Here is a 52,054-nt window from a genome sequence, read left to right as displayed (position 1 = left end):
TTTTCGGTTACCTTTTTGGCGTTTGAAAAAGGTGACCCGCCGTAAGGGCGGAACCTTAAGCAGCCGTTACCGCAGCAATGGATATGTACTCACTCAAAAAGCCCCCCACCGCCTGAAAAAAAACTTGCGAGCAGGCTCACTCCTGCAAGGGATTGCGATCAATTCAGAGTATGTGTTGAACCGATCTAGAGCTGTCGGCCCTTGACCTTCAGATGCCGTGCATACCACGGTCGCCGGGGGACTTTGCGGAACAGTTCGGTCAAGTTGTCTTCGTCGCCGAAGGTGATGCGCAGCGCCAGTTTCATGGTTTCCGGGTCCATCTCCACCGAGCGCCCGACTTGCAGGCCGGGCACGGTACTGCAGCCGTGGGTGTCGGGGCCGAGCCAAGGGTCGGCGACTTCCACCCAGCGCCCCGGTGCAAACCACGGCACGCCATTGACTTGCAGACGGGTCACCTCACCCGGATGAAAGCGCTCGTGGGCGCGGAACCAGTCTTCCAGGCGATCATCGATCCAGCCGTGGAAACGCCAGAACACCGGGTTCACATGAGAGGAAAACGGGTCGCCGAGAAAGTCGTTTTCCGGTGCATACCAGCGCGCGGCGAAATCCGCCTGATCGCGTGCCATCGGCACCGGAATGTCGTTGGACGGATCACGCGCCACCGAAGCCCAGCGCATGTGCAGCCAGTCGTGCAGGCCCAGTTCAACTTCGGAACCGAACTGGCCAAGGGTCAACTTCGACAAGTAGCGCGGATCACGGTACTGCGATTCCCAGACCAGAAAATTGCTCTGGAAAGTCTCCGCCGCTTTGATGTCGCTGACCCATTTGGTGTATTCGTCATCGCCCTCGGCCAGCCAGGTCGGCGGCAGTGAGTTGCCGTCGTGATTGTCGAAATAACGGGCGAAGCCCTGTCGGTCACGTTCTAGCTCTGGCTGCGGCTGCGGGAACGCTGGCCACGACGGCAAATCCTGCATCGACCGGGCGATGCCGAGCATGTGCCGATGCATGAAGAAAAAGTCCACGCCGGAGCCGTTGCGATCCTTGCTCGGCCCACGGGCATCGCGCTCCTTGTCACGCGGCCCGGGCTGCCAGCCGATACCGCGCAGCGCTTCGCGCTTTTTCTCCGAGAGCTTGTGCCACTTGTCGCGGGTGGCGTGCCAGAGCTGATGGAACAACCGATGTTCGGGCGCCACCAGCCAGGCCAACATTTGCGGACTGAGCCCGGTGCGTTCGCGGGCTTCGGGAAAGCGTCGCTTGATGGCGATGAACTGATTGTCCAGCTCGGGCAACGCCAACGGCCGATCCAGGCGCAAGACCTGCCCGGTGAACGTGGCGCTGCCGGCATTGCCGAATGCCGCCCAGACTTCATCCAGTTTGACTTTGAATTCATACACCGGTGGCGCTAACGGCGCATCGGTGCGCAGCAGGCGCCAATACATCTCGGCGCCGTTGCCCGGCGCCAGATCACCGATCACTTGATAACGCGCAGGCCCCTCGGCACGCAGATTGGTCCCGGTGTCGAGATAACCGCGCAGCCCACGGCCACGGTGAGCGATGTCGAGAAACAGCTCCAGGCCTTGCGCCGGCAAGCCATCGAGCCCGGCCGCCGCACCGGTAAAGCGAATGTCCCAGACCCCGCGCAAATTGTCCGCCAGTTGTTGCCCGGCGGTATCGGCCAGATCGACCGTGGCCTCGCCCGGGGTGATCGGAAACTCCTCGCGAGTCAGTTCACGATGTGCATAAAAAGCGGCAGGCAGCGCGGCGCCCGTGAGTGCCATGCCCGCCATGAACCAGCGTCGAGAGATCGTCATTGCCCTACCTGTGTCAGCCATGAAGCAGGCTTTATCCAAGCTAGAACGTTTGCTCGACGGGGAAATTTACGCTGCCGGCAAAACATCGCGACGGCGGCGCCGGGCATTTGTAACGCCGCCTAAATTAGCCACCCGGCCACTCGTTCTTCCCAGATAGCAAAGGCCCCTGCGCCTGTACCTCGACGGCGAACCTGAATGAGATGGCAATGACAAAACCGCGTTGGAAAAAGGCTCTATTCATCGGCCTGCCACTGGCCCTGGCGATCAGCGCCGGCGCAGGATTTCTGGCCTGGGATTACTGGAACAACCCCGGCTACCCGGTGAAGGTGATGAAACAGGCGACCGAATTGCAGGATCGCCTGCTGTCGTTCGACAGCCACATCACCGTGCCGCTGAGTTTCGGCAGCCACGACCACGAAGCCGACAAGGATGGCTCGGGCCAGTTCGACCTGGTCAAGGCCAATCGCGGGCGCCTGTCCGGTGCGGCGCTGACGGTGTTCGGCTGGCCGGAAATGTGGAACGGCCCGAACGCCCCGCACCGCCCGACCGAGGGTTTTGTCGAAGAGGCGCGCAACCAGCAGGAAGTGCGCTACAAGATCATCTCCGGGATCGTTCGCGACTTCCCCAATCAGGCGGACATCGCCTACACGCCGGATGATTTCCGCCGGCTGCACGGCGAAGGCAAGTTTGCGATTTTCATCAGCATGCTCAACGCCTACCCGCTGGGCAACGACCTGAGCAAGCTCGACCTGTGGGCCGGGCGCGGCATGCGCATGTTCGGTTTCAGTTACATCGGCAACAACAGCTGGGCCGACTCGTCGCGACCGCTGCCGTTTTTCAATGACTCGCCCGACGCCCTCGACGGGCTCTCTGAGATCGGCAAACAAGCGGTGCAACGTTTGAACGATCTGGGCGTGATCATCGACGTTTCGCAGATGTCGACCAAAGCCCTTGAGCAAGTCGCCGGACTCAGCCGCACTCCGCTGGTGGCCTCGCACTCGGCGCCCCGGGCGGCCGTAGACATTCCGCGCAACCTCAGCGACAAAGAGCTGCAACTGATCAAGAACAGTGGCGGCGTGGTGCAGGTCGTCGCCTTCTCGCAGTACCTGAAACCGCTGACCCAAGGCACCCAGGACAAACTCAATGCGCTGCGTGCGCGCTTCGATCTGCCGCCGCTGCCCAATCTGGCCATGGCGCTGATGCCCGGCGATCCGATCATCACTGCCTGGTCGGAACAGAAGCTCGGCCAGTACGCCAGCGGCCTCTACGCGATCCTCGAAGAAGAACCGAAAGCCACTCTCAAGGATTTCGGCGACGCCATCGATTACACGGTGCGCAAGATCGGTATCGACCACGTCGGCATCGCTTCGGACTTCAACGATGGTGGCGGGATCAAAGGCTGGGAAAACGTCGGTGAAATTCGCAACGTCACCGCCGAACTGCTGCAGCGCGGCTACTCCGAAGCGGACATTGCCAAGCTCTGGGGCGGCAACTTCATGCGCGTCTGGGATCAGGTGCAGAAAGCCGCGAAACCGGCACTGGCGTCGCGCCAGGAGGTGGCCCGGCCATGACTGATCGCCGCACTTTTCTGAAACACGCCGGCCTGCTCGCCGCCGCCCTGCCCCTGGGCGCCAGCCTGACTGCGCCGGCGGCAATCGCTGCGCCGGCCGCTGCGCCGCGGGATAAATGGGCGCAGTTGCGTCAATTGTTCGATCAGGATCCCCAGGCGATTCACTTCGCCAATTTCCTCGTCACCTCGCACCCCAAACCGGTGCGCGAAGCCATCGAACGCCATCGCGCGGCGCTGGATCTGAATCCGGGTCTGGCGATGGATTGGGATCTGGGCGTCACCGAGAAACGCGAAGAAAACGTGCGCCACTGGGCCGGCCAGTACCTGCAAGCCAAACCGGGGCAGATCGCCCTGACCGGCAGCACCACCGAGGGCCTGGCGATGATCTACGGCAGCGTGCAGGTGCGCGCGGATCAGGAAATCCTCACCACGGTTCACGAGCATTACTCGACGCGCAACATCCTCGATTTCCGCAGCCGGCGCGACGGCACCCAGGTGCGCAAACTCAAGCTGTTCGACACCCCGCAGAGCATTTCTCTGGATCAGGTGCTCGACACGATCAACCGCAATATCCGCCCCGAGACCCGCGTGCTGGGCATGACCTGGGTGCATTCAGGCAGCGGTGTGAAGCTGCCGATCAGCGAGATCTCACATCTGGTCGACGAGCACAACCGTCAGCGCGACGACAAGGACAGGCTGATCTATGTGGTCGATGGCGTGCACGGTTTCGGCGTCGACGACCTGAGTTTCCCGCAGATGAACTGCGACTTTTTCATCGCCGGCACCCACAAGTGGATGTTCGGCCCGCGCGGCACCGGCATCGTCTGCAGCCGCACCGAAGAACTGAAATACGTCAGCCCCAGCGTGCCGACCTTCTCCGAGGCCACAGCCTTCTCGACCATCATGACCCCGGGCGGCTATCACGCCTTCGAGCATCGCTGGGCGCTGGACGAAGCCTTCAAGTTGCACCTGCAACTGGGCAAGGCCGAGGTGCAGACGCGCATTCATCAGCTCAACAGCTACCTCAAGCAACGCCTGCAGGAGCACCGCAACATCGAACTGGTGACCCCGCTCGATCCGCAGTTTTCCGCCGGTTTCACCTTCTTCCGGATCAAGGACCAGGACAGTGATGCAGTGGCTGCCTGGCTGATGCAGAACCGGGTGATCTGCGACGCGGTCAGCCGCGACGTCGGGCCGGTGATTCGTACCGCGCCGGGCTTGCTCAACAGCGAAGCCGAAGTGGATCGCTTCATGAACATCCTCGGCAACAAGCTGCGCGCCTGATCCTCGACTGCCGTTTTCCCTTTCAAAGAGACGACCCATGAAAAAGCCTCACGCGTCACTCCTCTCCAAAGCCCTGCCCGCACTGGCGCTGAGCGCCCTCTGCGGCGCACTGATGCCCGGCACTGCGCTGGCGGCGACCGCGCCCGCACCGGGCAAAGTGCTCAAGGACTGCAAGGACTGCCCGGAAATGGTCGTGCTGCCGACCGGCAGCTACACCATGGGCACGCCGGACGATGAAGTTGGCCGTCAGCCCGATGAAGGCCCGTTGCACACGGTGACCTTCAGCAAACCGTTCGCCATCAGCCGCTCGCAGGTGCTGGTGGGCGAATGGGACGCCTATGTCCGCGAGACCGGCAATAAGCCCTACGACTTCGATGACCGCCCTGGCCGCCGCTGCACCGCCGGCAAGCCCGAATTCAAACAGACGCCCCGCGACCCGGCGGTGTGCATGAACGTCGCTGAGGCTCAGGGCTACATCGACTGGCTGTCGAAGAAGACCGGCCACGCCTATCGCCTGCAAAGCGAATCGATCCGCGAATATGCCGCCCGGGGCGGCAGCACCGGGCCCTTCCCGTTCCCGTTCGACGAGGGCAAGGATTACCAGATCGCCAAACACGCCAACACCTACGGCGCGGCCGACGGCTACAACTTCACCTCGCCGGCCGGCACCTTCCCGGCCAACGCGTTTGGTGTGTTCGACGCCCACGGCAACGTCTACGAATGGACCGCCGACTGCTACCACCCGGACTACTCCGGCGTGCCCGCCGACGGTCGCCCGTGGACTCAGGAAAACTGCGAGCGCCAGGTCATGCGCGGCAACGACTGGGGCGAGGCGCCGATCTTCTCCCGCTCCGGCAACCGCAACAGCAGCTGGCCGACCAGCAAGGGCGACTGGCTGGGCTTTCGCGTAGTGCGCGACCTCTGACACTGCCCTCGACGAGCGCAGCCCGTCTGCGCTCGTTTAAAGAAACTCCGCGACCAATCGTTTTCCTTAAGTACCGGCACTCCCTCCGCATCGAAGCAGGAATCCTCCATGACCAAGCCTACGCGTGGGGCGATCAACGAATTGTTCGCCCTGCTCAAGCCCTTCCGCCTGATCGTTTCGGCGTCCATCGTGCTCGGCATGCTCGGCGGCCTGAGCGTCACCGTGCTGCTGGCGACCATCAACAACGCCCTGCACTCCGATGACGGCCTGACCCGCACTGTGGTGATGATCTTCGCCGGACTCTGTGCCCTCGCCCTGCTGACGACGATCCTCTCGGACATCGGCACCAACTATGTCGGCCAGCACATCATCGCCAAACTGCGCAAAGAGCTCGGGGAGAAAGTCCTCTCGGCGCCGATCGACCAGATCGAACGCTACCGCAGCCATCGCCTGATTCCGGTGCTGACCCACGACGTCGACACCATCAGCGACTTCGCCTTCGCCTTCGCGCCGCTGGCGATCTCGATGACCGTGACCCTTGGCTGCCTCGGCTATCTGGCCATGCTGTCGTGGCCGATGTTCCTGATGATGCTGGTCGCTATCGCCATCGGCACCACCATTCAGGCGATTGCGCGGGCCAAGGGCATGCGCGGTTTCTATGCCGCCCGCGACTCCGAAGACGAACTGCAGAAGCACTACAACGCGATCGCCGAAGGCGCCAAGGAACTGCGCATCCACCGCCCGCGCCGCCAGCGCATGTTCGTCGCCGGCATTCAGAAAACCGCGGAAAAGATCTGCGACACCCAGATCAAATCGATCAACACGTTTGTCATCGCCAAGTCGTTTGGCTCGATGCTGTTCTTCGTGGTCATCGGCATGGCTCTGGCCCTGCAATCGCTGTGGCCGAGCACCGACAAAGCGGTGATGAGCGGCTTTGTTCTGGTCCTGCTGTACATGAAGGGGCCGCTGGAACACCTGATCAGCACCCTGCCGATCATCAGCCGCGCGCAGATTGCCTTCCGCCGCATCGCCGAACTCAGCGAACAGTTCTCCTCGCCGGAGCCGCACCTGCTGCTGCAGGATCAGGGCAACAAGCCTGCCGCCGTCGAGAGCCTGGAACTGCGCAATGTGCGCTACGCCTTCCCGGCCGTGGAAGGCAGCGAACCGTTTCGCCTCGGCCCGGTAAACCTGCGCATCGAACAGGGCGACATCGTGTTCATCGTCGGTGAGAACGGCTGCGGCAAAACCACACTGATCAAATTGCTGCTGGGCCTGTATGCGCCGACCGAGGGCGAAATCCGCGTCAACGACAAGCCGATCACTGCGGTCAACCGCGATGATTACCGCCAGAACTTCACGACGATTTTCGCCGACTACTACCTGTTCGATGACCTGATTCAGGGCGATCGTGAAGTGCCGCAGGATGCCACCCGCTACCTCGAACGCCTGGAGATTGCGCACAAGGTCAGCGTGCGCGACGGCGCCTTCAGCACTACCGACCTGTCCACCGGCCAACGCAAACGCCTGGCACTGGTCAATGCCTGGCTCGAAGAGCGCCCGGTGCTGGTGTTCGACGAATGGGCCGCGGATCAGGATCCGACGTTCCGGCGGATCTTCTATACCGAGCTGCTGCCCGACCTCAAGCGCCTGGGCAAAACCATCATCGTGATTTCCCACGACGACCGTTACTTCGACGTCGCTGATCAGCTCGTGCGCATGGAGGCCGGCAAGGTCAAAAGCGAACTGCAACCCGCCTGATCGAGGCAGCCGCGAACGAACCGGAGAAAAAACTTTTCCGGTTTGCCGCGGCTTCCTCGTCTTAATGAGATGAATAAGAACCATTAACAACTATACCTGCCAAGGTCTTAACCTCATGTCCGCATCCCGTTTCATGCTTCGCCCTCTGACTCGAGCCCTGCTGATGCACGGCGCGACCCGCACTCGCCTGGCCGGTAGCGGCCTGGGTCTGGCACTGACCCTCGCGGCGGCGCCCTATGTCCAGGCCCAGGAATGGACCCTGAACATCCCTGCCCAACCGCTGGCCCAGGCCCTGCAGACCCTCGGTCAGCAAACCAGCCTGCAAATCGTCTACAGCCCGGAGAGCCTGCAAGGCCTGCGTTCCAGCGCCCTCAACGGCCGCTATCAGGACGACGAGTCGCTCAAGGCGATGCTCAGCGGCACCGGCATCCGTTATCAGCGTGACGGCAACACCGTCACCGTGCTCGGCCCGGCCACCAGCGGCAGTGCGATGGAACTGGCCCCGACCAACGTCAACGCCAACCGCCTCGGCGCCACCACCGAGGGCAGCAACTCCTACACCACCGGCGGCGTGACCATCGGCAAGGGCGTGCACTCGCTCAAGGAAACACCGCAGTCGGTCACGGTGATGACCCGCAAGATGCTCGACGACCAGAACCTCAACACCATCGAACAGGTGATGGAGAAGACCCCGGGCATCACCGTTTACGACTCGCCCATGGGCGGCAAGTATTTCTACTCGCGCGGTTTCCGCATGACCGGCCAGTACCAGTACGACGGCGTGCCGCTGGACATCGGCAGCAGCTACGTGCAGGCGGACAGCTTCAACAGCGACATGGCCATCTATGACCGCGTGGAAATCCTTCGCGGCGCGGCCGGCATGATGAAGGGCGCGGGCGGCACCGCCGGCGGCGTCAACTTCGTGCGCAAGCGCGGCCAGGACACCCCGCACACGCAGCTGTCGCTGTCGGCGGGCACCTGGGACAACTATCGCGGCCAGGTCGACACCGGCGGCCCGCTGAACGACGCCGGTACCGTGCGTGGTCGCGCCGTCGTCACCCAGCAGACCCGGCAGTATTTCTACGATGTGGCTGAACGCCGCGACCAGATCTACTACGGCGCGCTGGACTTCGATCTCAGCCCCGACACCACCCTCGGTCTGGGCATGGCCTATGAAGACGTCGACGCCACCCCGTGCTGGGGCGGCCTGCCGCGCTACGCCGACGGCTCCGACCTGCACCTGAAACGCTCCACTTGCCTGAACACCTCGTGGAACAACCAGCGCAGCAAACGCGCCACCTACTTCGCCGACGTCAAACACCAGTTCAACGACGACTGGTCGCTGAAAGTCGCCGGTGTCTACTCGCGCAACACCCAGGACATGGAATATTCCTTCCCGAGCGGCACCGTGCCATTGGGCGCCACCGCCACCAATACGCTGATGCTCGGCAGTACCTATGACTACGACCAGCGCGATTACGGTTTCGATGCCTACGTCGACGGCAAATTCGACGCTTTCGGCCAGCAGCACGAACTGATCGTCGGCGCCAACGCCAGCCGTTCGCACAAGGACGACTTCTACGCGGTGGCGGCATTGCCACAGCGTCAGAACGTGTTCAACCCGAACCACAACATCCCGCAGCCGGATGAAAGCTACTACCTGGCCAACGCCTCCCGTGGCGGCCCGGTGGACATGCACATCAAGCAATACGGCGCTTACTCGATCGCCCGCCTGAAACTCGCCGACCCGATGACACTGGTGCTCGGCAGCCGGGTCAGTTGGTACAAATCCGACACTGACTCGGTGCAGTACTTCCGCGGCGAAGGCACCGACGTCAACACCAAGTCCACCGAAACCGGCCAGGTCACGCCGTTCGCCGGCCTGCTCTACGACCTCAACGACAACCTGACCGCCTACGCCAGCTACACCGACATCTTCACCCCGCAAGGCTCGTACAAGACCATCGATGGCAGCACGCTCAAGCCGCTGATTGGCCAGAGCTACGAACTGGGGATCAAGGGTGAGTGGTTCGATGGTCGCTTGAACACCACGTTCAACCTGTTCCGCACCATTCAGAAAGATGCGGCCCAGGATGACCTGCGTTGCGAAGACAGTTCGTGCCAGATCAACTCGGGCAAGGTCCGCGCCCAGGGCTTTGAAGCTGAAGTCAGCGGTGAAGTGATCGAGCGCCTGCAATTGCTGGCCGGTTATACCTACACCCAGACCAAGGTGCTGGAAGATGCCGATGCGACTCAGGATGGCGCGGTCTACAACTCTTACGTGCCGCGTCACCTGTTGCGCGTATGGGGTGATTACGCCCTGAGCGGGCCGCTGGATCGGGTGACGATTGGTGCGGGTGTCAATGCGCAGACGGGCACCTACCGGGTTTCGCCTCTGGGCGGGGACAATGTCGATGGCGCGGGTTATGCGGTCTGGAACGGTCGCATTGGTTATCGGATTGATGACACCTGGTCGGTGGCGTTGAACGGCAACAACCTGTTTGACAAGCGTTATTACGCGACCATCGGGACCGAGGGGTTCGGTAACTTCTACGGCGAACCGCGGAATTTTGTGATGTCGGTGAAGGCTGATTTCTGATTGGTCTTAGTTGTGTGGAAGCCCCGCTTTGGCGGGGCTTTTTGTTTTTGGGGTTGGGGGCATATCCGTTGCTGCGGGTGCTGCCGCTGGCGGTTTCGCTCTTACAGCGACTCACTTTTCCAAACGCCGAAAAGTAAGCAAAAGGCTTTGCCCCGGCGTACGGCCCGCTCGCTGGGGCTCGGGGTACCTTCGTTACGGGACCGATCCGGGCGCAGCGGCTCCGGTTGGCTTCGCTGCACCTACACTCGCTGTGTACGACTGCGTCGTACGGTCGCTGCGCTCCCACGCCCGGATCGATCCCGTAACGAAGCCTGCCGAAGGGGCAAAAGATCAAAAGCCAGAGCAAAAGCAGAAGCAGAAGCAAAAGCCAGATCAAAAGCCCCTCACCCTAGCCCTCTCCCAGAGGGAGAGGGGACTAAAACGGGTTGTACATGCGAAGTACGGCGACCTGAGATACCGAGTCGAATGCAAATATGCAGAAATCAAAAGCCCCTCACCCTAACCCTCTCCCCGAGGGAGAGGGGACTAAACCGGGTTATACATGCGAAGTACGGCGACCTGAGATACCAAGTCGAATGCAAATATGCAGAAAATCAAAAGCCCCTCACCCTAACCCTCTCCCGGAGGGAGAGGGGACTAAACCGGGTTATACATGCGAAGTACGGCGACCTGAGATACCGAGTCGAATGCAAATATGCAGAAATCAAAAGCCCCTCACCCTAGCCCTCTCCCGGAGGGAGAGGGCTAGGGTGAGGTGTTTGGGCAAGGTACGCCGACGTGCGATACCGCGTCGAACACAGCTTTTGAAAAACCCAAAAATCGGCTCCCTCTCCCTCGGGAGAGGGCTGGGGTGAGGGGCGAATCCAACACAGATCCAAAGCACACCACACGCTTTTCACCACTCAACAATGAGCGTTAGCTCGAGTGCTCTTGATCTTGATCCACGGGCGACGTCGGAAGGCTGAGTGGAGGGATTGATCCGGGGGTGGGAGCGCAGCGACCGTTTGGCGCAGCCAAACACAGCGAGTGTAGGTGCAGCGGAGCAAACCGGAGCCGCTGCGCCAGGATCGATCCCGCAGCGAAGGGACCCGAGCCTGCGAGGGCCGAACGCAGGAGCAAGCCTTTTTGGTTACTTTTTCGGCGTTTGGAAAAAGTGACCCGCCGTAAGGGCGGAACCGTAATCAGCAACCCCCGCAGCAACGGATATGCACACTAAACCAGAACCCGCGCAAGCGCCCCACCAACCCGCGCATAAACCTCCAGAACCCCAGGCACCACCGCCCCCAACCGCAACAAATCATGAGTCAACCCGGCACAAACCTCGACCTCGACCTCAACCCCCTGCCCACGCAGCCTATCAACATAAGCCTGCCCCTCATCCAGCAACGGATCAACCCCGGCCAATACCACAATGGCCGGCGCCACCCCACGCAAATCCTCCGCCAGCAACGGCGAAAAACGCCAATCCAGATAATCCTCCGGCCCACGCGCGTAGTGCTGATAAAACCAGTCCAGCGTCTCGTTCTCCAGCAAATACCCCTCGCCAAACAACAGCCGCGAATCATGCACCCGAGAAGCGTCGGTCACCGGATAACACAACAACTGCGCCTTGGGTGCGATGGCCACCGTGTGCGGCTGCCGCACCGCCTGAATCGCCAGCACCGTCGCCAGCGTGGCGCCCGCGCTGTCGCCGCCAAAGGCTACCCGCGAACCATCCAGGCCGAGGCTCGCAGCCTGTTCGGCCAGCCACGCCAACGCGTCCTCGCCATCCTCCAGCGCCGTCGGAAAGCGATGCTCCGGCGCCAGCCGATAACCGACCGAGAGCACCGCACACGGCGTGCGCTGGCAAAACTCACGGCAGACACCGTCGTGGGAATCCAGACTGCCGACCACAAACCCGCCACCGTGGAAATACACCAGCACCGGCAGCGGTGAAGCAACAGCGTTAGGCCGATACAACCGCAACGCCAGCGCCGCGCCGTCCCGGGTCAGTGTTGTAATCTCGGTGACTTCAAGGTCTTGCGGCGCCGGCCAGCGCAGTTGCGCGGTGGTCTGTTCGAATGTGCCGCGGGCTTCGCTCGGGGTCAGTTGGTGCATGGCCGGCAGGCCGGCGTCCTGGCTGTCTTGAGCCAAGTCGAGAAACGCTTCCAGATCAGGGTGCAACGACATCGATAAGATCCTTTATCCGCAAAAAACCGGGCGCGCCTCGGCAGCGCCCGCACAAAAAGAGCGATCAACCCGCCCGTGCCATGCAGTGCTCGATCAACGCTTCAAGCTCACGCTGGTAATCGCTCATCAGCGCATCCATGGTGCCGGCGCGGTAACGCTGGTTGCTGTAGATGCAGCGCAAGGCCAGTTGCCCGTCATAGACCTGGCCGACGATTTCCAGCCAGTTGCCCAGGTTGGCCTTGAGGCTGTAGTTGTCGCCGGTTTCTTCCAGTGCCGGCACCAGCAACGCCTGTTCATCGAAGCTCTGGTCGAACTGCCCGAGGTAGTTGAACGTCACCCGCGCCTGCGGCAAACCGGCGAGTTGCGCGCAGATGTCCGGGCCGGCCAGATGACGCAGCACGCCGTAGCCGATGCCCTTCTGCGGTACACCTGCCAGTTGCGCCTGCACATCGATGATCGACCGGCCGATGTCGTCGCTGTCCGGGCGCAAACGCACCGGGAACATGCTGGTGAACCAGCCGAGGCTGCGGCTCAGGTCGATCGATTCGAAGAGGTCTTCGCGACCGTGCCCTTCAAGCAGAATCAGCGCCGACGGTTGCTGGCTCCAGCGGCACAGGGCGCGGCTGAGCGCTGACAGCAGCAGGTCGTTGATCTGCGTGCCGTACACCGCCGGGGCTTGTTTGAGCAGTTGTTCGGTGTGCTCGCGGGACAGCTTGAGCCGTGCCTGCGCCTGTTGCCGCACAAGGTTCTTGCCGCGCGGGTTGTCGCACGGCAGATCGACGCCCGGTTGATCCAGTTGCTCCAGCCAATAGGCCAATTCCTGCTCGGCAATCACAGGCGCCTGCGCCTGCAACGCTTCGGCGAACGAACGATAACTGCTGGTGCGAATCGGCAACTGCGCTGGCAGCCCCTGCACGCAAGCCTCATAAGCGACTTTCAGATCGTCGAGCAGAATCCGCCACGACACGGTGTCGACCACCAAGTGATGAATCACCACCAGCAAGCGTGCCTGACCGTCCGGCAAGGCCACATGCATGACCCGCCAGACCGGTCCGTCATCAAGTTTGAGGCTGCGCTGCGCAAGGTTGGCCAAGGCTTCGACCTCGTCGCTGTTCTGCGCTTCACGGCGCCACAGCACAGCCTCGTCGGATGCGCTGGTGCTGTAGCGCTGCAACCAGCGCCCGCCGTCCTTGGAAAAGCGCAAACGCAGCGAATCGTGATGTTGTTCGATCAAGCCCAGTGCCTGTTCCAGGGCATCGAGATCCAGTGGCTGACGTGCGCTGAGCAGCAACGACTGGTTGTAATGATGCGCCTCGGCCATGCCTTCGGCGAAGAACCATTCCTGGATCGGCAGGAGACTGAACGCGCCTTCTGCGGCCACCTGGGTCAGGTCCGGCAGCGCTTGCTCAGCGCCCTCCTTCGCCACTTGCTGCTCGACGATGCCGGCGATGGTCTGATAGCGCATCAGATCGCGCAGCTTCAGCTCCATCTGCAGGGTCGGATGGTTTCTCACCCGCGAGATCACTTGCAGGCTGAGGATCGAGTCGCCGCCCAGTTCAAAGAAGTTGTCGCTGATACCCACCTGCTCGACCTGCAGCACCTGCGCCCAGATTTGCGCCAGCAGGCTTTCCTGCTCGGTGCGCGGGGCAAGGTATTCGTCGCTTTTGAATTGCGGTTCAGGCAGTGCCTTGCGATCGAGTTTGCCGTTGGGCGTGACCGGGAATGCGCTGAGGCAGACGATCTGCGCCGGCACCATGTATTCCGGCAGCGAGGCGCGCAGCCCGGCCTTGAGTTCATCGCCGATGTCTTCACCGCTGGCGGTGACCACGTAACCGATCAGTTGCTTGCCGGACGCATTGTCCCGAGCGATGACCAAAGCATCACTGACCGTTGGTAATTGACGCAGGCTGGCCTCGACTTCACCCAGCTCGATACGGAAGCCGCGCACCTTGACCTGATGGTCGATGCGCCCGACGTAATCGACCACACCGTCCGGGCGGCGGCGCACCAGATCGCCGCTGCGGTACAGGCGTTCGCCCGGGGCAAACGGGTTGGGCACGAAGCGCTCGGCGCTCAGATCGGGGCGCCCGTAATAACCGCGAGCAATACCGTAACCGCCGATGTACAACTCACCGGCAAAACCTGGCGGCAGCGGATTCAGATCGTCGTCGAGCACGTACAGCGAACGCGCACCGACGGCGCGGCCGATCGGCGCGTACGCCGCTTCGCAGTGCTGGCTGATGGCGACTTTCCAGAGCATCGGCGTGACCACGGTTTCGGTCGGGCCATAACCGTTGGTGAAGTACTGCGGACGCAACGCCGCTTTCACCTGTTCGAAGGTTTGCTCCGGCACCGCGTCGCCACCGAAGCAGTAGATGCGTACCGCTGGCGGCGCGATGCCGCTGGCTGCCGCGTACTCGGCCAGTTGCTTGAGGTAGGCCGGCGGGAAGCAGGCGATGGTCACGCCGTAATCGTGCAGGGCCTGATAGGTCTGCTCCGGGGTCCATAGGCAACCGTCGCGGATCACCAGACGACCGCCGCTGTACAACGTACTCAGCCAGCGTTCATGGGCGCCGTCGAAAGCGAACGACATGAAGTGCAACTCGCAACTGCTGGCGTCCATTTCATACAACTCGGCGATGGCCTGGCAGTGCATGCTCAGCGGGCCTTGTGTGACGGCCACGCCTTTCGGCCGCCCGGTGGAACCGGAGGTGTAGACCAGATAGGCCAGGCTCTGCTCATGAACATCGCAAACCGGAGCAGCGTCGCTGTAGAGGCTGCGATCGAGCTGATCGATTTCCAGACGCAGCACGCCCTGCGGCGTCGGCATCGTCGCGCGCAGGCTGGTTTGCGTCAGCAGCAAAGCCATGCGCGAATCTTCGATCATGTAGGCCAGGCGCTCCGGCGGATAGTCGATATCCAGCGGCACGTACGCGGCGCCGCTCTTGAGCACGGCAAGGAAGCTCACCAGCATTTCCAGCGAACGCGGCAACGCCACGCCGATCACCACTTCAGGCCCGGCACCGTGGGCGATCAGGCACTGCGCCAGTCGGTTGGCCTGACGCTCGAGTTCGGCGTAGCTCAGGCTTTCGCCGGCGCATTGCACGGCGATCGCGTCAGGTTGCTGTTGCGCATGACGACTGATCAGCTCCGGCAGCAACTGCGGCGCGTGGCGGTGAGAAGGCTCGGCACTCCAGGCCTGCGCCGCGTGCCATTGTTCGGCGGACAGACGCTGCAGATTACCCAATCGCTCATACGGCGCGGCCATCATCGCCGCGAGGGTGTTTTCCAGGGTCAGGCGAATGCCTTGCACCGCCTCGGCGCTGAAGTGGCTGCGCAGGTACAGGTATTCGATCGACAACTCGTCGCCGAGCATCACCGCAAGGTCCATCGGCACGTTGGTCACGCCATGGCCGATGGATTTGCCGAAGGTCAGCTCGGTGTCGGTTTCTTCCTGCAAGCGCTCGTCGATCGGGAAGTTCTCGAACACGACAATGCTGTCGAACAGCGCCTGACCACCGAGGTTCGACCAGCGCTGCACATCCGCCAGCGGTGCCTGCGAATAGTCGCGAATGTCGAGGTTGTAGGCCTGCACTTCGCCCAGCCAGTCGGCCAGACGCTGATCGGCCTGTGGGGTCTGAATGATCGGCAAGGTGTTGATGAACAGGCCGAGCATGTTGCCGACATTCGGCAGACTTTCCGGACGCCCCGACACCGTGGCGCCGAAGGTCACCGTTTGCTGGCCGGTGTAGCGCTGCAACAGCAGCAGCCACGCACCCTGGATCAGCGTGTTGGGGGTGATGCGCAGATCACGGCAGAACTCCAGCAGACGCGCGGTTTGCGCCTTGTCCCAATTCGAATAGAGCGCATCGTGGCCGGTAACGTCGGCGCTGTGGCGCGGGTGCATCGCCTGACTCAGCGCGGTCGGTTCGTTGACCACCGCCAGACGTGCTTTCCAGAACAGCTCCTGGGCGTCCTGATCCTGTGCCTGCAACCAGGCAATGAAGTCGCGATAGCGGCCATTTTCGCCAGTCACCTGGCCCGTGGAGTAATACTGCAAGACCTCGCCGAACAGCCGCGAACTGCTCCACCCGTCCATCAGAATATGGTGGCTGGTCCAGATCATCTGGTACTGCTGCTCGCCCAGATGCAACAGGGTCACGCGCTGCAAACGCGCTTCGGACAAATCAAAACCCAATGCGCGGTCGGCGCTGGCGAAATCGGCAATCGCCGCCTCGCTGCAGTCCTGCCCACGCCAATCGAGCACCTGCATCTGCAGCGGCGCATGGCGATGCACGACCTGCAACGGCTTGGCCAACCCATCCTGCCAATGGAAACTGGTGCGCAGGATCGCCTGCCGGACGATGACGAATTCCCAGGCCCGGCGGAAGCGCTCCACGTCGAGGCCCTTGATCGGCAGGCTGACCTGTTGCACGTAAAGGCTGCTGCCGTTATCCGACAGCGTATGGAACAGCATGCCTTCCTGCATCGGCGACAGCGGGTAGACGTCTTCGATCAGCTCCGCCGGCACCGGCAAGGCATCGAGCTGGGCCTGATCCAGTTGCGCCAACGGGTAGGCGGCAGCGCTGGCGGATTGCGCGTCTTCAAGCGAAACCACTGCGGCGAGTTTCTGCACCGTCTGCTGCTGGAACAGGTCCTTGGGGGTGAAGCAAATGCCCTGCTGCCGCGCGCGGCTGACCAGTTGAATCGAGATGATCGAATCGCCGCCGAGGGCGAAGAAATTGTCGGTCACGCCGACTCGCTCGATCTTCAGAATGTCCTGCCAGACCTCGGCCAGTTGCTGCTCCAGCGGCGTCGACGGTGCCACGTAATCGCGTTGCGCCTGACTGGCGTCCGGTGCCGGCAGAGCCTTGCGATCGAGTTTGCCGTTGGGTGTCAGCGGCAATTGCTCGAGGAACAGCCACTGCGCCGGCACCATGTAGTCCGGCAGATGCGCCTTTAGCGCGGTTTGCAACTCAGCACTCAGCGCGTCCAGTTGCGCGAGGCTTTGATCGGCTTCGGCCGGCACCACATAAGCCACCAGTTGCTGGCCGCCAACGCCGTCCACCGCCAGCACCACGCCTTCGTGCACGCTGGCCTGGGCCAGCAGACGCGCTTCGATTTCCCCCAGTTCGATACGGAAGCCGCGCACCTTGACCTGATGGTCAATGCGGCCGACGTATTCGATTCGGCCGTCATCCAGCCAGCGCGTCAGGTCGCCAGTGCGGTACATGCGCTCGCCGTTGCTCGCCAACGGATTGGGCACGAAGCGCTCGGCGGTCAGGCCCGGGCGCAACAGATAGCCACGGGTGATGCCGTCGCCGGCCAGATACAGCTCCGCGGCGATGCCGATTGGGGCTGCCTGCAATTGCTCGTCGAGCAGGTATGCAGTGGTGTTGCGCAATGGCCGGCCGATGTTGGCCTGACCGCCGGGTTCGCGGCGCGTCCAGGTCGAATACGTGGTGTCTTCGGAAGGCCCGTACAGATCGTAGACGTGGGCGACCGAGGTCTCGCGGTACAGCGTATCGACCAGCGCCTGCTTCAGCGGCTCGCCCGCCAGATTGATGATGCGCACACCCGTCGGGATCTGGCCAATGCGTTGCAGCGCGGCAATCGCCGACGGCACGGTGTTGATCAGGCGCACCTGATCACGCTCGGGCAAGTCCGGCAGCTCCAGGGCATTGCGCGCCATGACCATGGATCCGCCACGCGCCAGGGTGACGAAAATCTCCCAGACCGACAGGTCGAAACACACCGACGTCGAGGCCAGCACGCCTTGCAGGTCGTCTTCGCTGTAGACCTCGGCGGACCAGTGAATCAGTGCCTGCACGTTGCGATGGGCGATGGCCACGCCTTTCGGTTTGCCGGTGGAACCGGAGGTGTAGATCACATAGGCAAGATTGGCCGAGTCAGCGCGCGCCGGCAGGTTGTCCGGTGCCTGCGCGGCAAACGCCTCGCCGCCGGCCTCGACCAGCGCCACCTGCGCTTCTGTCGCCGGCAATTGCGCCAGCAACGCTTGCTGGGTCAGCAGGACTTTCGCCTGGCTGTCGTCGAGCATGTAGGCCACGCGGTCGGCCGGGTAGTCAGGGTCCAGCGGCACATAGGTGCCCCCGGCCTTGAGCACTGCCATCAGGGCGATCACCAGTTCCGCCGAACGCGGCAGTGCCACGCCGACGCGCACCTCGGCCGTCACGCCGAGCGTCAACAAGTGTCGGGCCAACTGGTTTGCACGCCGATTCAGTTCGCCGTAGCTCAAGGCCACGCCGGCATGACTCAACGCCAGTGCCTGCGGATGTGCCGCCACCCGCGCTTCAAAGCTCTGCGAGATCAGGCGCTCGGCCGGATAAGCCGCGCGATTGTCGTTCCACTGCGCCAGCGTCTGACGCTCGGCCAGCGGCAGCAGACCGATCTCGCCGAGTGCCCGCTGCGGGGCCTGGATAAATTGCTCGAGCACTTCGCGCAAATGCCCGGCCAGACCGAGCACGCTGCGTTCGGCAAAATGCTCGGTGAGGTAGTTGAAATCGAGGTTGAGCACTTCGCTGGCGCCGGCGATCAGGGTCAGACCGTAGTTGGTCTGCTCGCGATGTTCCAGGCCGGAGAAACGCAGCCCGCCCGGATTGGCCTCCAGCGCTTCGGAGACCGGGTAGTTCTCGAACACCAGCAAGGTGTCGAACAACGCCTCGCCGCTCAACGCGGCCAGACGCTGAATGTCCTGCAGCGGCGTCTGTTCGTAATCGCGTAGCAGCAGGTTCTTGTCCTGCACGCTGCGCACCCAGTCACCCACACTGAGGGAGGCCTGCGGGCTGGCGATCACCGGCAAGGTGTTGATGAACAGCCCCAGTTGTTCCTCGATGCCCGGCAGCTCCACCGGACGCCCGGACACGGTGGCGCCAAACGCCACGGTGGCCTGACCGGTGTAGCGTTGCAATACCAGCAGCCATGCCGCCTGCACCAGACTGTTGAGCGTCACCTGTTGCTGACGGGAGAAGTTGTTCAGACGCTGGGTGAATGCTTCGTCGAAATGCAGACGATGCATCTGCTTGCCCGGCCCCGGCACGGTGCGCCCGTGGCAGGCCGACGCCAGGCGGGTCGGCTCGTCGAGTTCGGCCAATTGCCCGCGCCAGAAATCCTGCGCGGCCGCCTTGTCCTGGCCCTGCAGCCATACCAGAAAATCCCGATAGCGGCCCTGCGCGCTCGGCACTGGCTGGCCGGCGTAATCCTGCAGCACTTCACCGAACATCCGCGAGTTGCTCCAGCCATCCATGAGGATGTGGTGGCAGGTGAAAATCAGCCGATGACGATCGTCGGCGGTGCGCAGCAGGAACAGGCGCAACAACGGTGGATTCTGCAGATCGAAGCCGCGTTCACGGTCAGCCTGCGCCCGTGCTTCAAGCACCGCCGGCAGATCGGCGACATCGCGCACATCGATTTCCGGCATTTCCAGGGTCAGTTGGCGGTTGATCACCTGCAACGGCGCGTCGAGGCCATCGCGGCCCCAGATGAAACCGGCGCGCAGCACTTCATGGCGATCGACCACGCGCTGCCAGGCTTGCTGGAACCGCGCGACGTCGAGGCCGTCGATGTCCAGCAGCATCTGATAGACATAGGCGCTGGCGTCCGCGTCGTACAGGCTGTGGAACAGAATGCCTTGCTGCATCGGCGCCAGCGGATAGATGTCCTCGATGCGCTGGGCGGCGATCGGCAGGCTGTCCAGATGCGCCTGGGACAAACCGGCCAGCGGCACGTCGGACGGCGTGAGGCCACCCGAGTGGCTGAGACAGTGGTCGATCAACTCGCTCAGCGCCACTTCGTAAGCGCGGGCCAGAGCGGCAATGGTCGCCTCTTCGAAGACATCGCTGCTGTAGGTCCAGGTCAGGCTCAACTGGCCCTGATAAACCCGGCCATCGATGGTCAGCCAATTGGCCATCGGCGCGTTTTCGTCCTGACCGGCGCCCTTGTCTTCGGTGGCCGGCCGCCACAAAGCGTCTTCGTCGAAGTTGTTATCGAACTGGCCGAGGTAGTTGAACGTCACCTGCGGTTGCGCCAGTTCATGCAACGCCGCTTGTGCGTCGGGCGTGCCGAGATAACGCAACAAACCGTAGCCGATACCCTTGTTGGGGATCGCGCGCAGTTGTTCCTTGATGCCTTTGATCGAGGTTTCCAGACTGGCGTTTGGCGTCAGGCGCACCGGGAACATGCTGGTGAACCAGCCCACGGTGCGGCTCAGGTCGATGTCATCGAAGAGGTCTTCGCGGCCGTGTCCTTCGAGCTGCACCAGCGCACTGTCGCTGGCGGTCCACTCACACAACACTCGCGCCAGTGCGGTCAGTAGCAGGTCGTTGACCTGGGTGCGATAGACCGCCGGGGCCTGTTGCAGCAACTGGCGGGTCCGTTCGGCGTCCAGCCGCGTGTCGACGCTGCGCTCGAAGCGGTTGTTCAACTGGCCCTGCGGATTGTCCAGCGGCAAACCGAGCGGCACGTCGCGCAACTGCTCGCGCCAGTAGGCCAGTTCACTGTCCAGCGCCGCGCTGCACGCATGCTCTTGCAGGCGCAGGCCCCAGTCCTTGAACGCGCTGGTCTTCGCCGGCAGGTGCACGCTCTGTCCGCTGCTGATCTGCTGATAGGCGCTTTGCAGGTCTTCCAGCAGGATTCGCCACGACACGCCGTCGACCACCAGGTGATGGATGACCAACAGCAGACGCTGACTGGCGTCCGGCAAGTCGACCAGCACCGCGCGGATCAGCGGGCCGTTTTGCAGGTCGAGGCTGCGCTGCAGGTCCAGGCACAGCGCTGGCAAGGCCGCGCTGTCGTCCAGCATAAAGCTGCGCAACAAGTCGTGTGGCTGATCCGCCGCGCCGTGGCTTTGCTGCCAGCCCTGTTCGGTTTGGCGATAACGCAGACGCAAGGCGTCGTGCTGTTTCTGCACTTGTGCCAAGGCCTGTTGCAGCGCAGCGGCTTGCAGGGTTTTCGCCGGGGTCAGCAGGATCGACTGGTTCCAGTGATGGCGCGCCGGGATGTCGCTGTGGAAGAAGTAATGCTGGATCGGCGTCAGCGGAGCGTCGCCGAGCACCTCGCCCTGCTCCGTTTGCACGGCGTCGCTCTGTTGCGCGACGGTGGCCAGACGCTGCACGGTCTGGTGCTGAAAAATGTCCTTGGGCGTGAAGCGAATGCCGGCCTGCCGCGCGCGACTGACTACCTGAATCGAGATGATCGAATCACCGCCCAGCTCGAAGAAGTTGTCGTGCAGGCCGACCCGTTCGACTTTGAGCACGTCTTGCCAGATCTCGGCCAGACGCTGTTCCAGTTCACTACGCGGTGCGGCGTACGCCTCCTGCACCTGGGCGACGTCCGGCTGCGGCAGCTGCTTGCGATCGAGTTTGCCGTTGGCGGTCAGTGGCAGCAGGTCAAGGAACGCCCAACTGACCGGGACCATGTAATCCGGCAGGGTTTCGCGCAGGTGCGCCTTGATCGAATCGCGCAGCGCGCCCTGCTCGTCCGCGTTCACAGCCTCGACGGGCACGACCCAGGTTGCCAGTTGCTGGCCGCTGAGGCCGTCCACCGCCAGCACCACCGCTTCGCGCACCTGCGGATGCATGAGCAGTTGCGCTTCGATTTCGCCGAGCTCGATGCGGAAGCCACGGATTTTCACTTGGTGGTCGATACGGCCGATGTACTCGATCACCCCGTCACCGCGCAGCCGTGCGAGGTCGCCGGTACGATACAGGCGCTCGCCTGCCTTGCGATTGAACGGGTCGGGCACGAAGCGGGTGGCGCTCATGCCGGACTGATTCAGATAACCACGGGCCAGACCGGCACCGGCGATGTACAACTCGCCGATGCAGCCTTGCGGCACCAGGTTGAGCGAGCCGTCGAGCAAGTACCACGACAGGTCGACTATCGGCGCGCCAATCGGGCTGCTGTGGTTGCTGTGCAGATCCGCCAGCGACAACGGCCGGTAAGTCACGTGCACGGTCGTTTCGGTGATGCCGTACATGTTGATCAGCGTCGGCGCGCGGTCGCCAAAACGTTCGAACCACGGGCGCAGGTTCTGCACTTCCAGCGCCTCGCCACCGAACACCACGTAACGCAGGGCATTACTGCGCGCAGAGTCACAGGCGACCTGCATCAACGGCTTGAACGCCGACGGCGTCTGGTTCAACACCGTGACATTTTCATCGCAGAGCAGCGTGTAGAAATCCTCCGGCGAACGGCTGACATCGTGGGGCACGACCACCAGTTTGCCGCCATACAACAGCGCGCCGAAAATCTCCCACACCGAAAAGTCGAACGCGTAGGAATGGAACAGCGTCCAGCTGTCCTGCGGGCCGAAATCGAACCACTGCTCGGTGGCGCTGAACAGGCGCATGACGTTGCCGTGCGGCAGCAACGCGCCTTTGGGTTTGCCGGTGGAACCGGATGTGTAAATGACGTAGGCCAGATTGTCCGGCGTGATCAGGCACGGCGGGTTGCTTTCGATGCTGTGTTCCGGCGCCTGATCCAGATCGAGGCAGACCAGCCCCGGTGGAATCGGCAACTGCCCGAGCAAATGACCCTGGGTCAACAGCAATTGAATGCCGCTGTCGTCGATCATGTAACTCAAGCGATCATCCGGGTAGCTCGGGTCCAGCGGCACATAGGCACCGCCGGCCTTCAGCACCGCGAGAATGGCGACGATCATGTCCAGCGAACGCTCGACCGCAACGCCGACGCGCACGTCCGGGCCGACACCCCGCTCGATCAGCGTATGCGCCCATTGGTTGGCGCGGCGATTGAGTTCAGCGTAGGTCAGGCATTGCCCGGCAAAGGTCACGGCCACCGCGTCGGCATGCCGCGCGGCCTGGGCTTCGATGGCTTGCTGGATGCACTGGGTCAGCGGTTGTTCGACCCGCGGCGGATTCCATTGCGCCAACAGCTGTTGCTGCTGGCCGGCGTCGAGTATCGGCAATTGGCCGATGCGCTGGGTCGGCTCGGCGACGATCGCCTGCAACAGCGCAGTCCAGTGTTGCGCAAGGCGCTCGATAGTCGCCGCGTCGAACAGGTCGGTGGCGTACTTGAGTACCGCTTCGATGCCGTGGGCCTGTTCGGTGGTGTTGAGGGTCAGGTCGAATTGCGCGGTCTGGCTCTGCCATTCCAGCGGCGCGATGTTCAGACCGTTCAGGCGCGTCGCAACGCTCGCACGGCGCTCGGCCTGGTGGTTGAACATGACCTGGAACAGCGGACTGTGACTGAGGCTGCGGCCCGGTTCCAGCGCTTCGACCAGTTGCTCGAAGGGCAAGTCCTGATGCGCCTGCGCCTCCTGCGCGGTCTGTTTGACCTGACGCAGCAGCTCGACAAATGGCAACTCTGCGTCGACATCCGCCTTGAGCACTTGGGTATTGACGAAGAAGCCGATCAGGCGCTCGATTTCCACCCGGCCACGGTTGGCCACCGGCACGCCGACACGGATATCGCTTTGCCCGCTGTAGCGATGCAACAAGGCGTGAAACGAAGCCAGCAGCAACACGAACAGCGTGACGTTTTCCTGCCGGGCGAAGGCCTTGAGGGCATTGCTCAGCACCGGGTCAAGAATCAGGTTATGGCTGGCGCCGGCGAAGCTCTGCTCGACCGCGCGCGGGCGATCCAGCGGCAGCTCCAGCACCGGCTGTTCGCCGCCGAGTTTTTCCTGCCAGTAGGCCAGTTGGCGCTCCTGCTCCCCGGCTTCCATCCACTGGCGCTGCCACAACGCGTAATCGGCGTACTGGATCGGCAGCGCGGGCAAACCGGCGTCGTGACCGAGGTTGAAACCGGCGTAGAGCTGCACCAGTTCCTCGATCATCACTTGCAGCGACCAGCCATCGGAAACGATGTGGTGCAGGGTCAGCACCAGCACATGCTCAGCGGGGCTGACCTGGAGCAGCGCGGCACGCAGCAACGGGCCGTGCTGCAGGTCGAAAGTCTTCTGGCTCTGGGTCTGGACGAAGGCCTGGATCGAGCTGTCCGGGTCGTTCGCCAGATCAGCGCTCAGGTGATGAATCTCCAACGCAAAAGGTCCTGCGGGCAGGACCACTTGCAAGGGTTGTGCACTGTCTTGAGTGAATACCGTGCGCAAGGTTTCGTGGCGTCCGATCAGCGCCGCGATGCTGCGTTCCAGTGCCGGCACATCCAGCGGGCCCTGCAAGCGCAGGGCCGTCGGAATGTTGTAGGCCGCGCTGTGCGGTGCCCACTGCCAGAGGAACCACTGGCGCTGCTGAGCGTAGGACAGCAGCAACGGCTCTTCAGCCGTGCGCTTGAAAACCGGGGCAATGTCAAAGAGGTTGACGCCTTTCTGCTTGAGCAGAACCGCCAGAGCCTTTCTTTGCTTAGCCGAAAGTTGTCCTACCGACTCGATTAACTCTTGCACGCGTTTTTCCCTCTCAAGAAATCAGTTTTTCCAGATCATCGAGGGATAGACGTTTGAGGGCCTCCAGTGATTTAGCCAATTCATCCTGAACGGGCGACATTTCGACGCGCAGCGCTTCGATCCGCGCGCAGAAATCCTTGAGCGTGTCGGTTTCGAACAGCGCCTTGAGCGGCACCTTGTCGCCGAGGCGCTCCTGCACCCGGGTCACCACCAGCGTCGCCAGCAGCGAATGCCCGCCAAGCTGGAAGAAGTTGTCCGCCAGCCCTACCCGCTCGACCTCCAGCACCTCCTGCCAGATCGTTGCGACCTCCCACTGCAGGTCGCTTTGCGGCGCCTGGTATTGCTCCTGCATCGGGCTCTCGGCCAACGCCATCAGCGCCTTGCGATCGAGCTTGCCGTTGGGCGTCAGCGGGATCGCGTCGATCAGGTGCAAATGCCCCGGGACCATGTGCGCCGGCAAGCGGCTGACCAGCGCACTGCGCACCCGCTCGGTCAGGGTCGACCGCTCGCTGTCCGGCGCGGCGACGAGATAGGCATGCAGATGTTTGCCAGCGGCACCGTCCTGCGCCAGCACCACCGCTTCGCCGATATCGTCAAGCTCCAGCAGGCGCGCTTCGATCTCGCTGAGTTCGATACGGAAACCGCGAATCTTCACCTGATGGTCGGCGCGACCGATGTACTCGATGTTGCCGTCGTCGCCCTGGCGCACCAGATCGCCGGTGCGGTACAGACGCTCGCCATTGCTCGCGTAAGGATTCGGCACAAAGCGTTCGGCGGTCAGCGCGGCGCGGCGCAGATAGCCGCGCGTCACTCCGGCACCGGCCAGGTACAGCTCAGCCGGCACGCCCGCGGGCAGCACTTGCAACTGACTGTCGAGCAGATACGCCACGGTGTTGTCCAGCGGCCGGCCAATGTTCGCCCGCCCCTGCGACGTGCGCAGGGTGTAGGTCGAATAGGTGGTGTCCTCCGACGGCCCGTAGAGGTCGTAGACCCGCTGCACCCGGGTGCTGGCATAGAGGCTGTCGACCAGACTCTGCTTGAGCGGTTCGCCGGCCAGATTGATGGTGCCAACCGAAGCCGGAATCTGCCCGGCGCGCTGCAACGCGGCAATCGCCGACGGCACGCTGTTGATCAGGGTGACCTGCTCGCGCGCCGGCAAATCGGCCAGCGCCAGGGCGTTGTCGGCCAGCACCAGACAGCCACCGCAGGCCAGCGTGACGAAGATTTCCCACACCGACAGATCGAAGCAGATTGAGGTCGAGGCCAGCACGCCGCGCAATTGCTCTTCGCGATAGACCCCCGCCGACCATTGAATCAGTGCCGACAGATTGCCGTGGCTGATCGCTACGCCTTTCGGTTTGCCGGTGGAGCCGGAGGTGTAGATCACGTACGCCAGATTGTCTGCAGCGAGGTTAACCAGCGGCGCAGTGACCGGGCATTCGCTGGCGACGCTCGCGTCCACCAGCAGCACCTGCGCGCTCAAGGTTTCCGGCAGCATCGCCAACGCCGCCGGTTCGGTGAGCAGCACGGCGGCGCGACTGTCGTCCAGCATGTGCAGCAAGCGTTCCTGCGGATAATCCGGGTCCAGCGGCACGTAGGCGCCACCGGCCTTGAGGATCGCCAACAGTGCGACCAGCATGTCCGGCGTGCGGCGCATGCACACGCCGACGCGCACCTCCGGCCCGACGCCCATGCCTTGCAGCTTGTGCGCCAGACGATTGGCCCGGGTATCGAGGCTTTGGTAATCGATGGACTGCTCAGCGAACCGCACCGCGCTCGCTTGTGGCTGTTGCTGCACCTGCGCGGCGATGTGCGCCAGCACCGTGCGTTGATCCGGCGCGGTCACCGGCGCCTTGCCCCACGCGATCGCTTGTTGCCGTTGTGGCTCGGCGAGCAGTTGCAGCGCGCCCAACGGCTGGGTGGCGTCGGCGAGGAACTGCTCGAGCAGACCTTGCAACTGCGCACTCAACGCACTGATCGCTGGAGCGTCGAAACTGGCCTGATCGTAACTCACGCCCAGACTCAGCTCGCGGCCGGTGACCGCGACCAGCGTCAGCGGATAGTTGGTCTGCTCCTGCCGGCGGATTGCCGAGAACTTCAGGCCCGTCTCAGGGCCCTGCGCCAGCGCTTCAGCCATCGGATAGTTTTCGAACACCAGAATACTGTCGAACAACGCCCCGGCACCCGTGCCGGCCCAGCGCTGAATGTCATACAGCGGCGTGTGTTCGTGCTCGCGCAACGCCAGGTTGAGGTCCTGTACCTGTTGCAGCCATTGGCTGACGCCGATCTCCGGCGATGGCGCCGCCACTACCGGCAAGGTGTTGATGAACAGGCCGATCTGCTGCTCGACGCCCGGTAAATCCGTCGGCCGCCCAGCCACGGTTGCACCAAACGCCACGTGATCCTGCCCGGTGTAGCGCTGCAACAGCAGCAGCCACGCCGCTTGCACCAGCGTGTTAAGGGTGACTTTCTGTTCGCGGGCGAAGCGGTTCAGTTCGGCCGTAAGCTGTTCGCTGAACACATGCTCATGATCGGCATAACCGCTTGCGTCGCGCTGCCGGACCGGCATGGCGCTGGCCAGTCGCGTCGGCTCTGCGAGTTCCGCCAGCGCCGCGCTCCAGAATTGCCGACTGGCCTGCTGATCGCGCTGGCCAAGCCATTCGATGTAATCGCGATAGCGCCCCTGCCCTGCGCTCGGCGTGATGCCGGCGTAGCGTTGCAGCACTTCGCCGAACAACTGCGAAGTGCTCCAGCCGTCCATGAGGATGTGATGACAGGTGTAGATCAGGTGATGAGTGTTCTCATCGGTGCGCACCAGCGTCACGCGCAACAGCGGCGCGTCGAGCAGATCGAAACCTTTGTGCAGATCTTCAGTGGCCAGATGATCAAGCGCTGAACCGAGGCCATCGCGACCGCGCCAGTCCTGCACCTGCCAAGGCATCCGCACACGGCTGCGCACCACCTGCACCGGCGCTGCAGCATCCTGCGGCCAGACGAACGCGGTACGCAGGATATCGTGGGCTACGAGGGTCTGCTGCCAGGCCTGGCGGAAGCGCTCGGCGTCGAGTTGTTCCACGTCGACCCGCAGTTGATTGGTATAGGCCGGGCTGTGCGGCTCGTTGCGGCTGTGGAACAGAATGCCTTGCTGCATCGGCGACAGCGGGTACAGATCAACGATGTCACGCGGCGCGATCGGCAGCGCCGACAGCTGCGCTTGCGTGAGGTTGGCGAGGTTGAAGTCCGAGGGTGTCACGCCACCGGCGCCGCTCTCGCAGCAATGTTCGATCAGGCGCTCCAGCTCGACGCGATAGGCCTCGGCCAACGCCTCGATGGTCGCGGTGCGGTACATGCCGGTGCCGAAGGTCCAGGTCAGTTCCAGCTCACCGCCGAAGACCTGACCGTCGACACTCAGCCAATTGCCCAGCGGCGCCTGCTCATCCTGATTGGCACCGGTGCTGTCAGCGCTTGGCACGAACAACGCGCCTTGCTCAGCGCTGAACGCGCCGTCGAACTGGCCGAGATAATTGAAGGTCACCCGGGGTTGCGCCAGCGCCTGCAACTCGGCAGAACGCGTGAGGTAACGCAGCACGCCATAACCGATGCCTTTGCCCGGCACCGCACGCAGTTGCTCCTTGATCGCACACAGCGACGCAACGGGATTTTCCTGCGGGGTCAGGCGCACCGGGAACAGGCTGCTGAACCAGCCGACCGTGCGGCTCAGGTCGATGTCGTCGAACAGGTCTTCACGACCATGACCTTCGAGCTGGATCAACACCGAAGGCTGCTCGCTCCAGTCACACAGCACCCGCGCCAATGCAGTCAGCAACAGATCATTGATCTGCGTGCGATACGCCGCCGGGGCGACTTTCAGCAGCTTGTCGGTCAGTGTCTGGCTCAGGCGCGTACTGGCGCGGGCGGCCTCGGCGCGGGTCTGGCTGTCCTCGGCAAAATCCCTTGGCAGGGCCGCGTTGTCGGCCTCAAGGGTCTGGCGCCAATAAGCGCTTTCAGCCGCCAACGTTTCGCTCTGTGCATAACGATGCAACTGCCCGGCCCAGTCGTGCAGCGAACTGCTTTTGCCCGGCAACGCGAGCGCCGTTCCCGCCGCCAGGGCGTGGTAGGCCTGCTGCAAGTCCTCCAGCAGAATGCGCCACGACACGCCATCGACCACCAGGTGATGGATCACCAGCAGCAGACGTTGCTCGGCATTCGGCAGATTGACCAGCACCGCGCGCAGCAAATGCCCGCGTTGCAGATCCAGGCTGCGCTGCGCCGCGTCGACCAGCGCTGGCAAGGCGTCGAGGTTGTCCAGCTCGCGGACCCAGAGCAGTTCGGCATCACCCTGCGGCTGCGGCAGTGCCTGCCAGCGATCGCCCGACTGCACAAAGCTCAAGGCCAGTGCTTCGTGCTGTTCGAGCAACGTCGCCAGCGCCTTGCGCAGATGCACGGCGTCCAGCGCCAGGGTCGGTTGCAACATCACCGACTGATTCCAGTGCTGGCGCTGGACAATCGGCGTCTCGAAGAAACGCTCTTGAATCGGCAGCAACGGCAATGGCCCGCGTGCCACAGGTGCGGCAGCGGCAGCCGGTTTGGCCTCGATCAGTTTGGCCACGGCGGCCAGTTGGCCGATGGTCTGTTTTTCGAACAACTGCTTGGGGCTGAGCTTGATCCCCTGGCGCTTGGCCCGGGCGATGATCTGCAGACTGAGAATCGAGTCGCCACCCAGTTCGAAGAAGTTATCGCTGCTGCCGACCCGCTCGAGCTTGAGCACCTCGGCCCAGATTGCAGCCAGTTTCTCTTCGATCTCACCGACCGGCGCGACAAACTGCTGGCTGACCACGCCGGGCACGGGCAAGGCGCGTTTGTCGAGTTTGCCGTTGGCAGTCAGCGGCAGCTTTTCCAGCAACAGCAACTGCGCCGGCACCATGTAGTCCGGCAGCCGCGCCTGCAATTGCTCGCGCAGCGCCTGCGCCTGCGCCTGCGCCTGCACCTTCGCACCCGCTAGCGGCACGCACCAGGCCAGCAGTTGCAGGCGCGCCGGATCGTCATCCAGTGGCAACGCGAGCACCGCGGCTTCGCTGACGCCGTCGAGGCTGAGCAACAGCCGCGCGACTTCCGCCGGCTCGACGCGGTAGCCGCGCACTTTCACTTGATCGTCGGCACGACCGATGAATTCCAGCGCCTGCTCGCGGTTGCGCCGGACCCGGTCGCCGCTGCGGTACACCCGCGCGCCGGCTACGCCGAACGGGTCGGGCAGGAAACGTTCGGCGGTCAGTCCCGGCTGATTCAGGTAACCCAGGGCAACGCTGTCGCCGCCGATGTACAGCTCACCGGCAACCTGATCGGCCACCGGGTTGAGCACATCGTCGAGCACATAGACATGGGCACCGGCCAACGCCGTGCCGACCGGAACGCTGCGCGTCTGCGCGGCAAGTGCTTCGGCCTCATGGGTCAGCACGCCTACGGTGGTTTCGCTCGGGCCATAGTGATTGATCAGGCGACAGCCCGGTTTCAGTTGCTGCACGCGCTCGACCAGCGCCGGCGAACAGGCTTCGCCGCCGACGATCAATGCGTGTTCCGGCAGCACATCGACAGGCTGGGCCGCCTGCAACAGCGCGGCGAGATGGCCGGGAACGATTTTCAGCACGCCGACGCGATGGCGGGCCATGTAGTCGGCAAAGCGGTCCGGGTCGAAACCGAGCTCTTCCGGCAGCACATGCAGCAGGCGGCCCGAGCACAACGCGCCGAACAGCACGGTGAAGCCAAGGTCGGCGGCGATGGTCGAAACCAGCGCCATGCTCGCCTCGGGCGCAGGCGCCAGACGCTCGAGGACGCCGCGCACATAACTGCCCAACGCAGCGTGGCTGACCAGCACGCCCTTGGGTTGCCCGGTGGAACCGGAGGTGTGAATCACATAGGCCGGCGATTGTGCATGTAGCGTCAGCTCAGGCGCGGACGCCGGCAGCGACTGCCATTGCTCCGGGGCAAATTCAAGACCCTGACAGCCCTCGACCGCCAGTTCGCTGACCCGCGCATCGCCTTCGGCAGCGATCAACGCCCGTGCCTGCGCAGCCCCGAGCATCTGTTGCAGGCGTGCGCTCGGTGCCTTGACGTCGAGGGGCATGTACACCGCGCCAGCCTTGAGAATCGCCAACACGCAAGTCAGCCAGTCCAGCGAACGCTCCAGCAGCACCGCCACCGGTTCGCCAACATTGATGCCCTGCGCACGCAAATAATGGGCGAAACGATTGGCTTGCTCATCCAGTGCCTGGAACGTCATGGTCTGCTGAAGATCACGGGCGGCCAGCGCCTGCGGCTGGCGGGCCACTTCACGGGTCCAGTGCTGCAACACCGTCAACGCCGGTTCGCGTTGAATGGCAAGCGCCGCAGGCCGTTGCGTGGCGACCGTGTGCAGCGGCGCCTGCGGCGCATTGAGCAATTGGCTGAACAGGTCGAGCAACATCGGCACGAAAGCGGCGACCGTTTCCGCCCGATAAAGATCGCTGGCGTAGGTCATCTGACCGTGGATCAGCGCGCCGTCGTCGGTGATGTCCAGGGCCAGATCGAAATGCGTGCCGTCCTTGGCCAGCGGGTATTCGCTGACGGTCAGACCGGGCAAAGCCATCGAGCGTTGTTTCTGCATGCCGACGTTCTGGTTGAACTTGGCCTGGAACAACGGGTTGTGACCCAGGGTGCGCTCGGCGACCAATTCGTCGACCAGTTGCTCGAACGGCAATTCCTGATGCGCCTGCGCGCCGAACGCCGCTTCCCGCACCTGCGCCAGCAAATCCGCGAAGCTGGCGCACTCATCGATCTGGCAGCGCAGCACCTGAGTGTTAACGAAGAAACCGATCAGCCCTTCGACTTCGGCGCGGCTACGGTTGGCATTCGGCACGCCAACACGTATGTCGCGCTCGCCGGCCAGACGCGAGAGGAACAGCGAGAACCCGGCCAGCACCAGCATGAACAGACTGATGCCCTGGCTGCGGGCAAAAGCATTGAGCTGGCGCGACAGGTCGGCACCGAAATCGAAGCTCAGGGTCTGCCCCGCAAAACTCTGGGTCAGCGGTCGGGCAAAGTCCGGCGCCACTTCCAGCAGCGGATGCTCGTCACCCAGTTGCTGACGCCAGTAGTCGAGCTGGCGCTCGCCCTCGCCTGCTTCCAGCCAGCGTCGCTGCCAGATCGCATAGTCGGCATACTGCAATGGCAACGCCGGCAACTGCGGCTCGCGCTGCAGACTGAAAGCCTGATAGCACTGGACGAATTCCTTGACCATGACGTCCATCGACCAGCCGTCGGAGACGATGTGATGCATGCTCACCACCAGCACGAACTCGTCGTCGGCCAAGGCAAACAGACTGGCGCGCAACAACGGGCCGTGGCGCAGATCGAACGGTTGCGCGGTGACGTCCTGCACGTGTTGCGCGAGTACTTGCTCGCGCTCTTGCGCCGCGATGCCCGTCAGGTCGAAGCGTTCCAGGGCAATACTTTGCTGCTCGAGAATCACCTGATAGGGCTGATCGCCGTCAGTGTGGAACACCGTGCGCAACACTTCATGGCGCGCCAGCAGATGATCAAACGAACGGCTCAATGCCGACTCGTCCAGCAGCCCCTTCAGACGCAAGCCGGCGGCCATGTTGTACGCGGCACTGTGCGGTTCCAGTTGCCAGAGAAACAGCAGGCGCTGCTGGGCGAACGACAGGGGAATCTGTGCGCAGTCGTGGCGGCTGACCGGCAGCGGCAGCAGGCTGAAATCCTTGCCCTCCTCACGCAGCCTGGCGAGAAACAGCCGACGCTGCTCCAGCGGCAGGCCGACGAATCTTTGCGCAATACGTTCCGCCATCGTGCCGCTCATACTTCTTCTCCTTGCAAAGCATTCATGAACTGATCCATGTCGGACCAGTCGTCGTCGCCGCTCGCCTCGGCCAGTTGCCCGAGCACCTCGGCGAGATCCGCCAGCAGCGGTTTTTCGAACAGACTGCGCAGCGGCAGCACCACACCCATCTGCTCCTTGATTCGCGCGATCACCTGCGCGGCCAACAACGAATGGCCGCCCAGTTCAAAAAAGTGATCGTCCAGACCCACACGCGGCACCTGCAGCACCTCGGCCCAGACCTGCGCCAGGCACTGCTCGGCCGCCGATTGCGGGGCGCGGTAATCGCCCTGCAACTGCGCCGGATCCGGCGCTGGCAAGGCCTTGCGGTCGAGCTTGCCACTCGGCGTCAGCGGCAGGTTCGCCAGCAACAGCAGATGCCCCGGCACCATGTAATCCGGCAGGCTGGCTTGCAGCGCGGCGCGGGTCTGCTGACGGAACAGCGCTTGCGTCGCCGCACTGGCGAGCGCTGCCGGTTCCGTCACCACGTAGGCGACCAGTTGCGTACCGCCCGCGAACGGCACCGCCAGCACCACCGCTTCGCGAACCCCGGGACATTGCTGCAGGCGCGATTCGATCTCGCCCAGTTCGATGCGGAAACCGCGAATCTTCACCTGATGATCGACCCGACCGACGTACTCCAGCGCGCCATCGCCGCGCAGCCGCGCACGATCGCCGGTGCGGTACAGGCGCTGACCGTCGGCGAACGGGTCGGCAATGAAACGCTCGGCGCTGAGGCTCGGCTGACGGTGATAACCCCGTGCCAGTCCCGGCCCACCGATGTACAACTCGCCCACAGCGCCTTGCGGCAGCAGGTTCAGGTCATCGTCGAGCACGTACAGGCGCCGCGCCGCCAGCCCCTTGCCGATCGGCATGCCGCGCCACGACACATCCTGCGCGGTCAGCCCGGTGCAGTCATGAATCGTCGAGACCACCGTGGCCTCGGTCGGCCCGTAGGTGTTGAGCAGGCGCACATGGCCGAGCCCGGCCTGCTGCCACAGGCGCAAGCCGTCCACCGCCATGGCTTCACCGCCAACGTGAACCTGGCGCAGCGCGGCGAAACTTGCCGGCGGTTTCGCCGCGTATTCCTGCACCAGCCAATACCAGTAGGCCGCCGGCAGGTCGGCAAGAGTGATGCCCTGATCGACGATGACCTGATGCAGCGTCGCGCTGTCCCACAACGGCGCGTCACGCATGACCACGCTGGCGCCATGGCACAACGGCGGGAAAAACTGCTCGACGAAACCGTCGAAACTGCTGGTGGCGAATTGCAGAACCCGGTCGCCTTCGTGCAGATCGCTGTAATCGATGGCGCGGGCGATGAACTCGCTCAGCGCACCGTGACTGACCGCCACGCCTTTCGGCCGCCCGGTGGAGCCAGAGGTGTAGATCACGTAAGCGAGGTTGTCGGCTTCGACCGTGACCGGCAGATTGTCGGCCTGCTCACTGTCGGGCAACTGCTCCAGACACAGGCACTCGACGCCATCGAGGGGCGGCAGGCTGGCGAGGCTTTGCCGGTCGCTGAGCAACAGTTTCAGACCGCTGTCATCGAGCACATGGCGCAAGCGTTCGGCCGGGGTCTGCGGGTCCAGCGGCACGTAGGCACCGCCGGCCTTGAGCACCGCCAGCAGCGCCACCGCCAGTTCCAGCGAGCGCCCCAGCGCAACACCGACCAGCACGTCCGGACCGACACCCCATGCGCGCAACTGATGGGCCAGACGATTGCTGCGAGTGTTGAGTTCGGCGTAGCTGAATGCCGGCGCAGGCGCAGAGGCCAACCGCACCGCCGGCGCTTGCCCAGTGCGCGCGACCTGCGCTTCGAACAGGGTTTGCACGCTGGTGAAACGAGGCGCAGGCGCAGTGGACTGAATCAGCGCTTGCCGTTCGCTATCGGCGAGCATCGCCACGTCACCGATCAACTGTTGCGGGTGGCGGCACACCGACTGGAGAATGTTGCGCCAATGCCCGGCCAGCGCGGCGATGGTCGCGGCGTCGAAAATATCCGTGGCGTAAGTGAAGGCGGCAAACAGTTGCTCGCCCTCCTCACGGGTGTCGAGCATCAGGTCACTGGTGGCCGCGTGTTGCCGAGCGCTGCCGGCCAGTTGTTCTTCGCTCAGATAGCCCACGCGCAAGCCTGAAGCGAGTTGCGCCTGATGCAAATCGGTGACCAGCGGTTGATGGTTGAACATCACCTGAAACAGCGGATTGTGGCTCTGGCTGCGTGCCGGTTGCAGGGCTTCGATCAGGGCGTCGAACGGCAGATCCTGATGGGCCTGCGCACCCAGTGCCGCCTGGCGCAGGCTCTGCAGCAGCTCAGTGAACGGCGTCTGCGCAGTGACCGCGCTGCGCAGGATCTGCGTGTTGACGAAGAAGCCGATCAGGCCTTCGGTTTCACTGCGGGTGCGGTTGGCGATCAGTCCGCCGACACGAATATCGGTCTGGCCGCTGTAGCGATGCAGCAGGGTTTTGAACGCTGCCAAAAGCACCACGAACAGCGTCACGCCCTGACGCTGGGCGAGGTTTTTCAGCTCTTCACGCAGGGTTGCGTCAATCACCGTTTCCAGGCGTGCGCCCTGATGGCTGGATTGCGCCGGATAGGCGCGGTCGGTGGGCAATTCCAGCACCGGATGCTCGTCCCCCAGTTGCGTGCGCCAGTAGTCCAGTTGCCGCTCACGCTCGCCAGCCTCCAGCCAGCTGCGCTGCCACAGCGCGTAGTCGCGATAGTGCACGGTCAGCGGCGCCAGCGTCGGTTCGCGCCCGGCCACCAGCGCATCGTAGGTGCGCATGAACTCATCGATCAGAATGTTCATCGACCAGCCGTCGGCGATGATGTGATGCAGGGTCAGCAGCAGCACATGTTCCCGCTCGGCCAGGCGCAACAGACGCAGACTCAGCAGCGGGCCGTTCTGCAGGTCGAAGGCCTGGGTCGCCTCGGCCATCATGTGCTGCTGCGCGAGCGGCCAGCGCTGCGCTTCGGGCAACCCGCCCAGGTCAGTAACGGGCAACTTCAGTGGCTGCGGCTCGGCCACACGCTGGAAGGCACGCTCGCCGTCCTGGCCGAAGGTGGTGCGCAAACATTCGTGGCGTGCCGCCAGACGGCTGAAGGCCTGCTCCAGTGCCTCGACTTGCAGATCGCCATCCAGACGCACCGCCATCGGCAGGTTGTAGGCTGCGCTGGTCGGCTCCAGTTGCCAGAGAAACCACATGCGCTGCTGCGCGTAAGACAGGCCGTCGCGCTCAGCGATGCCGTCGCAGGCAGTCATGGGAAGCTGCGCAAAATCGATGCCTTCGCGGGCCATGCCGGCGAGGAACAAACGACGTTTGTCCTGGGGCAATTCGATAAAGCGGCGGGCTAGTTTCTGTGCGTCTGCGGCATTCATGCGTGGAGTCCTTGCTGATCGGCGGCGTGACCTGGAGACCCGGTCGTATCAACAAGAACGAATGGCCCGCGCAACGATTTAGCGCGCCAGCGGCAATCGCAGCCCGACGGTACGAACGCCAGACAGACAAATGCCGAAGTCCGGTACAGGCCCGGCTTCGGCATTCAAATTGAAGCGTTGCGACCCGCTCAGCGCGCGTCCTGCGAATGCCCCTCGGCCATTGCCACAATCACTTTGCGCGGCCCTTCGAACGGTGAGCGAGCATGCGCGGACAGCATGTTATCGAGCATCAGCACGTCGCCCTCCTGCCACGGAAAACTGATCGCACAGTCATCGAGCACCGCGCGAATCTGCGCCAGCACTTCGTCTTCGATCGGCGAACCGTCGCCGTAGTAGACGTTACGTGGCAGGTCTTCTTCGTCGACGATGTCGAGCAGGCTTTCGCGCACCTCCGCTTGCAGGTTGGAGATGTGAAACAGGTGCGCCTGATTGAACCAGACGTGATCGCCCGTTACCGGGTGCACCGCCACCGCCTGACAGGTCTGCCGCGTGCGCAGCTCGCCGTCGTCCTTCCATTCACAGACAATGCCGTGGGCCTTGCAGTAGGCCTCGACGACCTCGCGGTCTTCGGTGTTGAACACGTCTTCCCAGGCGACATCGAGGCCGTTGCCGAAGTTGCGCACATACATCAGGCCTTTGCTGACGAAACGCTCACGGATCGCCACCGGAATGCGCCGGTAGACTTCGCGGCTGTCGGCAATCGGCGTCTCACCGCCGGACTTCGCCGCGATCATGCTGTAGAACCAGATTTTCATCGGCCAGTCGCGGGAATACGCCTGTTCGTTGTGCAACGGAATGCTCTGGTGCGCCGGGTATTCCGTGGAGGTGTACACGCCTTGGGTGACGTTGGTACGCGGGGTCGAGCCGAACTCGTAGTTCAGCAGCGGATGACCGAAGCTCGCAGCGAACCGGCGGAACTGCTCGGCGCCATCGAGGCGGAAACCGCGAAACAGCACACCACCGTCGCGCAGCAGATGCTCGTCGACCAGCTCCTTCAATTCATCGAATACCGCCAACAGATCAGTGTCGGCATCGCTCGCCTCGATCAACAGCGGCAAGCGACCGCGCTGCGGCAGCAATGGCCGAACGGAAAATCCCAAAGCAACAGCCATGACTGGCCTCCTGACTATGCGTGATGGATGAGTCGCTTCTCAGAACGCCGGTTGCGCGGCCTGCGCAAGGCGCCGGTGATGCACTTCCAGATGGCTCTTGATCGTGCGAATGACCCGCGCTTCATGTTCATGAATGAAGAAATGCCCACCTGTCATCATGTCCACCGAGAAACTGCCCAGGGTCTCTTTGCTCCAGCCGATCAGTTGTTCGGTGGTGGCGCGGTCTTCCTTGCCGCCGAGCACGTGCACCGGGCAATTGAGCAAGGGCCGCTCGGCAGGCGTGAAGCGCCCGCACATCATGAAATCGGCGCGCAGCACCGGCAGGGTCAGGCTCATCAATTCCTGATTGGCGAGGATTTCTTCGCTGGTACCCTGAAAGGTGCGCAGCTGTTCGATGAGCTCCTCATCGCTGCGCGGCTCGGCAAAGCCGCGGTCGTAGTCGCTACGCATGGTCGGCGCGGCGGTGCCGGAGGCGAACAGCGCCAGCGGCTCCGGCGCGCCGAGCTCGCGAAAGGCATGGGCCAGTTCGCAAGCGAGCAACGCGCCGAGGCTATGCCCGAACAACGCATACGGGCCTTGCAGACCCGGTTTGTGTTCGCGCGCCAGTTGCCGCGCCAACGCGCGCATGTCGGTTTGCAGAGGTTCGTCGAACCGCGCGCCACGCCCCGGCAGTTCCACCGGTTGCAATTGCAGCCACGTCGGCAGTTGACGCCGCCAGCGGCTGTAAACCATGGCGCTGGCACCCGAATAGGGCAGGCACAGCAATGTCAGCTTGGTCACCGCGCTTTCCTTGAAAAATGTGTCTGCAAGAAAGACGGATCAATGGCCGGACAAATTAGTCACCGATCGCTAAATTCCCCCGCCGGCCGCTCGTTGCCTGTTCAGGAAAAAAACAACAATCGCGAGGGAATCACCGTGGACCTGCAGAGCATTCTGGGCAAGTTGTTCGCCAACGCCGGCGCGGTCGGCATCGAGGGCGTTTTCCAGTTCATCTTCAGTGCGCAACAGGCGTACTGGTACGACATCAAGACCAGCCAGCGCACGGAGCTCGGGCGCCACCCAAGCCCGGACGTGACCATCGAAGTGGCAGAAAAGGACTTTTTGGGGATCATGGCCGGGGTGGTCAATGTCGAGGAACTGTTCGCCAGCGGTCGGCTGAAGATCGGCGGCAACATGGGCCTGGCGACAATGCTGCCACAGATCATCGACCACGCCCGCCAGGGAGGCGGCACGGTGGAAAAGGTCGACATGAACAAGCGCTACCCGACCCCGCCGCGCTTCAGCGAAAAGCTCACTGCTGCACTGCCCAGGCAGACCAGCGTCGAACGTCGCACGCGCGCCGAATTGAGCCGACATGAATTCGAGACCCGTTATCTGCCCAACGGCATTCCGTTGGTGATCAGCAATGCCCTGCACGACTGGCCGTTGTTCAGCCTGAGCCGCGAAGAGTCGCTGGTGCATTTCGCCGAACTGCAGGGCATCACTCGCCATGGCGATTACGTGAAGAAGACCTTCTCCACCGAGCGTGATTTCCGCTCGACCTCGATGGCCGAGTTCATCGCCTCGCTGGACAGCCCGGCGGTCAAGGGCGCGGACGGCGAGCCGCCGGCGTACATGGGCAACAACATCCTGCCCGTGCAGCTGCTGCAACAGATCCAGTACCCGCCCTACTTCGACACCTCGCTGTTCATCCCGCCGCGCATCTGGATCGGCCCCAGGGGCACGCTGACGCCGCTGCATCGCGATGACACCGACAACCTGTTCGCCCAGGTCTGGGGGCAGAAAAAATTCACCCTCGCCGCACCGCATCATCGCGAGGCGCTGGGCACCTGGTCGACCGCGCCCAAGGGTGGTCTGGATGGCTGCGATTTCAACCCGGATGCGCCGGACTATGAGCGTTTCCCGGCGGCGCGGGAGGTGACATTTTTGCGCGTGACGCTGGAGGCTGGGGATCTGCTGTTTTTGCCCGAGGGGTGGTTTCATCAGGTTGAATCGGTGTCGACGTCGCTATCCGTCAACTTCTGGATCAACTCAGGACGAGGCTGGTAACCCGATTTCCTGTAGGAGCGTAGGAGCTGACGAGTGCAACGAGGCTGCGATCTTTTGATCTTGATCTTGATCTTCAAAATCCAAAGTCAAAGTCAAAAGATCGCAGCCTCGTTGCACTCGTCAGCTCCTACGCTCCTACCCGGAGGTGGCGGTAACTCTGGATCGCCGAGCCCAGCACCACCGCCCCCGCCGCGATTGCCAGCCAAAACCCGCTGCGCGCGCCTAACGCATCCACCAGCGCGCCGGAGCCGGCGGCGCCGATTGCTACGCCGATGCTCAGCCCGGTCACCAGCCAGGTCAGGCCTTCGGTGAGTTTGGCCGGCGGCACGATGCGTTCGATCAGCGCCATCGCCACGATCAGCGTCGGCGAAAAGAACAGGCCGGCGATGAACACCGCCACCGACAAGCCGAGAATATTGCTCGCCAGGAGCAGCGGCAGCGTGGTCACCGCTGTCGCCAGCCCGCCGTAGAGAAACAGGCGCGGCAGCGGCAATTTCGAGCGCATCGCACCAAAGGCGATGCCGGCCAGGCATGAGCCGATCGCGTATACCGACAAGACAATACTCGCCGCTGCCGGCTGGCCCTGATGCTGGGCGAAGGCGACGCTGACCACGTCGATGACTCCGACGATCACGCCCATCGCCAGCATCAAGGCCAGCAGCCATTGCACATCGGTCGAGCGGATGATCGAGCCCTGATGCTGCGACTCCTGCGCATGCACTGGCGGCTCGGTGCTGCGCTGGGCGACAAACGTCGTCACGCCGATAGCCAGCGCCAACAACGCCGCCAACGGCCCGGCCTCGGGAAACACTGCAACGGACAGGCCCACCGATAGCGGCGGCCCGACGATAAAACACACTTCGTCGAGCACCGACTCCAGCGCATAGGCCGTCTGCAACTGCGGCTGGCCCCGGTAGATTTCGGTCCAGCGCGCCCGCACCATCGCCGACATGCTCGGCATGCAACCGGCCAGCGCGGCGAACACGAACAATGTCCAGTTCGGCGCCTGCACACGCGTGCACAGCAGCAGCATCAACAACCCGCCGCCACCGGTCAGCGCTGCGATCGGCAGAACCCGCCCTTGACCGTAGCGGTCCACCAGCCGTGACACCTGCGGCGCGCAAAACGCCGTGGCCAGGGCGAACGTCGCCGCCACCGCGCCCGCCAGCGCATAGCCGCCGTTCAACTGCGCGAGCATGGTGATCAGGCCGATGCCGGTCATCGAAATCGGCATGCGCGCCAGCATCCCGGCCATTACAAAAGCACGGGCGCCGGGGGCGGTGAACAATTCGCGGTAGGGGTTTGCCATTGATCGCAGCCTCATCAGGGGCGGCCAAGTTGCCATAGGCTTGAATGCCGTGGAAGCGCGTAATTGTTGGTGGAGTGTGAAAGCCAGCTGATCTTTCCAGCGCTGACGACGATGACCATTTGTCGAAAATGCGCGTTGACCTGTCAGACCTGACAGGTGCGCTCCCTTGTGGTTTGCGCTCTGATGAGGCCGTTGATCTTCACGTATCACCGTGGAACCCTGCAACCACACTCAGGAGCCTGGCCATGGACGAATCGTCAATGCTCGTCTTACCCGAAGCGGAAAAGGCGCCGTGGGCCGTGCCCGCCCTGTATGGACTGGCACCCTTTCGCAACGACGCCGCGCTGGCGGCTGCGGTGGATGATCGGCTGATGCCGTGGATCGAGCAGGTGGGGATTTTTCCGGGGCGGCACGACAAGGTCCGCGCCATGGCTTTCGGGCGCTTCGCCATGCTGTGTCATACCGACACCGATGAGCCCGATCGGCTGTTGCTGGCGGCGCAATGTTTCGCCGCGCTGTTTGCCGTGGACGATTACTATTGCGACGACGAGCGAACCGGATCCGAGCCGAGCATGGTCGGGCCGCGCCTCTCTCTGGCGCTGGCAGCCCTGGAGCCGGTTCACTTGAGCGAACGATTTCGCCCGGGGCTCGAGCAGGCATTGAACAGTGATCCGGTGTTGGTCGCCCTGCGTGCCTGGCTGGCGCGGGTCGAGGCATTCGCGACAGCGGCGCAGGTTGCCCGCGTACGCCATGAAATCATTGCCATGTTCGTCACCATGACCGCCGAAGCGGCTTGGCGTATCGAAGGAATCACGCCCGCGCTCTGGGAATATCTGGCTCAACGGCAGGTCAACAGTTTCCTGCCGTGCCTGGCGCTGATCGACATCATCGGCGGGTATGAATTGCCCGCCAATGTCTACTGTTCATCCGCGGTGAGGCGCGTCACGACGCTGGCCGCCAGCGCCACGATCATTGCCAATGACCTGTTTTCCGCGCTGAAGGAACAGCAGGCAGGTATCGGCGATTTCAACCTGCCCTTGTTGCTGATCCGCGAACAGGGCTGCTCGCCCGCTCAGGCGATGGCACAAAGTGCTGCCGTTCACGATGAAATCATGCATCTGTATGAGTCGGCAGAACGAGCATTGTTGCCGCACGCCTCGCCGCGACTCAAACGCTACCTGCGCGGAATCAAGAGCTGGTTGGCCGGCAACGTCGAATGGCATCGCAGCAGTGGCCGCTATCAGGTCTGACGCTGGCGAACTTTTCATGGTTGCAGATGAACTCTCGCCGCCGGCCATCAGTCAGCTACTTAAGTCTCTGGAACCAAGGCGTGAATCGTCATGCAGATCTCCCTCGCTCATCAGGTGGCACTGGTCACCGGCGCCAGCTCCGGCATCGGCCATGGCGCCGCGAAAGCACTCGCCGCGGCCGGCGCGGCGGTCGTGATCAACTACAACAGCAGCGCCGGACCCGCTGAAGAACTGGCCGCGCAAATCAACGCCAAGGGCGGTAAAGCACTGGCCATCGGTGCCGACGTCTCGAAAGAGGACGAGGTCGAACGGCTGTTCAAAGAGACCGTCGACGCGTTCGGCTCGCTGGACATTCTGGTGGCCAATTCCGGCCTGCAAAAAGACGCTGCCGCCGTGGACATGACGCTCGACGACTGGAACACGGTGATCGGCGTCAACCTCACCGGGCAGTTCCTCTGCGCACGTGCGGCGCTGCGGATTTTCCAGCGTCAGGGCGTGCGCGAAGGCGTGTCGCGCGCGGCGGGCAAGATCATTCACATGAGCTCGGTGCACCAGCGCATTCCATGGGCCGGGCATGTCAACTACGCGGCGTCCAAAGGCGGCGTCGATCAATTGATGCAGAGCCTCGCCCAGGAAGTCAGCCAACAGCGCATCCGCATCAACAGCATCGCGCCCGGTGCGATCAGCACTGCGATCAACGCTGACGCCACCGCAGGCGAAGCCGGCAAAAAGCTTCTCGAACTGATTCCCTACGGACGCATTGGTGACGTCGAGGACGTTGCCAATGCAGTGGTCTTCCTCGCTTCCGACCTGTCCGATTACATCGTCGGCACCACCCTGTTCATCGATGGCGGGATGAGCCTCTATCCGGAGTTTCGTGGCAATGGCTGAGCCTGAAATGGAACAACAGAGCGCCATCGGTGCTCACGGAATCATCGGCGACATGCGCAGCGCCGCGCTGGTCAACGACAAGGGCAGCGTGGATTTTTTCTGCTGGCCGGAGTTCGACAGCCCGACAATTTTCTGCTCGCTGCTCGATACCCCTGAAGCAGGCATTTTCCAGCTCGCGCCGGACTTGCCAGACGCACGCCGGGAACAGATTTATCTGCCCGACACCAACGTCTTGCAGACCCGTTGGCTGAGCGAACACGCCGTGGTGGAGATTACCGATCTGCTGCCCATCGGTGACGATGTCGATTCCCTGCCGTTGCTGATGCGCCGCGTGCGAGTAGTCAGCGGCTCGGCGACGTTCAATCTGCGTTGTGCGGTACGCCATGACTACGGCCGCGCCGAAACCCAGGCAGAGATGGACGCAAAGGACGTAACGTTCCATTCCGCTGGCCAGCCGTCGCTACGCCTGGCTTCAGATCAAACCCTGCAGGTCGACGCACAGGCAGCCGTCGCGCAGTTCACCCTCAAGCACAATGAAACCGCCGCGTTCATGCTCGGCGGCATTGATGATCCGCGTTTCACCGAGGGCGCTGCCGAGCTGTGCATGGAGCGCACATTGAAATACTGGCGCGGCTGGATCGGCCAATCCAACTATCGCGGCCGGTGGCGGGAAATGGTCAATCGCTCCGCCCTTGCCCTGAAACTGCTGACCTCCCGTCGCCAAGGTGCGATCCTCGCCGCCGCCACCTTTGGCCTGCCGGAAACCCCCGGGGGCGAGCGCAACTGGGATTATCGCTACACGTGGATTCGCGATGCGTCGTTCACGGTTTATGCGTTCATGCGCCTGGGCTTCGTCGACGAGGCCAACCACTACATGCAATGGTTGCGCGGACGGGTCAGCGATTGCTGCGGCAAACCGATGAAGCTCAACATCCTCTATGCCATCGACGGCCAGCAGGAGTTGCCGGAAACCGAACTCACGCACCTGGCCGGCCACGGCGGCGCGCGACCGGTGCGCATCGGCAACGGTGCCTACGAGCAGGTCCAGCTGGACATCTTCGGCGAACTGATGGACGCCGTGTATCTGGTCAACAAATACGGTGACGCGATTTCCCATGAAGGCTGGCGGCACGTCGGCGAAGTGGTCGATCAGGTCTGTGAGAACTGGCAGACCGAGGATGTCGGCATCTGGGAAATGCGCGGTGAGACCCATCATTTCCTGCACTCGCGGCTGATGTGCTGGGTGGCCCTGGACCGCGCGATCCGTCTGGCTTCCAAGCGTTCGCTGCCGGCGCCGTTCGCCCGTTGGGATCAGACCCGGCAAGCGATCTACACCGACATCTGGGACAACTTCTGGGATGAAGAACGCGGGCATTTCGTTCAGTACAAGGGCGGCACCGCGCTGGACGGCTCGATGCTGCTGATGCCGCTGGTGCGTTTCGTCAGCGCCAAGGACCCGCGCTGGCTCTCGACTCTGGAAGCGATCGAAAAAACCCTGGTGCGCGACGGCATGGTCTATCGCTATCGCAACGAAGACGCCAACATCGATGGCCTCAACGGCACCGAAGGCGCGTTCGCTGCGTGCTCGTTCTGGTACGTCGAATGCCTCGCGCGCGCCGGGCAGGTGGAAAAAGCCCATCTGGAGTTCGAGCAGTTGCTGCGTTACGCCAACCCGCTGGGGCTGTACGCCGAAGAGTTCGACAGCCATGGCCGCCATCTGGGTAACACGCCGCAAGCGCTGACGCATCTGGCGTTGATCAGTGCAGCGAGTTTTCTTGATCGCAAATTGAGTGGCGAGAAGAGTTCCTGGCAGCCGTAATTGACATCAGGGGCTGTAGGAAACAGCCCTGATCAACGCCGAATTGTGGAATTGACGCCACGCAAACAGGCAGCTGCTCCCAGCCTCTGTGGCGAGGGAGCTTGCTCCCGCCGGGTCGCGAAGCGGGCCCGTCACTTGACTGCCCACTGACTTAAAGCCCCCGCAGCCACTGGCTTTGCGCCTGCTGCGCAGCCGAGCGGGAGCAAGCTCCCTCGCCACAGTTTCAAGCGTGGGCCGCTGCCGTGTTGGTTAAACAGAGGCTACGCAGACCTACCCGGCAACGTACGCTTACACGCCGAAATACCTTGTTGCCAGCCGTTACATCCACACCTACCATCCAACGCAACGGGCACAGCGGAGCTGTCCAACCACCCCCGAATTCAAGGAACCGGAATGCCTCACCACGTCCAGCGCAGCATCGACTCCCCTCTTCGCACCGGGCTGAGCCGCACCCAGCTCTGGGAAGGCGCCGACAAAGGCCTGATCAAATGCTGGGAAATCGGCCGCCAGCGCGCCGAACGCTTTCCCGAACTCGCCCAGCGCTGCCAGGCCGGTGAATTGCCGGTGCTTGGCTGGAAGGGTGGCGTCAGTCGCAGCCTGAAGAAAAACGAGAAATATGGCTCCCTGAAATACCTGGCGCAGTGGCAGGGTCTGCGCGGTGAGGATCTGGATATTGATCTGGCGCAGGAGCGTGCGCTGACGTGTTCGCGGACGAAGATGAAGGTGACGTTTACGCCGGATCGGACGAAGTATTTCAACCAGGTGGCGGAAGTTGAGGTTTGAACGGTCACGAATATCTGAGGTTAGCAATCCACCTTTTCAGGCTTTTATATGACTTCAACATCTGTAGATAAACTCGCACTTGCGGTTGCTTTGCTGGCGCTGGGTGCAACGTTTTGGCAAGCGCAAGCGCAAATCAAACATAACCATGTCTCGGTAGAACCTCGTATAACTTCGTATTTCTCCAACAACGGAAATAAAGATCAGTGGGGTATTTACGCCTTCAATAACGGCATGGGCAACGCTTTTGTAGAAAGCGTCAAGGTTTACGTAGACGGACAACCCGTCCCTGATCATCAGTATGGACAGTTCTTTTCTGCCGTGACTGAGCTGGGACTCAACCCGCTGTGTTTTCTTGTTGGTGGCCCACGCCCGAACGATGCCTTTACAGTCAATAGCGAAGAGCGCCTCATCGAAGCCAATCCAAAAGCCCCAGAGGTCTGTGCATTGAATAAGTTGCTTCTGCAGGCGTACGCTAGCGAACGCATCGATTATGAATTGATCGTCAAGTCTATTTATGGCGATCGGTTCAAATACCGCTATTCAAAAAACGCACAGGTCGCACTCTAAAGTTGCATCCGCGCCACTCAGCAATCACGGCAATACTGGATCTGCTGCAACGCTGACCGAAAACCGCTCCCGATACGCCTGTGGCGTCACGCCAATAGCCCGCAGAAAACTGCGCCGCAGTGTCTCTTCACTGCCAAACCCGCAATTGGCGGCGATGCGCTTGACCGGCAGGCCGGTATCGCTGAGCAGTCGCCGGGCGGTTTCGACGCGGATCAATTCGATCGCGCGCGCCGGGGTCTGGCCGGTGTCGGCGCGGTAGTGGCGGATGAAGCTGCGTTCGCTCATGCCGGCCTGTTCGGCGAGGGTCGGGATGCCGAGATCACAGGTCAGGTTCTCGGCGATCCAGGCGTGCAGCTCATCGAAGCGGTTGCCCTGCTGTTGCAGTGACAGCGTCACACTGAATTGCGACTGCCCGCCCGGGCGTTTGAGGAACACCACTAAATGCCGGGCCACGTCGAGGGCAATGTCGCGACCGAGGTCTTCTTCGACCATCGCCAGCGCCAGATCGATACCCGCCGTGACCCCGGCGGAAGTCCACACCGGGCCGTCGTTGATGAAAATCGGGTTGGCTTCCACGCGCAGATTCGGATGTTGCTCGGCCAATTGTTCGCAGCGGGTCCAGTGCGTGACCACGCGGCGGCCGTCGAGCCAGCCGCTGGCCGCGAGCAGAAAGGCCCCGGTGCACACCGAAGCCACGCGCCGGCAGCCGTGCGCATGTTCGCGCACCCAGTCGACCAGTTGCAGATCTTCCGAGGCCGCATAAATGCCCCAGCCACCGGCGATGATCAATGTGTCGCTGGGCGTTTGCGGCAACGGTTCGGCGAGCACCGCCAACCCCGCCGACGACAGCACCGCCCCGCCACCGCTGGCGATCACGCTCGGCGCGTAGGGCGTCGGCAACCCGCGCTGGCGGGCGAGATCATTGGCCGAGGCAAACACCTGCAACGGCCCGGTGACATCGAGAATCTGCATGTTGGCAAACGCGAGGACGTGAATGGCTTTGGGCATTTGGCGTGATTCGTGGGGTGATTGGCGTATGCGCCAGAACCTACGCGCCTACAGTGAAGTCGTCCACTTCTTTCAACGGAGCAAGAACGATGACGCTGCAGATCGGTTTTCTGTTATTCCCGCAGGTTCAGCAACTCGACCTGACCGGCCCTTACGACGTGCTCGCCTCGCTGCCCGACGTGCAGGTGCATCTGGTCTGGAAGGACCTGATGCCGGTGACGTCCAGCACCGGCCTGCTGCTGAAACCGACCACGACCTTCGACGACTGCCCGGATCTCGATGTGATCTGCGTGCCCGGCGGTGGCGGCGTAGGGGCGTTGATGGAAGACCAGCAGACGCTGGATTTCATCAAGCGCCAGGCCGCCCAGGCAGGTTATGTGACCTCGGTGTGCACCGGCTCGCTGGTACTTGGCGCGGCGGGTCTGCTGCAAGGCAAACGCGCGACCACCCATTGGGCGTATCACGAGCTGCTGCCGAAGCTGGGGGCGATTGCGGTGAAGGATCGGGTGGTGCGCGACGGCAATCTGTTTACCGGTGGCGGGATCACCGCCGGGATCGATTTTGCCTTGGTATTGGCCGCTGAATTGGTTGATGCGGATACCGCGCAGCTGGTGCAGTTGCAGCTGGAATACGCCCCGGCGCCGCCGTTCAATGCCGGCAGCCCGGACGTGGCACCGAGTGCAGTTGTCGACGAAGCACGGTTGCGCGCGGCGCCTTCGTTCAAGCTGCGTACCGAGATTACCGAGCGCGCGGCGGCCAGACTGAACCTGCGCTGATCTGCAGCCGAATGCAAAACCCTTGTAGGAGTGAGCCTGCTCGCGATAACGGTCGATCAGCCAACATCTGCGGGGAATGACACACCGCTATCGCGAGCAGGCTCACTCCTACAGGGGATCCGGGGTTTGCCGTGATGTCTGATCGTTCCCATGCTCTGCGTGAGAATGCAGCCGGGGACGCTCCGCGTCCCACAGCCTCAAGATCGCAGCCTTCGGCAGCTCCTACAGGTCGGTGTGAAATTATCAGCGGCGGTTTTCTCGCTGCCCTTCCCTTGTCCCACCGCCCTCGCCCGTGTAGAAAGCCCCTTCCAGAATTTCGCACAAGGACTTTCGATGAAGGCGCTGCCCTGGCTCTATCTTGCGCTGCTCGGCCTCGGTTACGGACTGGCCCTGAGCTACGGCCAACTCGGTTGGCTGGCATTGATCTCCGTGGGGCTTTTGCTGTTCGCCGCCTTCGCCGTGCGCCAGCAACAGGTGCCGGTCGCGCGCTGGCTGGGCCATGGCCTGTTTGTCGTTCTGGCCCTGGCATTGGCGCTGCACTGGCTGCCGGGTTTCGCCAACGGCCGCGCGATCAATCCGCAACGTTTCACTGAAAACGCTGTGCCGTTCGCGATGTACCTCAACCTCGACAAACCGCTGGTGGGTTTCTGGCTGCTGCTGGTGTGCCCGTGGATCGTTGCGCGGCGGTCGTTGCGACTGACGGTCTACGCCACCGCCCTCGCCCTGACGCTGTGCGCGATTCTCGCCCTCGGCGGTGCGCTGCTGCTCGGCGTGATTGCCTGGGCGCCAAAGTGGCCGGATCAGGCCTGGCTCTGGGTGCTGAACAATCTGCTGCTGGTGACGCTGGTCGAGGAAGCGCTGTTTCGCGGCTATATACAGGGCGGACTCAGCCGTCGTCTCAAGCACCTGCCGTATGGCGACAACCTCGCGCTGCTGTCGGCCTCGCTGCTCTTCGGTCTGGTGCATGCCGGCGCTGGCTGGACCTGGGTGTTGCTGGCGGGACTGGCCGGGGTCGGCTATGGTCTGGCCTACCGTTTCGGCGGACTGGGCGCGGCGATCGCCACGCATTTCGGCCTGAACCTGTTGCACTTCGGCCTGTTCACTTATCCGATGCTGGCCAGTTGACGCAAGCGCCGTTTTGCGACGCCGTACTTAATTCTGAAAAAAAACTTCAATAAAAACCTGTCAGCGCCGACAACCTTTCAAAGCCTTGCGGATTGAAAAACCATGCGTAACAACCAGCCCATTACACAACGCGAGCGGACCTTTCCAGCTCAGCAACGGTTGATTTCCACCACCGATGCCAAGGGCGTGATCACCTACTGCAACGACGCGTTCGTTGAAATCAGCGGGTTTTCGCGGGAGGAGCTGATCCGGGCGCCGCACAATCTGGTCCGTCACCCTGACGTGCCGTCGGCGGTGTTCTCGCACATGTGGGGCACATTGAAACAAGGCTTGCCATGGATGGGCATTGTCAAGAATCGCTGCAAATCCGGTGACCACTATTGGGTTAACGCCTACGTCACGCCGGTGTTTGATGGCAGCCAGGTAATCGGTTACGAGTCGGTGCGCGTCAAACCCACCGCCGAACAGATCCGCCGCGCCGAAGCGCTCTATCAACGCATCAACCAGGGCAAGTCGGCGATTCCTTCGACGGACAAATGGCTGCCGATCCTGCAGGACTGGTTGCCGTTCATTCTGGTCAGCCAGTTGAGCTTCATGATCGGCGCGACGCTGAACTCGCAGTGGGGCTTCGCCCTTGCCGCCGGTCTGTCGGTGCCGCTGGGCCTGATGGGCCTGCAATGGCAGCAACGCGGGCTCAAGCGCCTGCTGCGCCTCGCCGAGCAGACCACCTCCGACCCGCTGATCGCGCAGATGTACACCGACAGCCGTGGCGCCCAGGCGCGTCTGGAGATGTCGATCCTCAGCCAGGAAGCGCGCCTGAAAACCTGCCTGACCCGTCTGCAGGACACCGCCGAACACCTGACCGATCAGGCCAAGCAGTCCGACGCCCTGGCGCACAACAGCTCGACCGGCCTGGAACGCCAGCGCGTGGAAACCGAACAGGTCGCCACCGCCGTCAACCAGATGGCCGCCACCACCCAGGAAGTCGCCAGCCACGTACAACGCACCGCTGACGCCACCCAGGAAGCCAACCGCCTGACCGGTCGCGGCCGTGACATCGCCGGGGAAACCCGCGAAGCCATTCAGCGTTTGTCCGTGGTTGTTGGGGAAACCGGCCTGACCGTGACGCAACTGGCCAAGGACAGCGACGAAATCGGCGGCGTGGTCGACGTGATCAAAGGCATCGCCGACCAGACCAACCTGCTTGCCCTTAACGCCGCCATCGAGGCTGCACGTGCCGGCGAAATGGGCCGCGGTTTCGCCGTGGTGGCAGACGAAGTTCGTCAACTGGCGCAACGCACCAGCGAATCCACCGGGCAGATCCACGCGCTGATCGCCAAGTTGCAACAGACCGCGTCCAGCGCTGTGCAAACCATGGAAGCCGGACATCGTCAGGCCGAAGAAGGCGTGGCGCGGGTACTGGAAGCGGATCAGGCCCTGGTCGGGATCAGTGAAGCGGTGGCCAACATCACCGACATGACCACACAGATTGCTGCCGCGACCGAAGAGCAAAGTGCGGTGGCTGAAGAGATCAGCCGCAACATCAGCAATATCTCGGAACTGGCGGATCAGACGTCGGAACAGGCGCACAACTCGGCGTTGTTGAGTGAAGAGCTGACCAAGACCGCCAATACGCAGTATTCGTTGGTGGAGCGTTTTAACCGCTGATTGAACTGGCGATAACAAAAAACCCGGAGAGCGAGAGCTTCCGGGTTTTTTGTTGTGTCAGTGAAATTACCCAATCCGGGGTTCGGTTTGAGTTGAGCTGCGCATGAAGAGCTCAGTCACTCATTACGCCACAACTGCTGACCCGAGGAATCTAATATCCAAGGTGCACTTCTTTAATAAATCTTGTGTTGAACATTCCAAAATCAACCCACAAAACATTGCAACTGTCTACTGTCAGACCTGACAGTAGACAGTCAATTTTCACGGGTTTATTTATGAATCGTCGAACAGACACTCACAACTGTTCACACGATAAGACCAAGGAATTGAAGATGACTGCACAACTTGTTTACATACCGAAAACAGATTTTACTCAGAAGCAGGGAAATGTCCTTACTTGGCAATTCGGCACCAACCCCGAAACGACGGCCGTAAAAACTTTTTTTGATCTACACCATTTTATTCCGACAGGCGAAAAGAGCTGGTCAATCTCAGGATCGACAGGAACGCTGGAGGACGAAAATATCTTCCTCTACCTTTTCTCGATCCCCTATACCAATGACGCCCCGTTCAATAAAACCTATACGTTGAACGATGGACTGAGATTCCAGCACGGCCACTCATCGCCTGGGCCGTCTGGATTTTATGGGTTTACCTACGTTGATGCTGATGAGGCTACAGTCAAGATCGACATCCATCCCGCCAAGGGGATTGCTACAGGTACATTTGAAGCAAAGTTTAAAAGTCATGGTTATCGTACGCAGCCTAAAGGAACTTTTAACTTGCTAAGAGATGATTTGTAATCCTCTTCGAACAACGCTTCGACCCGCTCTGCCATAAAAAGATGTTTCAGTGACAGGCAATCGATATAGCACACCTTATAGCCGTGTAACGCTTTCGCGAGGAGGCTCACTCCTAGATTAGATATGCGGCGGCCAGAGTTTATGTGCCCGACAACAAATCTCCTGTAGGAGTGAGCCTGCTCGCGATGAGGCCATAACAGCCAGTTAAGTTATTGAGGCAACTTCAGCTTATCCAGCAGTCGATTGACCAACAATTCGTTGAGCATGATCACCTGTTGCAGCGCCAGCAGCGGTTTGCGCTCCGGGCCGCCGATTGAGTTGGCGATGTTACCGGCCATGGCATGGGCGTATGAAAGCGACTCGCTCGCCTCGACCAGCAGGGTTTCGTCATCCAGCGTGGGGTCGACGAGATAGACGGGGCGAAATTTTGGCGAGCTTGGTGGGGCCGCCAGGGCTTCGGGTCGGAGGTAGTAATCGAGGGCGCGATCAGTCGCTTCTTTTGTCTTTTGAGACTCAAGCGCTGGGTCGTGAGGGGTTGGGTCGATGCCCGGAGGGTTTGGCGTGGCTTTGAACATAAATATCTAATTCCTGAACAAGGGCCGCAACCTTTCTCTACTAAAAGAAGGGTGGCGGCTGTGCGCAGGTTAGTAGACCGGAGGAATTAGCAAGACCGGCGCGCTCGAAAGCGCCCTGAGCACAGCCACCATTGAGTACAGGCAGATGCGCCTGACTTTATGGGACCTATGCACTTACTAAAACCATACGGGCTACTAAACCCGACCACTGATGGGCAGTGGCAGGCAAACGATATAGCCCGCGCTATGGTCGTGTAAGCCGGCGGATTCTGGCGTACGCGTAGGTAACGGCGCAAGGTGTTGTAGGCCCCGTGGCGTAACGGCCTGTGTACTTTAAACGCGCTCACGGAATCATGTTTACGCGCAGGAAATGCTGGGCAGTGAGCGCTTCCAGTTTTTTATCGTGTCAGCGAAATAGCCCCTCACCCTAACCCTCTCCCAGAGGGAGAGGGGACTGATTGATCTGGCTTAATGATTCTGGACACTCCTAAAGGGCGGTAATCTACGCCCATAG

Annotated in this window: 26 protein-coding genes; 16 read left to right on the top strand and 10 right to left on the bottom strand. The window is 62.5% G+C overall.

Annotated features, from left to right (window positions below; all coding sequences use genetic code 11):
• Positions 1–205, top strand: a 205-nt coding sequence (locus QRN33_RS20025; RefSeq protein WP_285409673.1) for a hypothetical protein, incomplete at its 5' end; no start/stop codon positions are given.
• Here the strand turns inward: QRN33_RS20025 and pvdP are convergent.
• Positions 186–1,811, bottom strand: a complete 1,626-nt coding sequence (gene pvdP, locus QRN33_RS20020; RefSeq protein ID WP_285409671.1) for a pyoverdine maturation tyrosinase PvdP — start codon at positions 1,809–1,811, stop codon at positions 186–188. The genes QRN33_RS20025 and pvdP overlap by 20 nt on opposite strands.
• Positions 1,812–2,017: 206 nt before the next feature.
• Here pvdP and pvdM point away from each other — a divergent pair, with 206 nt between their 5' ends.
• The 5 genes from pvdM to QRN33_RS19995 all read left to right on the top strand — a co-directional run bounded on the left by pvdM (position 2,018) and on the right by QRN33_RS19995 (position 9,947).
• A complete protein-coding gene (gene pvdM / locus QRN33_RS20015) occupies positions 2,018–3,382 on the top strand; it encodes a pyoverdine-tailoring dipeptidase-like protein PvdM (RefSeq protein ID WP_285409669.1) in 1,365 nt (454 codons plus the stop codon).
• The gene (gene pvdN / locus QRN33_RS20010; RefSeq protein WP_285409668.1) at positions 3,379–4,665 is read left to right on the top strand and encodes a pyoverdine-tailoring periplasmic protein PvdN; all 1,287 of its coding nucleotides are present in this window, start codon (positions 3,379–3,381) and stop codon (positions 4,663–4,665) included. Before pvdM ends, pvdN begins: the two co-directional genes overlap by 4 nt.
• A gap of 37 nt (positions 4,666–4,702) precedes the next feature.
• Positions 4,703–5,590, top strand: a complete 888-nt coding sequence (gene pvdO, locus QRN33_RS20005; RefSeq protein ID WP_285409667.1) for a dihydropyoverdine dehydrogenase — start codon at positions 4,703–4,705, stop codon at positions 5,588–5,590.
• A 108-nt stretch (positions 5,591–5,698) separates the two neighbouring features.
• A complete protein-coding gene (locus tag QRN33_RS20000) occupies positions 5,699–7,348 on the top strand; it encodes a cyclic peptide export ABC transporter (protein WP_285409665.1) in 1,650 nt (549 codons plus the stop codon).
• Positions 7,349–7,463: 115 nt separating this feature from the next.
• Positions 7,464–9,947, top strand: coding sequence for a TonB-dependent siderophore receptor (locus QRN33_RS19995; protein WP_173867339.1), 2,484 nt, complete (start codon positions 7,464–7,466; stop codon positions 9,945–9,947).
• Between the two features lie 1,212 nt (positions 9,948–11,159).
• On the opposite strand, the gene QRN33_RS19990 is transcribed toward QRN33_RS19995, so the two are convergent.
• From QRN33_RS19990 to QRN33_RS19965, 6 genes are all read right to left on the bottom strand, one after another.
• On the bottom strand, positions 11,160–12,116 hold the full coding sequence (locus QRN33_RS19990) for an alpha/beta hydrolase (RefSeq protein WP_285409664.1): 957 nt from the start codon (positions 12,114–12,116) through the stop codon (positions 11,160–11,162).
• 64 nt (positions 12,117–12,180) lie between these two features.
• The gene (locus QRN33_RS19985; RefSeq protein ID WP_285409662.1) at positions 12,181–24,495 is read right to left on the bottom strand and encodes a non-ribosomal peptide synthase/polyketide synthase; all 12,315 of its coding nucleotides are present in this window, start codon (positions 24,493–24,495) and stop codon (positions 12,181–12,183) included.
• A 13-nt stretch (positions 24,496–24,508) separates the two neighbouring features.
• Complete coding sequence (locus tag QRN33_RS19980; protein ID WP_285409661.1) at positions 24,509–32,347, bottom strand: non-ribosomal peptide synthetase; 7,839 nt, start codon at positions 32,345–32,347, stop codon at positions 24,509–24,511.
• Positions 32,344–35,745, bottom strand: coding sequence for a non-ribosomal peptide synthetase (locus QRN33_RS19975; RefSeq protein ID WP_285409660.1), 3,402 nt, complete (start codon positions 35,743–35,745; stop codon positions 32,344–32,346). The genes QRN33_RS19980 and QRN33_RS19975 overlap by 4 nt, the downstream gene beginning before the upstream one ends.
• Before the next feature lie 188 nt (positions 35,746–35,933).
• Positions 35,934–36,917 carry a TauD/TfdA family dioxygenase gene (locus QRN33_RS19970; RefSeq protein ID WP_285409659.1) on the bottom strand — a complete coding sequence of 328 codons (984 nt, stop codon included), beginning with the start codon at positions 36,915–36,917 and terminating at the stop codon, positions 35,934–35,936.
• A gap of 39 nt (positions 36,918–36,956) precedes the next feature.
• On the bottom strand, positions 36,957–37,697 hold the full coding sequence (locus QRN33_RS19965) for a thioesterase II family protein (RefSeq protein ID WP_042608396.1): 741 nt from the start codon (positions 37,695–37,697) through the stop codon (positions 36,957–36,959).
• A gap of 135 nt (positions 37,698–37,832) precedes the next feature.
• On the opposite strand from QRN33_RS19965, the gene QRN33_RS19960 reads away from it, so the two are divergent.
• Positions 37,833–38,966: a cupin-like domain-containing protein gene (locus tag QRN33_RS19960; RefSeq protein WP_285409658.1), complete on the top strand. Its 1,134-nt coding sequence runs from the start codon at positions 37,833–37,835 to the stop codon at positions 38,964–38,966.
• Between the two features lie 127 nt (positions 38,967–39,093).
• On the opposite strand, the gene QRN33_RS19955 is transcribed toward QRN33_RS19960, so the two are convergent.
• Positions 39,094–40,275 (bottom strand): MFS transporter, encoded by a 1,182-nt coding sequence (locus QRN33_RS19955; RefSeq protein WP_285409656.1) that lies wholly within the window; start codon positions 40,273–40,275, stop codon positions 39,094–39,096.
• 245 nt (positions 40,276–40,520) lie between these two features.
• On the opposite strand from QRN33_RS19955, the gene QRN33_RS19950 reads away from it, so the two are divergent.
• The 5 genes from QRN33_RS19950 to QRN33_RS19930 all read left to right on the top strand — a co-directional run bounded on the left by QRN33_RS19950 (position 40,521) and on the right by QRN33_RS19930 (position 45,585).
• The gene (locus QRN33_RS19950; RefSeq protein WP_285409655.1) at positions 40,521–41,525 is read left to right on the top strand and encodes a family 2 encapsulin nanocompartment cargo protein terpene cyclase; all 1,005 of its coding nucleotides are present in this window, start codon (positions 40,521–40,523) and stop codon (positions 41,523–41,525) included.
• 90 nt (positions 41,526–41,615) lie between these two features.
• Complete coding sequence (locus QRN33_RS19945; protein WP_285409654.1) at positions 41,616–42,416, top strand: SDR family oxidoreductase; 801 nt, start codon at positions 41,616–41,618, stop codon at positions 42,414–42,416.
• Positions 42,409–44,235, top strand: coding sequence for a glycoside hydrolase family 15 protein (locus QRN33_RS19940; RefSeq protein ID WP_285409653.1), 1,827 nt, complete (start codon positions 42,409–42,411; stop codon positions 44,233–44,235). Before QRN33_RS19945 ends, QRN33_RS19940 begins: the two co-directional genes overlap by 8 nt.
• 393 nt (positions 44,236–44,628) lie before the next feature.
• The gene (locus QRN33_RS19935; RefSeq protein WP_123418667.1) at positions 44,629–45,018 is read left to right on the top strand and encodes a hypothetical protein; all 390 of its coding nucleotides are present in this window, start codon (positions 44,629–44,631) and stop codon (positions 45,016–45,018) included.
• A gap of 48 nt (positions 45,019–45,066) precedes the next feature.
• Entirely contained in the window at positions 45,067–45,585 is a 519-nt protein-coding gene (locus QRN33_RS19930) for a hypothetical protein (RefSeq protein WP_042608402.1), read from the top strand.
• Between the two features lie 24 nt (positions 45,586–45,609).
• On the opposite strand, the gene QRN33_RS19925 is transcribed toward QRN33_RS19930, so the two are convergent.
• Positions 45,610–46,593, bottom strand: a complete 984-nt coding sequence (locus QRN33_RS19925) for a GlxA family transcriptional regulator (RefSeq protein ID WP_285409652.1) — start codon at positions 46,591–46,593, stop codon at positions 45,610–45,612.
• 89 nt (positions 46,594–46,682) lie between these two features.
• Between QRN33_RS19925 and inhA the strand changes: the two genes are divergently transcribed.
• From inhA to QRN33_RS19905, 4 genes are all read left to right on the top strand, one after another.
• Complete coding sequence (gene inhA / locus QRN33_RS19920) at positions 46,683–47,369, top strand: isonitrile hydratase (protein WP_285409651.1); 687 nt, start codon at positions 46,683–46,685, stop codon at positions 47,367–47,369.
• Between the two features lie 333 nt (positions 47,370–47,702).
• Entirely contained in the window at positions 47,703–48,494 is a 792-nt protein-coding gene (locus tag QRN33_RS19915; protein ID WP_042608405.1) for a CPBP family intramembrane glutamic endopeptidase, read from the top strand.
• A gap of 102 nt (positions 48,495–48,596) precedes the next feature.
• Entirely contained in the window at positions 48,597–50,162 is a 1,566-nt protein-coding gene (locus tag QRN33_RS19910) for a methyl-accepting chemotaxis protein (protein WP_042608406.1), read from the top strand.
• A gap of 332 nt (positions 50,163–50,494) precedes the next feature.
• Positions 50,495–50,965, top strand: coding sequence for a hypothetical protein (locus QRN33_RS19905; RefSeq protein ID WP_285409650.1), 471 nt, complete (start codon positions 50,495–50,497; stop codon positions 50,963–50,965).
• 209 nt (positions 50,966–51,174) lie between these two features.
• Here the strand turns inward: QRN33_RS19905 and QRN33_RS19900 are convergent, their stop codons facing one another.
• Complete coding sequence (locus QRN33_RS19900; protein ID WP_285409649.1) at positions 51,175–51,540, bottom strand: DUF6124 family protein; 366 nt, start codon at positions 51,538–51,540, stop codon at positions 51,175–51,177.
• Positions 51,541–52,054: the final 514 nt, after the last annotated feature.

Source organism: Pseudomonas sp. FR229a (assembly GCF_030209115.1).
GTDB classification, from domain to species: Bacteria; Pseudomonadota; Gammaproteobacteria; order Pseudomonadales; family Pseudomonadaceae; genus Aquipseudomonas; species Aquipseudomonas moraviensis_A.
This window is presented reverse-complemented; position numbering and strand designations above follow the sequence as displayed.

Excerpts from the sequence above, each read along its gene's own strand:
- QRN33_RS19975 (WP_285409660.1), bottom strand. The coding sequence starts at position 35,745 with ATGAATGCCGCAGACGCACAGAAACTAGCCCGCCGCTTTATCGAATTG.
- QRN33_RS19910 (WP_042608406.1), top strand. The coding sequence starts at position 48,597 with ATGCGTAACAACCAGCCCATTACACAACGCGAGCGGACCTTTCCAGCT.
- QRN33_RS19905 (WP_285409650.1), top strand. The coding sequence starts at position 50,495 with ATGACTGCACAACTTGTTTACATACCGAAAACAGATTTTACTCAGAAG.
- QRN33_RS19970 (WP_285409659.1), bottom strand. The coding sequence starts at position 36,917 with ATGGCTGTTGCTTTGGGATTTTCCGTTCGGCCATTGCTGCCGCAGCGC.
- QRN33_RS19990 (WP_285409664.1), bottom strand. The coding sequence starts at position 12,116 with ATGTCGTTGCACCCTGATCTGGAAGCGTTTCTCGACTTGGCTCAAGAC.
- QRN33_RS19925 (WP_285409652.1), bottom strand. The coding sequence starts at position 46,593 with ATGCCCAAAGCCATTCACGTCCTCGCGTTTGCCAACATGCAGATTCTC.
- pvdP (WP_285409671.1), bottom strand. The coding sequence starts at position 1,811 with ATGACGATCTCTCGACGCTGGTTCATGGCGGGCATGGCACTCACGGGC.
- QRN33_RS19935 (WP_123418667.1), top strand. The coding sequence starts at position 44,629 with ATGCCTCACCACGTCCAGCGCAGCATCGACTCCCCTCTTCGCACCGGG.
- QRN33_RS19900 (WP_285409649.1), bottom strand. The coding sequence starts at position 51,540 with ATGTTCAAAGCCACGCCAAACCCTCCGGGCATCGACCCAACCCCTCAC.
- QRN33_RS19950 (WP_285409655.1), top strand. The coding sequence starts at position 40,521 with ATGGACGAATCGTCAATGCTCGTCTTACCCGAAGCGGAAAAGGCGCCG.
- QRN33_RS19940 (WP_285409653.1), top strand. The coding sequence starts at position 42,409 with ATGGCTGAGCCTGAAATGGAACAACAGAGCGCCATCGGTGCTCACGGA.
- QRN33_RS19995 (WP_173867339.1), top strand. The coding sequence starts at position 7,464 with ATGTCCGCATCCCGTTTCATGCTTCGCCCTCTGACTCGAGCCCTGCTG.
- QRN33_RS19945 (WP_285409654.1), top strand. The coding sequence starts at position 41,616 with ATGCAGATCTCCCTCGCTCATCAGGTGGCACTGGTCACCGGCGCCAGC.
- pvdM (WP_285409669.1), top strand. The coding sequence starts at position 2,018 with ATGACAAAACCGCGTTGGAAAAAGGCTCTATTCATCGGCCTGCCACTG.
- pvdO (WP_285409667.1), top strand. The coding sequence starts at position 4,703 with ATGAAAAAGCCTCACGCGTCACTCCTCTCCAAAGCCCTGCCCGCACTG.
- QRN33_RS19930 (WP_042608402.1), top strand. The coding sequence starts at position 45,067 with ATGACTTCAACATCTGTAGATAAACTCGCACTTGCGGTTGCTTTGCTG.
- QRN33_RS19915 (WP_042608405.1), top strand. The coding sequence starts at position 47,703 with ATGAAGGCGCTGCCCTGGCTCTATCTTGCGCTGCTCGGCCTCGGTTAC.
- inhA (WP_285409651.1), top strand. The coding sequence starts at position 46,683 with ATGACGCTGCAGATCGGTTTTCTGTTATTCCCGCAGGTTCAGCAACTC.
- QRN33_RS19955 (WP_285409656.1), bottom strand. The coding sequence starts at position 40,275 with ATGGCAAACCCCTACCGCGAATTGTTCACCGCCCCCGGCGCCCGTGCT.
- QRN33_RS20000 (WP_285409665.1), top strand. The coding sequence starts at position 5,699 with ATGACCAAGCCTACGCGTGGGGCGATCAACGAATTGTTCGCCCTGCTC.
- pvdN (WP_285409668.1), top strand. The coding sequence starts at position 3,379 with ATGACTGATCGCCGCACTTTTCTGAAACACGCCGGCCTGCTCGCCGCC.
- QRN33_RS19980 (WP_285409661.1), bottom strand. The coding sequence starts at position 32,347 with ATGAGCGGCACGATGGCGGAACGTATTGCGCAAAGATTCGTCGGCCTG.